General features: G+C 58.8%; 53 protein-coding genes, 4 tRNA genes and 1 pseudogene (1 of these 58 running past the window's edge). 35 read left to right on the forward strand and 23 right to left on the reverse strand.

What is annotated here, in order from left to right; translation table 11 throughout:
- Positions 1 to 14: 14 nt before the first annotated feature.
- Positions 15 to 1,868 carry an Lnb N-terminal periplasmic domain-containing protein gene (locus KVG95_RS27430; RefSeq protein WP_217858642.1) on the reverse strand — a complete coding sequence of 618 codons (1,854 nt, stop codon included), beginning with the start codon at positions 1,866 to 1,868 and terminating at the stop codon, positions 15 to 17.
- Positions 1,869 to 1,973: 105 nt separating this feature from the next.
- Entirely contained in the window at positions 1,974 to 2,462 is a 489-nt protein-coding gene (locus KVG95_RS27435; protein ID WP_007901840.1) for a DUF3015 domain-containing protein, read from the reverse strand.
- A 277-nt stretch (positions 2,463 to 2,739) separates the two neighbouring features.
- Between KVG95_RS27435 and KVG95_RS27440 the strand changes: the two genes are divergently transcribed.
- On the forward strand, positions 2,740 to 5,178 hold the full coding sequence (locus tag KVG95_RS27440; protein WP_217858643.1) for a Lon protease family protein: 2,439 nt from the start codon (positions 2,740 to 2,742) through the stop codon (positions 5,176 to 5,178).
- Positions 5,179 to 5,484: 306 nt separating this feature from the next.
- Positions 5,485 to 5,826 carry a PA4575 family protein gene (locus tag KVG95_RS27445; protein ID WP_007901845.1) on the forward strand — a complete coding sequence of 114 codons (342 nt, stop codon included), beginning with the start codon at positions 5,485 to 5,487 and terminating at the stop codon, positions 5,824 to 5,826.
- Between the two features lie 5 nt (positions 5,827 to 5,831).
- On the opposite strand, the gene KVG95_RS27450 is transcribed toward KVG95_RS27445, so the two are convergent.
- Entirely contained in the window at positions 5,832 to 7,661 is a 1,830-nt protein-coding gene (locus KVG95_RS27450; protein WP_217858644.1) for a hypothetical protein, read from the reverse strand.
- Between the two features lie 160 nt (positions 7,662 to 7,821).
- Between KVG95_RS27450 and KVG95_RS27455 the strand changes: the two genes are divergently transcribed.
- From KVG95_RS27455 to bamJ, 3 genes are all read left to right on the forward strand, one after another.
- Positions 7,822 to 8,310 (forward strand): TIGR00645 family protein, encoded by a 489-nt coding sequence (locus KVG95_RS27455; protein WP_007901849.1) that lies wholly within the window; start codon positions 7,822 to 7,824, stop codon positions 8,308 to 8,310.
- A 203-nt stretch (positions 8,311 to 8,513) separates the two neighbouring features.
- On the forward strand, positions 8,514 to 8,810 hold the full coding sequence (locus tag KVG95_RS27460; protein ID WP_052967582.1) for a DUF6482 family protein: 297 nt from the start codon (positions 8,514 to 8,516) through the stop codon (positions 8,808 to 8,810).
- A gap of 130 nt (positions 8,811 to 8,940) precedes the next feature.
- The gene (gene bamJ, locus KVG95_RS27465; RefSeq protein ID WP_217858645.1) at positions 8,941 to 9,558 is read left to right on the forward strand and encodes a BamJ family beta-barrel-assembly machinery protein; all 618 of its coding nucleotides are present in this window, start codon (positions 8,941 to 8,943) and stop codon (positions 9,556 to 9,558) included.
- A 71-nt stretch (positions 9,559 to 9,629) separates the two neighbouring features.
- On the opposite strand, the gene KVG95_RS27470 is transcribed toward bamJ, so the two are convergent.
- The 3 genes from KVG95_RS27470 to KVG95_RS27480 form a co-directional block, all read right to left on the reverse strand.
- Positions 9,630 to 9,887, reverse strand: a complete 258-nt coding sequence (locus KVG95_RS27470) for a PA4570 family protein (protein WP_095632313.1) — start codon at positions 9,885 to 9,887, stop codon at positions 9,630 to 9,632.
- A 206-nt stretch (positions 9,888 to 10,093) separates the two neighbouring features.
- The gene (locus KVG95_RS27475) at positions 10,094 to 10,435 is read right to left on the reverse strand and encodes a zinc ribbon domain-containing protein YjdM (RefSeq protein ID WP_007901863.1); all 342 of its coding nucleotides are present in this window, start codon (positions 10,433 to 10,435) and stop codon (positions 10,094 to 10,096) included.
- A 166-nt stretch (positions 10,436 to 10,601) separates the two neighbouring features.
- Positions 10,602 to 11,570 carry a polyprenyl synthetase family protein gene (locus KVG95_RS27480; RefSeq protein WP_030129461.1) on the reverse strand — a complete coding sequence of 323 codons (969 nt, stop codon included), beginning with the start codon at positions 11,568 to 11,570 and terminating at the stop codon, positions 10,602 to 10,604.
- A 240-nt stretch (positions 11,571 to 11,810) separates the two neighbouring features.
- On the opposite strand from KVG95_RS27480, the gene rplU reads away from it, so the two are divergent.
- The 5 genes from rplU (at position 11,811) to KVG95_RS27505 (ending at position 15,572) form a co-directional block, all read left to right on the forward strand.
- Complete coding sequence (rplU, locus tag KVG95_RS27485; RefSeq protein ID WP_007901869.1) at positions 11,811 to 12,125, forward strand: 50S ribosomal protein L21; 315 nt, start codon at positions 11,811 to 11,813, stop codon at positions 12,123 to 12,125.
- A gap of 35 nt (positions 12,126 to 12,160) precedes the next feature.
- On the forward strand, positions 12,161 to 12,436 hold the full coding sequence (gene rpmA, locus KVG95_RS27490; protein WP_007901871.1) for a 50S ribosomal protein L27: 276 nt from the start codon (positions 12,161 to 12,163) through the stop codon (positions 12,434 to 12,436).
- Between the two features lie 193 nt (positions 12,437 to 12,629).
- Entirely contained in the window at positions 12,630 to 13,853 is a 1,224-nt protein-coding gene (cgtA, locus tag KVG95_RS27495) for an Obg family GTPase CgtA (protein WP_052967586.1), read from the forward strand.
- 123 nt (positions 13,854 to 13,976) lie between these two features.
- Positions 13,977 to 15,095 carry a glutamate 5-kinase gene (gene proB / locus KVG95_RS27500; RefSeq protein WP_038981484.1) on the forward strand — a complete coding sequence of 373 codons (1,119 nt, stop codon included), beginning with the start codon at positions 13,977 to 13,979 and terminating at the stop codon, positions 15,093 to 15,095.
- A 12-nt stretch (positions 15,096 to 15,107) separates the two neighbouring features.
- The gene (locus KVG95_RS27505) at positions 15,108 to 15,572 is read left to right on the forward strand and encodes a CreA family protein (RefSeq protein WP_008068400.1); all 465 of its coding nucleotides are present in this window, start codon (positions 15,108 to 15,110) and stop codon (positions 15,570 to 15,572) included.
- Positions 15,573 to 15,757: 185 nt separating this feature from the next.
- On the opposite strand, the gene rpsT is transcribed toward KVG95_RS27505, so the two are convergent.
- Positions 15,758 to 16,036, reverse strand: coding sequence for a 30S ribosomal protein S20 (rpsT, locus tag KVG95_RS27510; protein ID WP_003185593.1), 279 nt, complete (start codon positions 16,034 to 16,036; stop codon positions 15,758 to 15,760).
- A 252-nt stretch (positions 16,037 to 16,288) separates the two neighbouring features.
- Between rpsT and murJ the strand changes: the two genes are divergently transcribed.
- From murJ to ispH, 6 genes are all read left to right on the forward strand, one after another.
- A complete protein-coding gene (murJ, locus tag KVG95_RS27515) occupies positions 16,289 to 17,827 on the forward strand; it encodes a murein biosynthesis integral membrane protein MurJ (protein WP_217858646.1) in 1,539 nt (512 codons plus the stop codon).
- Positions 17,828 to 17,956: 129 nt separating this feature from the next.
- Positions 17,957 to 18,907, forward strand: coding sequence for a bifunctional riboflavin kinase/FAD synthetase (ribF, locus tag KVG95_RS27520; protein ID WP_052967592.1), 951 nt, complete (start codon positions 17,957 to 17,959; stop codon positions 18,905 to 18,907).
- On the forward strand, positions 18,908 to 21,739 hold the full coding sequence (ileS, locus tag KVG95_RS27525; protein WP_217858647.1) for an isoleucine--tRNA ligase: 2,832 nt from the start codon (positions 18,908 to 18,910) through the stop codon (positions 21,737 to 21,739).
- Complete coding sequence (gene lspA, locus KVG95_RS27530; protein ID WP_007901890.1) at positions 21,732 to 22,244, forward strand: signal peptidase II; 513 nt, start codon at positions 21,732 to 21,734, stop codon at positions 22,242 to 22,244. The genes ileS and lspA overlap by 8 nt, the downstream gene beginning before the upstream one ends.
- Before the next feature lie 7 nt (positions 22,245 to 22,251).
- Positions 22,252 to 22,689: an FKBP-type peptidyl-prolyl cis-trans isomerase gene (gene fkpB / locus KVG95_RS27535; protein ID WP_176466970.1), complete on the forward strand. Its 438-nt coding sequence runs from the start codon at positions 22,252 to 22,254 to the stop codon at positions 22,687 to 22,689.
- Positions 22,690 to 22,881: 192 nt separating this feature from the next.
- A complete protein-coding gene (gene ispH, locus KVG95_RS27540; protein WP_033054296.1) occupies positions 22,882 to 23,829 on the forward strand; it encodes a 4-hydroxy-3-methylbut-2-enyl diphosphate reductase in 948 nt (315 codons plus the stop codon).
- Here the strand turns inward: ispH and KVG95_RS27545 are convergent.
- A complete protein-coding gene (locus KVG95_RS27545; RefSeq protein WP_217858695.1) occupies positions 23,798 to 24,355 on the reverse strand; it encodes a GspH/FimT family pseudopilin in 558 nt (185 codons plus the stop codon). The genes ispH and KVG95_RS27545 overlap by 32 nt on opposite strands.
- 131 nt (positions 24,356 to 24,486) lie before the next feature.
- Between KVG95_RS27545 and KVG95_RS27550 the strand changes: the two genes are divergently transcribed.
- The 7 genes from KVG95_RS27550 to thiO are packed head-to-tail and all read left to right on the forward strand — an operon-like array spanning position 24,487 to position 31,282.
- A complete protein-coding gene (locus tag KVG95_RS27550; RefSeq protein ID WP_217858648.1) occupies positions 24,487 to 24,960 on the forward strand; it encodes a GspH/FimT family pseudopilin in 474 nt (157 codons plus the stop codon).
- Positions 24,957 to 25,406, forward strand: coding sequence for a type IV pilus modification protein PilV (pilV, locus tag KVG95_RS27555; RefSeq protein WP_217858649.1), 450 nt, complete (start codon positions 24,957 to 24,959; stop codon positions 25,404 to 25,406). Before KVG95_RS27550 ends, pilV begins: the two co-directional genes overlap by 4 nt.
- Complete coding sequence (locus KVG95_RS27560; RefSeq protein ID WP_217858650.1) at positions 25,403 to 26,116, forward strand: PilW family protein; 714 nt, start codon at positions 25,403 to 25,405, stop codon at positions 26,114 to 26,116. The genes pilV and KVG95_RS27560 overlap by 4 nt, the downstream gene beginning before the upstream one ends.
- Before the next feature lie 10 nt (positions 26,117 to 26,126).
- Complete coding sequence (locus tag KVG95_RS27565; protein WP_217858651.1) at positions 26,127 to 26,606, forward strand: pilus assembly PilX family protein; 480 nt, start codon at positions 26,127 to 26,129, stop codon at positions 26,604 to 26,606.
- Positions 26,593 to 29,709: a pilus assembly protein gene (locus KVG95_RS27570; protein WP_217858652.1), complete on the forward strand. Its 3,117-nt coding sequence runs from the start codon at positions 26,593 to 26,595 to the stop codon at positions 29,707 to 29,709. The genes KVG95_RS27565 and KVG95_RS27570 overlap by 14 nt, the downstream gene beginning before the upstream one ends.
- A gap of 14 nt (positions 29,710 to 29,723) precedes the next feature.
- Positions 29,724 to 30,125, forward strand: a complete 402-nt coding sequence (locus KVG95_RS27575) for a type IV pilin protein (protein WP_038981497.1) — start codon at positions 29,724 to 29,726, stop codon at positions 30,123 to 30,125.
- Positions 30,126 to 30,181: 56 nt separating this feature from the next.
- Entirely contained in the window at positions 30,182 to 31,282 is a 1,101-nt protein-coding gene (thiO, locus tag KVG95_RS27580; protein WP_217858653.1) for a glycine oxidase ThiO, read from the forward strand.
- Positions 31,283 to 31,406: 124 nt separating this feature from the next.
- Here the strand turns inward: thiO and KVG95_RS27585 are convergent, their stop codons facing one another.
- From KVG95_RS27585 to KVG95_RS27600, 4 genes are all read right to left on the reverse strand, one after another.
- Positions 31,407 to 32,747 (reverse strand): sigma-54-dependent transcriptional regulator, encoded by a 1,341-nt coding sequence (locus KVG95_RS27585; protein WP_217858654.1) that lies wholly within the window; start codon positions 32,745 to 32,747, stop codon positions 31,407 to 31,409.
- Positions 32,748 to 32,749: 2 nt separating this feature from the next.
- Positions 32,750 to 34,339 carry a sensor histidine kinase gene (locus tag KVG95_RS27590; RefSeq protein WP_217858655.1) on the reverse strand — a complete coding sequence of 530 codons (1,590 nt, stop codon included), beginning with the start codon at positions 34,337 to 34,339 and terminating at the stop codon, positions 32,750 to 32,752.
- Positions 34,329 to 34,562 (reverse strand): PP0621 family protein, encoded by a 234-nt coding sequence (locus tag KVG95_RS27595; protein ID WP_052967613.1) that lies wholly within the window; start codon positions 34,560 to 34,562, stop codon positions 34,329 to 34,331. Before KVG95_RS27595 ends, KVG95_RS27590 begins: the two co-directional genes overlap by 11 nt.
- Positions 34,563 to 34,699: 137 nt before the next feature.
- Positions 34,700 to 35,722: an outer membrane protein assembly factor BamD gene (locus KVG95_RS27600; RefSeq protein WP_217858656.1), complete on the reverse strand. Its 1,023-nt coding sequence runs from the start codon at positions 35,720 to 35,722 to the stop codon at positions 34,700 to 34,702.
- A gap of 151 nt (positions 35,723 to 35,873) precedes the next feature.
- Here KVG95_RS27600 and rluD point away from each other — a divergent pair, with 151 nt between their 5' ends.
- The 7 genes from rluD (at position 35,874) to KVG95_RS27635 (ending at position 40,967) form a co-directional block, all read left to right on the forward strand.
- A complete protein-coding gene (gene rluD / locus KVG95_RS27605) occupies positions 35,874 to 36,836 on the forward strand; it encodes a 23S rRNA pseudouridine(1911/1915/1917) synthase RluD (RefSeq protein ID WP_007901932.1) in 963 nt (320 codons plus the stop codon).
- Positions 36,833 to 37,558 carry a peptidoglycan editing factor PgeF gene (pgeF, locus tag KVG95_RS27610; protein WP_217858657.1) on the forward strand — a complete coding sequence of 242 codons (726 nt, stop codon included), beginning with the start codon at positions 36,833 to 36,835 and terminating at the stop codon, positions 37,556 to 37,558. The genes rluD and pgeF overlap by 4 nt, the downstream gene beginning before the upstream one ends.
- A gap of 129 nt (positions 37,559 to 37,687) precedes the next feature.
- Positions 37,688 to 40,252 (forward strand): ATP-dependent chaperone ClpB, encoded by a 2,565-nt coding sequence (gene clpB / locus KVG95_RS27615; RefSeq protein ID WP_123721408.1) that lies wholly within the window; start codon positions 37,688 to 37,690, stop codon positions 40,250 to 40,252.
- A 300-nt stretch (positions 40,253 to 40,552) separates the two neighbouring features.
- Positions 40,553 to 40,628 (forward strand) — tRNA-Asn (locus KVG95_RS27620).
- Positions 40,629 to 40,637: 9 nt separating this feature from the next.
- Positions 40,638 to 40,714 (forward strand) — tRNA-Pro (locus KVG95_RS27625).
- A gap of 5 nt (positions 40,715 to 40,719) precedes the next feature.
- Positions 40,720 to 40,795, forward strand: a tRNA-Lys gene (locus tag KVG95_RS27630).
- Positions 40,796 to 40,890: 95 nt separating this feature from the next.
- Positions 40,891 to 40,967 (forward strand) — tRNA-Pro (locus tag KVG95_RS27635).
- 105 nt (positions 40,968 to 41,072) lie between these two features.
- Here KVG95_RS27635 and KVG95_RS27640 read toward each other — a convergent pair.
- The 5 genes from KVG95_RS27640 to KVG95_RS27660 form a co-directional block, all read right to left on the reverse strand.
- Positions 41,073 to 41,468 carry an HvfA family oxazolone/thioamide-modified RiPP metallophore gene (locus tag KVG95_RS27640; RefSeq protein ID WP_217858658.1) on the reverse strand — a complete coding sequence of 132 codons (396 nt, stop codon included), beginning with the start codon at positions 41,466 to 41,468 and terminating at the stop codon, positions 41,073 to 41,075.
- 307 nt (positions 41,469 to 41,775) lie between these two features.
- A complete protein-coding gene (locus KVG95_RS27645; protein WP_217858659.1) occupies positions 41,776 to 43,074 on the reverse strand; it encodes an NAD(P)/FAD-dependent oxidoreductase in 1,299 nt (432 codons plus the stop codon).
- A 60-nt stretch (positions 43,075 to 43,134) separates the two neighbouring features.
- A complete protein-coding gene (locus KVG95_RS27650; protein WP_050681443.1) occupies positions 43,135 to 43,308 on the reverse strand; it encodes a DUF3094 domain-containing protein in 174 nt (57 codons plus the stop codon).
- Between the two features lie 51 nt (positions 43,309 to 43,359).
- A complete protein-coding gene (locus tag KVG95_RS27655; RefSeq protein ID WP_123721410.1) occupies positions 43,360 to 43,887 on the reverse strand; it encodes an MOSC domain-containing protein in 528 nt (175 codons plus the stop codon).
- Positions 43,884 to 44,510, reverse strand: a complete 627-nt coding sequence (locus tag KVG95_RS27660) for a DUF1780 domain-containing protein (protein ID WP_052967624.1) — start codon at positions 44,508 to 44,510, stop codon at positions 43,884 to 43,886. Before KVG95_RS27660 ends, KVG95_RS27655 begins: the two co-directional genes overlap by 4 nt.
- A 129-nt stretch (positions 44,511 to 44,639) precedes the next feature.
- On the opposite strand from KVG95_RS27660, the gene KVG95_RS27665 reads away from it, so the two are divergent.
- On the forward strand, positions 44,640 to 45,107 hold the full coding sequence (locus tag KVG95_RS27665) for an FAD/FMN-containing dehydrogenase (protein WP_217858660.1): 468 nt from the start codon (positions 44,640 to 44,642) through the stop codon (positions 45,105 to 45,107).
- A gap of 11 nt (positions 45,108 to 45,118) precedes the next feature.
- Here KVG95_RS27665 and KVG95_RS27670 read toward each other — a convergent pair whose 3' ends face one another.
- From KVG95_RS27670 to ppk2, 4 genes are all read right to left on the reverse strand, one after another.
- Entirely contained in the window at positions 45,119 to 45,565 is a 447-nt protein-coding gene (locus tag KVG95_RS27670; RefSeq protein WP_217858661.1) for a potassium channel family protein, read from the reverse strand.
- A gap of 22 nt (positions 45,566 to 45,587) precedes the next feature.
- Positions 45,588 to 46,688, reverse strand: a complete 1,101-nt coding sequence (locus KVG95_RS27675) for an AI-2E family transporter (protein ID WP_217858662.1) — start codon at positions 46,686 to 46,688, stop codon at positions 45,588 to 45,590.
- Positions 46,689 to 46,796: 108 nt separating this feature from the next.
- On the reverse strand, positions 46,797 to 48,575 hold the full coding sequence (locus KVG95_RS27680; protein WP_217858663.1) for a SulP family inorganic anion transporter: 1,779 nt from the start codon (positions 48,573 to 48,575) through the stop codon (positions 46,797 to 46,799).
- 49 nt (positions 48,576 to 48,624) lie between these two features.
- Positions 48,625 to 49,449 carry a polyphosphate kinase 2 gene (ppk2, locus tag KVG95_RS27685; protein WP_217858664.1) on the reverse strand — a complete coding sequence of 275 codons (825 nt, stop codon included), beginning with the start codon at positions 49,447 to 49,449 and terminating at the stop codon, positions 48,625 to 48,627.
- 362 nt (positions 49,450 to 49,811) lie between these two features.
- Here ppk2 and KVG95_RS27690 point away from each other — a divergent pair, with 362 nt between their 5' ends.
- From KVG95_RS27690 to KVG95_RS30260, 4 genes and pseudogenes are all read left to right on the forward strand, one after another.
- Positions 49,812 to 51,155 (forward strand): MFS transporter, encoded by a 1,344-nt coding sequence (locus KVG95_RS27690; RefSeq protein ID WP_217858665.1) that lies wholly within the window; start codon positions 49,812 to 49,814, stop codon positions 51,153 to 51,155.
- 125 nt (positions 51,156 to 51,280) lie between these two features.
- The gene (locus KVG95_RS27695) at positions 51,281 to 52,486 is read left to right on the forward strand and encodes a benzoate/H(+) symporter BenE family transporter (protein ID WP_217858666.1); all 1,206 of its coding nucleotides are present in this window, start codon (positions 51,281 to 51,283) and stop codon (positions 52,484 to 52,486) included.
- Between the two features lie 108 nt (positions 52,487 to 52,594).
- The gene (locus KVG95_RS27700) at positions 52,595 to 53,863 is read left to right on the forward strand and encodes an OprD family porin (RefSeq protein ID WP_217858667.1); all 1,269 of its coding nucleotides are present in this window, start codon (positions 52,595 to 52,597) and stop codon (positions 53,861 to 53,863) included.
- 5 nt (positions 53,864 to 53,868) lie between these two features.
- A pseudogene (locus KVG95_RS30260) lies at positions 53,869 to 54,024 on the forward strand (LysR family transcriptional regulator); the annotation flags it as partial.
- Here the strand turns inward: KVG95_RS30260 and dctM are convergent.
- On the reverse strand, positions 54,019 to 55,302 hold the full coding sequence (gene dctM, locus KVG95_RS27705; protein WP_217858668.1) for a C4-dicarboxylate TRAP transporter large permease protein DctM: 1,284 nt from the start codon (positions 55,300 to 55,302) through the stop codon (positions 54,019 to 54,021). The pseudogene KVG95_RS30260 and the gene dctM overlap by 6 nt on opposite strands.
- Positions 55,299 to 55,538: the 3' end of a TRAP transporter small permease gene (locus KVG95_RS27710; protein WP_030130380.1), read on the reverse strand. It continues 393 nt past the right edge of the window; 240 of the gene's 633 nt are visible here — the last part of the coding sequence; its start codon lies off the right edge, out of view; it ends in the stop codon at positions 55,299 to 55,301. Before KVG95_RS27710 ends, dctM begins: the two co-directional genes overlap by 4 nt.

Here is a 55,538-nt window from a genome sequence, read left to right on the forward strand (position 1 = left end):
ACAAGGGATTTGCGTCAATAGTGATACCACTTCACCTCAAGCATCACTTCGTTTTCGGGCGAAGCCAGGTGGCTGAATTCCCGTTGAGCACTCAGGCGCACACCCAGATTGCGCGACAGTTCCCACTGCTGATTCAGGCTCACGCTGCGGCGCACTTCGCCGTTGGTGAAGTAATCACCCTTGGCTTCCAGGCTGAAATTGCCCAGCGGGTTTTTCCACAGCAGGCCGCTGTTGAAGCCCGCCGCCGGGGCGACGAAGGCCGCGAAGTCGTTGTTATGCTCCACACGCACGGTGCCCAAGGCGAAACCGAGCATGTCCTCACCCAGTTGCCAGGTCCCGCCGCCACCGCCGTTGACATGGCTGACCAGGGTTTCGTCATCATGCTTGCCCGGTACGCGCTCCAGGCCGCCGGTGACTTGCCATGACAGCGGCTGCAACAACTCATTGCGAGGCGTCAGCGAGCGGATGGTCGCCAGGTCCAGTTGCTGTAACTGCCAGTCATTGCCTTCGTATTGGCGCAGCTTTATCTGCAGAATTTCGATCTGCGCGCCGAGGGGGAAGCTTTCCATGTTGTCATTGAGGTCGTGATAGGCCATGCGCAGGCCATAATCGCCGAAGGCGCGATCGCCCCGGGTGCCGATGCCAGCCTGCCAGGTGCGCGATTCGTGACCGTCCTCGGGCAAGCCGGGTTGTGAAATTTCCAGCTCCGGGGGCGGATTTTGATTGATTGCGCGCAGCAATTCGAAACTGCGTTGGGCCCGTTGCGGGTCACGCTCCTGACCGTTGGCGCGATAACGCTCCAGACGATAAGCCCCATCGATGATCAACGCCTGACGGTCGCGAGGTAGAGCCTTGAACGCCGGGGTCTGCAATTGCTTCTGATCGGCGCTGACTTTCAGCACCCACTCCTGCTCTTCGGAGGTTAATGGCTCGGCACGGCTGAGCAGTTCACGCTCACGGGACGGGCGATACTCGATCGACTCCACCAACCCGGCTTCTTTCACCGCTTTGACCGTGTCGGTAGGGATAGCGGTCAACGGGAATTGCTCGGTCAGCTGCAGGTTCGGCCGCGCCACTTGCAGCAGTTCAAGCAGGCGGTAGGAGCAGTTTTCGTCGAAGAAGAAGTAGTCGAACTGGATCTGCTTGAGTTCCCAGACGTGTTCGACCATGCGTTCAGTTTCCTGCTGGGTCAGGTTCAGGCGGTATTCCCACAGGTCGCGGTTCTCGAGGCTGCGGTATTCCGAGAGTTTTTCCTGATACGGCACCAGTGCGAACAACCCTGGATAGCCGCCCATCAAGCCTTTCCAGGCGTACAGAATGCTGTTGTCCGAACCTTCGATGTAGGCGCCGAAGTTGATCGCGTAACTGAGCAGCGACGTCTTGTCGCTCTGCACATTGGCCTGATCGATACGCAGCAAGGTGTGGCCAAACATCGACGATGGGCTGTTCAGGTAAGCCGCCGGGAAAATCATCACCGCGCTGTGGGGCGAAACATCCTTGAACCATTGCTTGAACTCGGCACAGTCCGGTGTCGGCAGATCGCTCAGCTCAAGTTGCGCCTTGAGCCAGCGGGTGCGGGCTGGATAGACGCATTGGGCATGCTGCTCGCCGGCACTGGCCGGGGCATACAGTGCCTGCACGGTCGCCGCCAGTTCGCGGTCGGGGTGTTCGTTGCCATCGGGGGCGAGAAAGAATTTCTTGTCGCTGACATAGCTGCGCCAGCCACCGAGCTTGGCGGTTTCGTAATGCCCCAGGGAAATCCAGAAGGGGTCGTTGGCCAGTTGCTGCAAACGTTGATTGTCGATATGTGGCGCGGCGGACAGCGGGGCGCAGACACAGAGCGCCAGCCAGGCAAGGCGTTTGAACATAGTGAGCAACTTAAGCCGAAAGAAACAAAGACCCAAAGGGGCAGGCCAAAAGGGCCAGGTTCAAAAAATAAAACCCGCTCCCCAAAGAGAGCGGGCCGGTCGAGCTTAAGCTTGAGTAGCGTACTTGGCCAGACGAGGGTCGCTTTTCAGCACGGCCAGGGTGTTGGTATGCACGTCATCAGCGGTCACGTCAGCTTTGCTGAAGATCTGCTGGAAGTGCTGATGAGTCACAGCGGCGAAGTGCGCACGGTCTTCCGGCGCCACGCCCAGTACCACGGCGTAAGTGGTCAGCGCTTCGCCCTGACCTTTCGCCATGTCTTCGGACAGCTCATTCATCATGCCATTCATGGCGATCCAGGATTTGCCGCCATAGGTCAGCGACGCATTGGTCGAGCAACCGTTGGTGCCGGAGGTCATACCGAATGTTGCGTTACCGGAAGTGCCGTTGGTGGTGGATGCCAGGAAGTGTGCCGGGGTGCCACGCTGACCTTCGAACAGCATGTTGCCCCAACCGCAGTCCGGACCGCCTGGCGCCTGTGCCATGGCGTTGATGGATACAGCGGTGAAGAGAGTACCGAGAAGAATCCGTTTCATAGCTATGTTCTCTTTGTGTGCATACCAATGGACAGGGTGCTGGCCCCTAATGGTGCCAGTGGGCCGGTTATTCGTTCCAGCCGCGCAGTTTGGAGTTTAGGCACGTTCCGGGGGTTCCGTTACTTTTTGCGAAACATTCGTTGAAAAACCCTGATTTTGAGCGGCTCGGCCCCAGGCGGAGGGTTTGTCTGAGCTTTGGCTTGAGGCGCGCCTTGCCAGTGAGGTACGGGCAGCGCCAGAATGCCGCTATCTGCCCCGCCTGATGTAAGGAAGCCCGATGCCTGATCCTGTTGCTGCCAGCTTGCGTCTAGCGCCTGAAGCGCTGACCCGTCCGTTTTCCGCTGAACAGTTCAGCTTCTCTACCACCAATGATCTGGAGCCCTTCCGCGGTGTGCTTGGCCAGGAACGCGCGGTCGAAGCCTTGCAGTTCGGTGTGGCCATGCCACGCCCCGGTTACAACGTATTTGTCATGGGTGAGCCCGGCACTGGCCGGTTTTCGTTCGTCAAACGCTACCTCAAGGCCGAGGGCAAACGCCTGCAAACCCCGGCGGACTGGGTCTACGTCAATAATTTCGATGAACCGCGCGAGCCTCGTGCGTTAGAGTTGCCGTCGGGCACCGCCGGTGCTTTCATCGGTGACATCAATGGTTTGATCGACAACCTGCTGGCAACCTTTCCGGCCGTGTTCGAGCACCCGTCCTATCAGCAGAAGAAAAGCGCCATCGACCGCGCTTTCAACCAGCGTTATGACCGTGCACTGGATGTGATCGAGCGTCTGGCGCTGGAGAAAGAGGTCGCGCTCTACCGCGACAGCAGCAACATCGCTTTCACGCCGATGAGCGAAGGCAAGGCACTGGATGAGGCTGAGTTCGCCCAGTTGCCGGAAGCCGAGCGCGAACGCTTTCATGACGACATTTCCGGGCTGGAAGAGCGGCTGAACGAAGAACTCGCCAGCCTGCCGCAATGGAAGCGCGAGTCGAGCAATCAACTGCGTCAGCTCAACGAAGAAACCATCACCCTGGCCTTGCAGCCATTGCTCGCTCCGCTGTCGGAAAAGTACGCGGAAAACGCAGGCGTTTGCGGTTACCTGCAAGCGATGCAGGTGTACCTGCTCAAGACGGTGGTCGAGCAACTGGTGGACGACGGCAAGACCGACGCCATCGCCCGTAAAATGCTCGAAGAGCAATACGCCCCGAGTCTGGTGGTCGGTCATCCGGCCAACGGCGGCGCGCCCGTGGTGTTCGAGCCGCACCCGACCTACGACAACCTGTTCGGCCGCATCGAATACAGCACCGATCAGGGCGCGCTCTACACCACCTATCGACAGCTGCGACCGGGTGCGTTGCACCGGGCCAACGGCGGTTTCCTGATCCTCGAAGCGGAAAAAATGCTCAGTGAGCCGTTCGTGTGGGATGCGCTCAAGCGCGCCTTGCAATCGCGCAAGCTGAAAATGGAATCGCCGCTGGGTGAGTTGGGCCGTCTGGCCACTGTGACGCTGACACCGCAACACATTCCGTTGCAGGTCAAAGTCGTCATCATCGGTGCCCGGCAGCTCTACTACACGTTGCAAGACCTCGATCCAGACTTCCAGGAGATGTTCCGTGTCCTGGTGGATTTCGACGAAGACATCCCGATGGTCGACGAGAGCCTGGAGCAGTTCGCCCAGTTGCTCAAAACCCGTACATCCGAGGAAGGCATGGCGCCGCTGACCGCCGATGCGGTGGCGCGTCTGGCAACTTACAGCGCGCGTCTGGCTGAACATCAGGGACGTTTGTCGGCGCGGATCGGCGATCTGTTCCAACTGGTCAGCGAGGCGGATTTCATTCGCGATCTGGCGGGTGACGAGATGACCGACGCCGGGCACATCGAGCGTGCGCTCAAAGCCAAGGCGACCCGTACCGGGCGCGTTTCGGCGCGGATTCTCGATGACATGCTGGCCGGAATCATTCTGATCGACACCGATGGCGCAGCTGTCGGCAAGTGCAACGGGCTGACAGTATTGGAAGTCGGCGATTCGGCTTTCGGCGTGCCGGCGCGGATTTCCGCTACGGTTTATCCGGGCGGCAGCGGCATCGTCGACATCGAGCGCGAGGTCAACCTCGGCCAGCCGATCCACTCCAAAGGCGTGATGATCCTCACCGGGTATCTGGGCAGCCGTTATGCACAGGAATTCCCGTTGGCGATTTCCGCGAGCATCGCCCTGGAGCAGTCCTACGGTTATGTCGACGGTGACAGCGCGTCTCTGGGTGAGGCGTGCACGCTGATCTCGGCCTTGTCGAAAACCCCGCTCAAGCAGTGCTTTGCGATTACCGGTTCGATCAATCAGTTCGGTGAAGTGCAGGCGGTAGGTGGGGTCAACGAGAAGATCGAAGGTTTCTTCCGACTCTGCGAAGCCCGTGGTCTGACGGGGGAGCAAGGGGCGATCATTCCTCAGGCCAACGTCGCCACGCTAATGCTCGACGAGAAGGTACTGGCGGCGGTGCGGGCGGGGCAGTTCCATGTCTACGCAGTGCGCCAGGCCGACGAGGCCCTGAGCCTGTTGGTCGGCGAGCCGGCCGGTGCGCCGAATGAGAATGGCGAATTCCCTGAAGGCAGCATCAATGCGCGGGTAGTGGAACGCTTGCGGGTGATCGCGGAAATGATCAGCGAGGAAGACCTCAAGGAAGCCGAAAAGGAGTTGGCGCAGGAAGCAATGCTGGAAATCAAACCGGCCTGACGCCCCCCTCATGTGGGAGCGGGCTTGCTCGCGAAGACTGACTAACATTCAACATCAATGTCGACTGTTATGCCGCCTTCGCGAGCAAGCCCGCTCCCACAGGGTTTTGTGTTCAATGCAAAATAAAAAAGCGCCGTCAAAATGGCGTCAATATTCACACAGTGACCACTCGGCACCTTCTGGTCTTGGTTCGCGTGCGAACCAGACTTTTCTTCTATTATCTGCTCAAGGATATCGACAGTAATCACTGGATCGAGACAGCCTTCCCGTGGAGGCTGAAGACCGGATCTACCGAGGGTCGCCGCCATGTCGCGCAACCTCTGCCTCACCCGTCAATGCCTGGGTCTTGTGACCCGTATCGAATGTGCTATCCGCCCGCTGGCGGGAGATACGGGCATGTGGACCTTACTCTTCGCCGCCGGAATGGCCGGCGAGCAGCCTTCTGCCATCAAAGCCCAAGGCCCGTTCCGTGGGCCTGTCGTGGCTGAATCGATCCTCGACACTATTGTTGAAAGTCTGACCTTGCATGGCTACGAGCTGGCCGACGACCCGCAAATCTGGTGTCTGCATCTGCAAGCCCAATTGCGAGAGATCAATGGCGGTCGTTATCGCAACCTTAGCGGTCCCGAGTTTCGTCCCGAGCACTGAACAGACTATTGATCAAGGTTGCCTGACTCAGCCTTGTCGAGTTTGACCTCAAACCCATATTGCACAGTGGTGAGGTTGGTTCGCTGATAAGTTTCCAGACGTGTGGGCTGGCCATAGAGGTAATGCACTGCAAATAACGCCGGGCCTTGCGCGCTGGCGTCGTGACTGACCGAAAGAATCTCTTTCAAATAGTTGCCACTGTCGTCCTTGGCGAAAAAACGCCAGTCCTGGGCTGGAAACAGCTTCAAATCCACCACCAACGCATTCCCTTTGAGCTCAAGGCCTTTGGGCAATTGGCGGGCGTCGTACGATTGCTGGTCGACAGTCGCCAGGAACTGCGGCATAGAGCCCACGGCGTAGGCCGGTGTTTCCGGAAACAGGTTCAGATCATAGGTGATGGCGCCGCGTATCGGATCGACCTGATACGCCTCCGGCGGCAGCTCTATCGGCCCGTCGCGCTGACCATTGCGATCTTGGGTGAAGAACGTCACCGGGCTTTCGCCGGGATTGAAAGAGGTGCCGAGCAGTTCGTCATTGAAGCTTCTGGGGTGATCGAATTCGATGCGCGCGGCACTCGGGTCATCCACCGACTGACTGATGCTGATGCTTTTTTTCAGTTGTTCCTCGCCCAGCGTTGCGCCTTTGAGCCAGGTCGCGGCCTGGTCGTCATACACCACCACCGGCAAGGTCAGTGGCTGGATGGTTTTTTCCGTGGTGTGCGGGTCGAAGCGGCGTATCGGCAGGTTCAGGTCCTTGTGGGTCACCGTGACCGCCGAGAAGTCCAGCAGGCTGACTTCGACGGTGTCGATCGGCCCGTTGAAGTAGACCTTGGTGTAATGCCGGGTTTGTTGCTTTTCGAACGCGCGCTGCTCGTCATCAAGCTGTTTTTCGAACGCTTCGCTCCAGGCCTTCTGCTGTTGCATCTGTGTCAGTTGTTTTTGATAAAACGCAATTTGCGCGGCGGTTTCGTTGATCGCCCCTGAGCGAGAGATGAATTGCCCGGTGGCGTCCCTGGCCTGAACGATCAATGGGTTGAGTGATATGTCACGTATCTCGGGGGCCAGCGGTGCGCTGTTATTGAATTCGATTTCGGCGTAGTTATTGTCCAATTTCAATAAGGTGACACTGAGATTGTCGTTAGTGCGAGTCTGGCCGACGTCCTTTTTCGTCAGGTCGAAGCTGTAGAGCCTGCGTGGGGCGATGACTTCCACCTTGCCTTGCAGGCTCACCGGTTGTGGCTGGCTCTTCTTATCCACATCCAGGCCTTCGATGAAGGGGTAGGTCACCGTCAAATCATCGGGGTTGGTCAGGTTGGAGCTCGACGGGCTCAGCTGAATGCCGGGATCGGTTTCCGACCATTCCGGCTGGAACGGGATGACGCGCTTGTTACTCAGGGTCACCGATTGCCATTCCAGGCCATGAGGAAAAAGGAACGCGCCAGGAATGTTGAAGTTGAAGGGGAATACCGGCTGCAGGTCGGTCAGGTAATCCGAGCTGGACTCCTTGTGCAGCACGAACAGGCCGTTGATGTAGGTGTCGACCAGCGCCTGGGGCGTGGGGTAGTGCTTGAGCACGGCGAGAGCGTCTTCGCCGTATTCGGTGACTACTGGTTTGGTGTCGAGCTTCAGTTGCGCGCGCTCGAGTAATAACAGCGAACCGCCTAGCTCAGCCACGGCATCCTTGAGTTTTGGATCCTCGATCGTCTCCAGGGACTGTTCGAACTGTGCGATCTTTTCTTCGAGGCTGACCTGACGTTTCTCATCGCTGGGTGAACAACCACCCAGCAACAACGTGAGGCAAAGTCCGGCACTCGTTAAAGGCAATCGCACATCCATTTCCAGTTTTCCTGTCCGACGTCGCTGACCGTTCAATGATCTGGACACTAGCAGAAAAACTTTGTCACACACACGCAGGTTGCGGATTTTCCGGCGGTTTCTGGGTGTAACAGGTGGCTGTTATACTCGCCGCCATTTCCAGCCCCTTGTGTGAGATTCAATGGAACGCTTTATCGAAAATGCAATGTACGCCTCCCGCTGGTTACTGGCGCCGATCTATTTCGGTTTGTCCCTGGGCTTGCTGGCGTTGGCACTGAAATTCTTCCAGGAAGTCTTCCACGTCATTCCTAACGTGTTCTCGATGGCCGAGTCGGATCTGATTCTGGTCCTGCTGTCGCTGATCGACATGGCGCTGGTGGGCGGCTTGTTGGTGATGGTGATGATCTCCGGTTACGAGAACTTCGTTTCTCAGCTGGATATCGACGACAGCAAGGAAAAGCTCAACTGGCTGGGCACCATGGATTCGTCTTCGTTGAAGATGAAGGTCGCGGCGTCCATCGTGGCGATTTCGTCCATCCACTTGCTACGGATCTTCATGGACGCCAAGAACGTCGATCCCGAGCATTTGAAGTGGTACGTGGTCATCCACATGACCTTCGTGGTGTCGGCGTTTGCCATGGGTTATCTGGACAAGCTGACCAAGCACTGATCGACTGATCCTTGTGGGCGCGTGGCTTGCCCGCGATGGCATCACTGCGGTTTATTGTCAGACCGAGGTGATGTCATCGCGGGCAAGCCACGCTCCCACAGAATTGCCAAAACAGACGGGCGGTGTTGTTTGTAGCTTGTACTTTGGCCCGTCGAGGCCTATCCATGTAGAGATCCTGGCTCGCCACTGCGTGAGGTGCGTTCATGAACCTGCAAGAGTTGAATGCGTATGCCATCGCCGGAAAGGTCGATGAGCTGAACCTGATCTCGGTAGATGGCGTGATCTACGTGCTGGAGGCTCGTATGCATGGTTCGGCGTATCCATTGCGCGATACCCACGGCGAAATAATGCATCTGCGCTCGGTCGAGCATGCGCGTGACATGCTTCATGCCTTTCCCAAGTTGTCGTTCAACGTTATGCATGCGTCGGTCCATGACGAAATGTGCGGTGCCAGCACCGAGGAAAGCCTGAAAGTACCGATCACCTTCCGTTCTGTGTGACAGCGCTGGCGCCGCTCATCAACGACGGCATCTGTGCTAGTCTGCTCGCCCTTTTGATTCCGGGCGCGTTCCGGGACGCGCTGTGCACGCACGGCAAGTTCCAGGGCCGTCCGCACAGCGGAGCAGTGTCATGTCCGAAGTAAATCTGTCCACCGACGAAACCCGCGTCAGCTACGGCATTGGCCGTCAGTTGGGCGACCAGCTGCGTGACAACCCGCCACCGGGCGTTAGCCTGGACGCGATCCTGGCTGGTCTGACCGACGCGTTCGCCGGCAAGCCAAGCCGTGTGGGTCAGGAAGAAATGTCTGCCAGCTTCAAGGTGATCCGCGAAATCATGCAAGCCGAAGCTGCAGCCAAGGCTGAAGCCGCTGCGGGCGAAGGTCTGGCTTTCCTGGCTGAAAACGCCAAGCGCGAAGGCATCACCACGCTGGCTTCCGGCCTGCAATTCGAAGTGCTGACTCAAGGTAAAGGCGCCAAGCCAACCCGTGAAGATCAAGTGCGCACTCACTACCACGGCACCCTGATCGACGGCACTGTGTTCGACAGCTCCTACGATCGCGGTCAGCCTGCAGAATTCCCGGTTGGCGGCGTCATCGCTGGCTGGACCGAAGCCCTGCAACTGATGAATGCCGGCAGCAAATGGCGTCTGTACGTGCCGAGCGAACTGGCTTACGGCGCTCAAGGCGTTGGCAGCATTCCGCCGCACAGCGTACTGGTATTCGACGTCGAACTGCTCGACGTTCTGTAATGCCCGGTCTGTCGTTATGACGGGCTAATGTGGGAGCGAGCAGGCTCGCTCCCACAGCTTTTTACGTTGTCTCATAGTTCGATCTTATGGTTCAGATCGCTGGTCGGGCGCAATGCCCGGGCATAGCAGAACAGAAACAGATTGCGCACCAGCTCCTTGAGCACCACCGGCTCGCTGGAACTCAGGCCGTTGACGTCCAGATCACCCTGATCCTGTAGCTCGTTCAAGGCTTCTTCTTCAAGCACCGCACAGACTTCCCCGGTTTCCCGATGCAGGATCCTGAGGTAGGGGTGTGGGCGGTCCAGCCAGGCATCGATCAAATAAGTCATGGGTCTCATCTCCATTGATGGGTTTCAATGAGAATAATTCTTATTCATCAAATAGCAAGGGTCTATTGGCGGTTTGTGTTTTTTTCTGCAGGGAAATTGCTGAGCATCAAAACGACTGGCGTTTGGCTACTGCGCGGGAACGCTGGGTGATGCGGGGAAGGGCGAAGCACCATCCCACGCCGGGCGCGGGATGGAATACAGCAGATTCAGACTTTTCTGACGAACTCGGATTTGAGTTTCATCGGGCCGATGCCATCGATCTTGCAGTCGATGTCGTGGTCGCCATCGCACAGGCGGATGTTCTTGACCTTGGTACCGACCTTGACCACCAGCGACGTGCCTTTGACCTTGAGGTCCTTGATCACGGTGATGGTATCGCCGTCCTGCAGGACATTGCCGACCGAATCCTTTTTCACGGTGTCATCGGAGGCCACTTCGGCTTCGCCACTGGCGGACCACTCGTGGGCGCACTCCGGGCAGATCAGCTGTGCGCCGTCTTCATAGGTGTATTCGGAATTGCATTTCGGGCAGGGTGGCAACGTGCTCACTAAAGCTCCTTGGATTCAGGATGGCTAAAAAGCGCACATTATATAGGGTTTTGTTGCAGGAGGGGGCTGACAGCAAAAGATCGCAGCCTTCGGCAGCTCCTACGGGGTTTTGTATACACCTGTAGGAGCTGCCGAAGGCTGCGATCTTTTGATCTTGCCGTGAATGTCAGTGCGTACGGGCGACCGCAAACTCGCTCAATTCCACCAACGCATCGCGGTATTCGCTGGCGGGCAGGGCGTCGAGGCACTTGATCGCACGGGCCACGTAGTCGCGGGCCAGTTGCGCGGTGTAGTCCAGCGAGCCGGAAGCTTCAACGGCTTCGCGAATGCTTTCCAGGTCTTCGATGCCACCTTTCTGGATCGCCTGACGAACCAGTGCGGCCTGCTCCGGAGTGCCTTCGCGCATGGTGTAGATCAGCGGCAGAGTCGGTTTACCTTCGGCCAGATCGTCGCCGACGTTCTTGCCCAGGGTTTCGGCGTCGCCACGGTAATCCAGCAGGTCGTCGACCAATTGGAAGGCTACCCCCAGGTGATCGCCGAAGGTGCGCAGTGCTTCGCTCTGTTCCGGCGAGGCACCGGCCAGAGCGGCGGCACTGTGGGTCGAGGCTTCGAAGAGCATCGCGGTTTTGCCGCGGATGACTTCCATGTAGGTTTCTTCGGTGGTGCTGGCGTCGCGGACCTTCGACAGCTGCAACACTTCGCCTTCGGCGATGATGCGCGTGGCTTGCGAAAGGATTTTCATCACCGGCATGGAGCCCAGTTCGACCATCATTTCGAAAGAACGCGAATACAGGAAGTCGCCCACCAGCACGCTCGGTGCGTTGCCCCACATGGCGTTGGCGGTCGAGCGGCCTCGGCGCATGCCGGACATATCGACGACGTCGTCGTGCAGCAGGGTGGCGGTGTGCAGGAACTCGATGGTCGCGGCCAACAGGCGCAGGTCATCGCCTTCGCGGCCGAGTGCCTTGCCGCACAGCAGCACGAGCAACGGGCGCAGGCGTTTACCGCCAGCCGAGGTAATGTAGTCGCCGATTTTCGATACCAGCGGCACTCGGGAAGTCAGCTGTTTCTTGATGATGCCGTCGACGGCGCTAAAATCGTCCGCCACCGCGCGGTAGAAAGCTTGGGGTTGCATCAGCGACAGTTGCTCCAGAAGGGTTGCGCGGCATGCTAGGACCCACGTCCGGGCCTGTCAAGGCACGATGGACAGCCTCTTGCATCGCCCCGGCAGCTTGCGTACAATCGCGCACCCTGAACTTCCTGGGCAGCACCTGCCTTACGCAATTGCAAAAAGGCCTTCCAGCCTTATGCAGCCATGCCAGCCAATACCTCTTCTTATAAAGAGCTGGGTGAGCAGGATTATCGGAGAAATACCATGTCTTATGCAGTAATCGTTACTGGTGGCAAGCAGTACAAAGTTGCTCCAGGTGAATACCTGAAGATCGAAAAACTGGAAATCGCTACCGGCGAATCCGTTACTTTTGATCGCGTTCTGTTGGTTGCCAATGGCGACGACGTGAATATCGGCGCTCCAGTTGTTCCTGGCGCTACCGTTGTGGCTGAAGTGATCTCCCAAGGTCGTCACGATAAAGTCCGCATCATCAAGTTCCGTCGCCGTAAGCACCACATGAAGCGTATGGGCCACCGCCAGTGGTACACCGAGATCAAAATCACCGGTATTCAGGCTTAATTTCAGCCTAATTCCTCACTAGGAGAATTGAACTCATGGCACACAAAAAAGCTGGTGGTAGTACCCGTAACGGTCGCGACTCAGAAGCCAAACGCCTTGGCGTGAAGATGTATGGCGGCCAGGTTATCATTCCGGGCAACATCATCGTGCGTCAGCGCGGCACCCAATTCCACGCTGGCTACGGCGTTGGCATGGGCAAAGATCACACTCTGTTCGCTAAAATCGACGGCGTGATCAAGTTCGAAGTAAAAGGCGCCTTCGGTCGTCGTTACGTAAGCATTGTCCCGAAGACTGACGTCGTCGCGGCATAATTACGTAGTTGCTGGAAAAGCCCTGTCTTGCGACGGGGCTTTTTCGTTTGTGGGGTGAGTCTCTTGCAAAGCTGTTTGTGATGGGCTCCAGCGCTGTATTGGCGGTCGTTGATTGAGGTCGCTGCGCTCATTTTTGCAAGAGTCTTATGTCTAGGTTTTTTCGGCTCGTCCGTATGGCGAGAGGCGTTTTGTTATGAAGTTTGTTGATGAAGTATCGATTCGAGTAAAGGCCGGGGACGGCGGCAACGGTTGCATGAGCTTCCGTCGCGAAAAATTCATTGAAAACGGCGGCCCGAACGGCGGTGATGGTGGTGATGGTGGCTCGGTCTACATGGTCGCCGACGAAAACCTTAACACCCTGGTGGACTACCGTTACACCCGGCACTTCGATGCCGAGCGCGGTTCCAACGGTGGCAGCACTGACTGCACCGGCAAGAAAGGTGAGGAGCTGGTGCTGCGCGTTCCGGTCGGTACTACCGTCATCGATTCCGCGACTCAGGAAGTGATCGGCGACCTGACCAAGGCCGGCCAGCGTCTGCTGGTGGCTCATGGCGGCTGGCACGGTCTGGGTAACACTCGTTTCAAATCCAGCACCAACCGGGCGCCGCGCCAGACCACGCCGGGCAAGCCGGGTGAGCAGCGCGACCTGAAGCTGGAAATGAAGGTGTTGGCGGACGTCGGTCTGCTTGGTTTGCCGAACGCCGGCAAAAGTACCTTTATTCGCTCGGTATCGGCCGCCAAGCCGAAAGTCGCCGATTATCCGTTCACTACCTTGGTGCCGAACCTGGGTGTGGTCAGCGTCGATCGCTGGAAGAGCTTCGTGGTGGCGGACATTCCGGGCCTGATCGAAGGTGCTTCCGAGGGCGCGGGCCTGGGGATTCGTTTCCTCAAGCACTTGTCGCGTACCCGTCTGCTGCTGCACCTTGTCGACATGGCGCCGCTGGATGACACCAGTGCTCCGGATGCTGCTGAAGTGATCGTCAGCGAGCTGACCAAGTTCAGCCCGTCCCTGGCTGAGCGTGATCGCTGGCTGGTGCTGAACAAGTGCGACCAGATCCTTGAAGAAGAGCACGACGCTCGCGTCAAGGAAATCGTTGATCGTCTGGAGTGGACCGGTCCGGTCTACGTGATCTCCGCGATCGCCAAGCAAGGCACTGAGCGTCTTTGTCATGACATCATGCGTTACCTGGAAGATCGTGCCGATCGTCTGGCTAACGATCCGGCCTACAAGGAAGAGTTGGCCGAACTCGATCAGCGCATCGAAGATGAGGCGCGCGCTCAGTTGCAGGCGCTGGATGATCAGCGTGCCCTGCGTCGCAGTGGCGTGAAGTCGGTCCATGACATCGGTGACGATGATTGGGACGAAGAAGATGTGGATGACGAAGACGGTCCGGAAATCATTTACGTGCGTGACTGATTCGTTGCGATAAACTTAAACGCCGCTCACTGGAGCGGCGTTTTAGTATCTGGAAATCGGTAGTCACGAATAACGTTACGGGCAGCGCTGGGTCGTGCTGTCCTCAAGCTAAGGTTGAAGATGATGCGGAGCAAGGTGACAGGTGCGCAGCGTTGGGTCGTGAAGATCGGCAGCGCTTTGCTGACGGCGGACGGCAAGGGCCTGGATCGCGCGGCAATGGGTGTCTGGGTTGAGCAGATGGTTGCCCTGCACGAGGCGGGTGTTGAGCTGGTGCTGGTGTCCTCCGGGGCAGTGGCGGCGGGTATGAGCCGTCTGGGTTGGACTGTACGACCCAGTGCAATGCACGAGTTGCAGGCCGCTGCCGCCATCGGTCAGATGGGGTTGGTGCAGGCCTGGGAGTCGAGCTTTGCCGAGCATGGTCGGCACACCGCGCAGATTCTCCTGACGCACGACGATTTGTCCGACCGCAAGCGCTACCTGAACGCTCGCAGTACGCTGCGCGCGCTGGTCGAGCTCAAGGTGATCCCGGTGATCAACGAGAACGACACCGTGGTCACTGATGAAATCCGTTTCGGCGACAACGACACGTTGGCGGCGCTGGTGGCGAACCTGGTCGAAGCCGATTTGCTGGTGATCCTCACCGATCGCGATGGCATGTTCGATGCCGATCCGCGCAACAATCCCGACGCCAAGCTGATTTACGAGGCGCGTGCCGATGACCCGGCGCTGGATGCGGTGGCTGGCAGCACGGGCGGTGCGCTGGGTCGTGGCGGTATGCAGACCAAGTTGCGCGCTGCGCGTCTGGCGGCGCGTTCCGGTGCGCACACCATCATTGTCGGTGGGCGCATCGAGCGAGTGCTGGATCGTCTCAAGGCGGGCGAGCGCATCGGTACCTTGTTGTCACCTGAGCGCGGCATGCTGGCGGCGCGCAAGCAGTGGCTGGCCGGGCATCTGCAAACCCGTGGCACGCTGGTGCTGGATGCAGGTGCGGTGACGGCATTGTCCCAGGGCAACAAAAGTTTGCTGCCGGTGGGCGTCAAACTTGTCCAGGGCAGTTTCCGTCGTGGCGAAATGGTGGTCTGCGTGGCGCCGGACGGTCGTGAAATCGCCCGTGGCCTGGCCAATTACAGTGCTCTGGAAGCACAAAAAATCATCGGTCAGTCGTCTGAGGCGATTGTCGGTCTGTTGGGTTACATGGCTGAACCGGAACTGGTTCACCGCGATAACCTGATTCTGGTCTGAAGGAATACCTGAATGCGTGTGGCAAAAGGATTATTGGGCTTGTTGTTGGCGATGCCGCTGCTGGCCTCGGCCGATGAAATTGGCCAAGTGTCGACGGTGTTCAAATTTGTTGGCCCGAACGACCGTATCGTTGTCGAGGCGTTTGATGATCCGAAAGTGGATGGCGTGACTTGCTACCTGTCGCGCGCCAAGACCGGCGGCGTAAAGGGTGGGTTGGGTCTGGCCGAGGATCGCGCAGAAGCATCTATTGCGTGTCGTCAGGTCGGGCCGATCAACTTCAAAGGTGAGCTCAAGGATGGCGAGGAGGTGTTCAAGGAGCGCACGTCCTTGGTGTTCAAGACCATGCAGGTGGTGCGATTCCTCGACAAGAAGCGTAATACGCTGGTGTACCTGGTTTATAGCGATCGTTTGATCGAGGGCAGTCCGCAGAATGCGGTGACGGCGATTCCGATTCTGCCGTGGGCGCACGCTCAATAAGCTAGCGAAGATCCAAATGTGGGAGCGGGCTTGCTCGCGAAGACTGACTGGCATTCAGCGCCTGTGCTGACTGTTGCGACGCCTTCGCGAGCAAGCCCGCTCCCACATTTTTTTGTGTGGCGTTTGCCAAATCGCAGGCAATAAAAAACCGACCCTGAGGTCGGTTTTTTTAATGAGCGTGTCGCTTAGGCAGCAGCGGCAACGTTCAGGGCCTTTACGTGGCCATTCAGGCGGCTCTTATGACGAGCAGCTTTGTTCTTGTGGATGATGCCTTTATCGGCCATACGGTCGATAACTGGCACAGCCAGAACGTAAGCAGCTTGAGCTTTTTCAGCGTCTTTTGCGTCAATGGCTTTAACTACATTCTTGATGTAGGTACGAACCATGGAACGCAGGCTGGCGTTGTGGCTGCGACGCTTCTCAGCCTGTTTTGCACGTTTTTTGGCGGAAGGTGTGTTGGCCACCGTCGAGCTCCTCGAAAGACTTTTTAGGAAATAGCAAACAAAATAGGCCGCGAATCATGCCGATGAGTTGATGTCTTGTCAAGGGCGGTTGAGACGATCCGCTAAGTGGCAGGTATAGAACGTCGGGATATTTCTTTCCGGCGTGCGACCTGTAAACTCGCGAGCTTTGGCTCTGTGCTGTTGCGGCGCGGAGTATCGCATAAGTGGGCGCGTTGTTCGCCTGCTGTTTATCGACAGGCAAAAACTCTTTCAATGAATCTGCTCAAATCGTTGGCCGCTGTCAGCTCTATCACGATGCTCTCCCGGGTTTTGGGGTTTGTTCGCGACACCCTTATCGCTCGCGCATTTGGTGCGGGAATGGCGACCGACGCCTTCTTTATCGCCTTCAAACTGCCCAATCTGCTGAGGCGGATCTTCGCCGAGGGAGCATTTTCGCAAGCTTTCGTGCCGATTCTCGCCGAATACAAAAGCCAGCAGGGCGAGGAGGCGACGCGAACCTTCATTGCTTATGTCTCGGGCCTGCTGACGCTGGTTCTGGCGCTGGTCACTGCGCTGGGCATGCTCGCCGCGCCATGGGTGATCTGGGCAACGGCACCGGGTTTCGTCACTACCCCGGAAAAATTCGAGCTGACCACCGATCTGCTGCGGGTCACTTTTCCTTATATATTGCTGATCTCCCTGTCTTCATTGGCCGGAGCGATCCTCAATACCTGGAACCGCTTCTCGGTGCCAGCCTTCGTGCCGACCCTGCTCAATGTCAGCATGATCATCTTTGCCGTGTTCCTGACGCCGTATTTCGATCCGCCGGTAATGGCGCTGGGCTGGGCCGTTCTGGTGGGCGGTCTGGCGCAATTGCTGTTTCAGCTGCCGCACCTGAAGAAAATCGGCATGCTGGTGCTGCCGCGCCTGAATCTGCGCGATAGCGGCGTCTGGCGGGTCATGAAACAGATGCTGCCAGCGATCATCGGCGTTTCGGTGAGTCAGATTTCGCTGATCATCAACACCATATTTGCTTCGTTTCTGGTGGCGGGTTCCGTTTCCTGGATGTATTACGCCGATCGCCTGATGGAATTGCCGTCCGGTGTGCTGGGTGTAGCGCTGGGCACGATTCTGCTGCCGACGCTAGCCAGGACCTATGCCAGCCAGGATCGCCACGAATACTCGCGGATCCTCGATTGGGGGCTGCGTCTGTGCTTCATGCTGGTGTTGCCGTGCGCCCTGGCGCTGGGGATTCTGTCTGAGCCGCTGACGGTTTCGCTGTTCCAGTACGGTCAGTTCAGCGCTTTCGATGCGGCCATGACCCAGCGCGCGTTGATTGCTTATTCCGTCGGCTTGCTGGGGATTATCGTGATCAAAGTGCTGGCGCCGGGCTTTTATGCGCAACAAAACATCCGCACCCCGGTAAAAATCGCGATTTTCACCCTCATCGTCACTCAGCTGTTCAACCTGGTGCTGATCGGTCCGTTGGCTCACGCTGGTCTGGCCTTGGCCATCAGTGCGGGTGCCTGCATCAATGCCGGGCTGTTGTTTTATCAGCTGCGCAAGCAGCAGATGTATCAACCGCAACCGGGCTGGGCGAAGTTCGGGCTCAAACTGCTGGTGGCGGTGGCGGTAATGTCCGCGGTATTGCTGGGCGCAATGCACTTTATGCCCGCCTGGGGGGAAGGGCATATGCTGGAGCGTTTGCTGCGTCTGGGCGCATTGGTGATCGCCGGCGTGGTGGTCTATTTCGGCATGTTGCTGTTGATGGGCTTCCGTTTGCGCGACTTCAATCGCAAGGCCTTGAACTGAGGCTTATGTCTCGATAAACACGGGCGGGCCGGCGGTTTTGTCGGCTCGATCACTTTGGGTTACGGTGTTGCCTGTCGTCGGCCGCCGGGTGTGGTTATAATCGACCACTTTATGAGCAAGAAGCGCGTTATGCAGCTGGTTCGAGGCCTCCACAACCTGCGCCCCCAGCATCGGGGCTGTGTCGCCACTATTGGCAACTTTGACGGTGTTCACCGTGGTCACCAGGCTATCCTGGTCCGGCTGCGTGAACGTGCGCTCGAGTTGGGCGTGCCCAGCTGCGTGGTGATTTTCGAGCCGCAGCCGCGAGAATTCTTCGCCCCGGACACCGCCCCGGCCCGTCTGGCCCGCCTGCGGGACAAACTGCAGTTGCTGGCCGAAGAAGGCGTCGATCGGGTGCTGTGCCTGGCTTTCAATCAGCGCCTGAGCAAGCTCAGCGCGAGCGAATTCGTCGATACCATTCTGGTGGACGGCCTCGGCGTGCAGCATCTGGAAGTCGGTGACGATTTCCGTTTTGGCTGTGATCGGCTAGGGGATTTCGATTTTCTGCAACAGGCCGGCGTCCTTCAGGGGTTTACCGTCGAAGCGGCGCAGACCGTCGAGCTGGACGGCATTCGTGTCAGTAGCACTCAGGTGCGTAATGCGCTGGCCGCTGCCGATTTCGCCTTGGCCGAGCGGCTGCTCGGGCGTCCGTACCGGATTGCCGGGCGAGTCCTGCACGGCCAGAAGCTGGCGCGCCAGCTCGGTACGCCGACCGCCAACATACAACTCAAGCGTCGTCGTGTGCCGCTGAGCGGGGTTTACCTGGTCAACGTCGACATCGACGGCAAGACCTGGCCAGGCGTCGCCAATATCGGCGTGCGGCCAACGGTCGAAGGGGATGGCAAAGCCCACCTCGAAGTACACCTTTTAGATTTTGCCGGCGATCTGTATGACCGGCGTTTGACGGTGGTCTTCCACCACAAGCTGCGTGAAGAGCAGCGTTTCGCCTCTCTGGAGGCGCTTAAGACGGCGATCAATGCGGATGTCGCCGCCGCCCGTGCCCTGTCGCACCTAGCGCCAATCGCTAATGAAGAGCCTTAAATGACCGACTATAAAGCCACGCTAAACCTTCCGGACACCGCCTTCCCAATGAAGGCCGGCCTGCCTCAGCGCGAACCGCAGATTCTGCAGCGCTGGGACAGCATTGGCCTGTACGGTAAGTTGCGCGAGATTGGCAAGGATCGTCCGAAGTTCGTACTTCACGACGGTCCTCCGTACGCCAACGGCACGATTCACATCGGTCATGCGCTGAACAAGATTCTCAAGGACATGATCATCCGTTCGAAAACCCTGTCGGGTTTCGACGCGCCTTATGTGCCGGGCTGGGACTGCCACGGTCTGCCGATCGAGCACAAAGTCGAAGTGACCCACGGCAAGAACCTGGGCGCGGACAAGACCCGCGAACTGTGCCGTGCCTACGCCACCGAACAGATCGAAGGCCAGAAGTCCGAATTCATTCGTCTGGGCGTGTTGGGCGACTTCGCCAACCCGTACAAGACCATGGACTTCAAAAACGAGGCCGGTGAAATCCGCGCCCTGGCGGAAATCGTCAAGGGTGGCTTCGTGTTCAAGGGCCTGAAGCCTGTGAACTGGTGCTTTGACTGCGGTTCGGCCCTGGCTGAAGCGGAAGTCGAGTACGAGAACAAAAAATCCGCGACCATCGATGTGGCGTTCCCGATCGCTGATGAAGCCAAACTGGCTGCCGCGTTCGGTCTGCCATCGTTGGGCAAACCCGCCTCGATCGTGATCTGGACCACCACCCCGTGGACCATCCCGGCCAACCAGGCGTTGAACGTTCACCCGGAATTCAACTACGCCCTGGTCGACGTCGGCGACAAACTGCTGGTGCTGGCTGAAGAGCTGGTCGAGTCGTGCCTTGCCCGCTACAGCCTGGAAGGTTCGGTCATTGCGACCACCACCGGTAAAGAACTGGAACTGATCAACTTCCGTCACCCGTTCTACGATCGTTTGTCGCCGGTTTACCTGGCCGAATACGTCGAGCTGGGCGCGGGCACCGGTGTGGTTCACTCCTCGCCAGCCTACGGCGTAGACGACTTCGTGACCTGCAAAGCCTATGGCATGGTCAACGACGACATCCTCAATCCGGTGCAAAGCAACGGCGTGTACGCGACATCGCTGGAGTTCTTCGGCGGCCAGTTCATCTGGAAGGCCAACCCGGCCATCGTCGACAAACTGTCGGAAGTCGGCGCGCTGCTGCACACCGAAACCATTGAACACAGCTACATGCACTGCTGGCGTCACAAGACCCCGCTGATCTACCGCGCCACTGCGCAGTGGTTCATCGGCATGGACAAAGAGCCAGCGACTGGCGAAACCCTGCGCAAGCGGGCGATCAAAGCCATCGAAGAGACCAAATTCGTTCCGGCCTGGGGCCAGGCGCGTCTGCACTCGATGATCGCCAACCGTCCTGACTGGTGCATCTCCCGTCAGCGCAACTGGGGCGTGCCGATCCCGTTCTTCCTGAATAAGGAAAGCGGCGAGCTGCACCCACGCACTGTCGAATTGATGGAAATCGTCGCCCAGCGCGTCGAAGTCGAAGGCATCGAAGCCTGGTTCAAGATGGACGCCGCCGAGTTGCTCGGTGACGAAGCGCCGCAGTACGACAAGATCAGCGACACCCTGGACGTCTGGTTCGACTCGGGCACCACGCACTGGCACGTCCTGCGCGGCTCGCACTCGATGGGTCACGAGACCGGTCCACGTGCCGATCTGTACCTGGAAGGTTCGGACCAACACCGCGGCTGGTTCCACTCGTCGTTGCTGACCGGTTGCGCCATCGACGACCACGCCCCGTACCGCGAGCTGCTGACCCACGGTTTCACCGTTGACGAGTCCGGCCGCAAAATGTCCAAGTCTTTGGGCAACGTCATCGCGCCGCAGAAGGTCAATGACACTCTAGGCGCCGATATCATGCGTCTGTGGGTCGCTTCTACCGACTATTCGGGTGAAATGGCGGTTTCCGAGCAGATCCTGCAACGCAGTGCGGACGCCTACCGGCGCATCCGTAACACCGCGCGCTTCCTGCTTTCCAACCTGACCGGTTTCAACCCGGCCACCGACATCCTGCCGGCCGAAGAAATGCTGGCGCTGGACCGTTGGGCCGTGGATCGCACCCTGCTGCTGCAACGCGAGCTGCAAGAGCACTACGGCGAATACCGCTTCTGGAACGTCTACTCCAAGATCCACAACTTCTGCGTGCAGGAGCTGGGCGGTTTCTACCTCGACATCATCAAGGACCGTCAGTACACCACTGGCGCCAACAGCAAGGCCCGTCGTTCGGCGCAAACCGCGCTGTACCACATCAGCGAAGCGCTGGTGCGCTGGATCGCGCCGATCCTGGCGTTCACCGCCGACGAGCTGTGGCAGTACCTGCCGGGCGAGCGTAACGAGTCTGTGATGCTCAACACCTGGTACGAAGGCCTGACCGAATTGCCGGAAGGCTTCGAACTGGACCGCGCCTACTGGGAGCGGATCATGGCGGTGAAGGTGGCGGTCAACAAGGAAATGGAAATCCAGCGCGCGGCGAAGGCCGTCGGTGGCAACCTGCAAGCCGAAGTGACGCTGTTCGCCGAAGACGCGCTGAGCGCCGACCTGGCCAAGCTGAGCAACGAACTGCGCTTCGTACTGATCACCTCGACTGCCGCCGTTGCACCGTTTGTGCAGGCTCCGGCCGACGCAGTGGTCACCGAAGTTGGCGGCCTGAAGCTCAAAGTGGTCAAGTCGAGCCATGCCAAGTGCGCCCGTTGCTGGCACTGCCGTGAAGACGTCGGCGTGAACCCGGAACATCCGGAAATCTGCGGTCGTTGCGTAGACAACATCAGCGGCGCTGGCGAGGTTCGTCACTATGCCTAACGCCGTTGGCCGTTTCGGACGGCTGAGCTGGCTCTGGTTGAGTTTGCTGGTCCTGGTCATCGACCAGGCCAGCAAGTTCTACTTCGAAGGCTCGCTGAGCATGTACCAGCAAATCGTGGTGATCCCCGATTACTTCAGCTGGACCCTGGCCTACAACACCGGCGCGGCGTTCAGTTTCCTGGCTGACAGCTCGGGCTGGCAGCGCTGGCTGTTCGCCCTGATCGCGGTGGTGGTCAGTGCGGTGCTGGTGGTTTGGCTCAAGCGCCTGGGGCGCAACGAAACCTGGTTGGCAGTCGCCTTGGCGCTGGTGCTGGGTGGCGCGTTGGGTAACCTGTACGACCGCATTGCCTTGGGCCATGTGATCGATTTCATTCTGGTGCATTGGCAGAACCGCTGGTATTTCCCGGCGTTCAACTTTGCCGACAGTGCAATTTCTGTCGGCGCCGTGATGCTTGCACTGGATATGTTCAAAAGTAAAAAGACCGGAGAAACCGTTCATGACTGAACAGGTATTGGCTGAGCAACGCATTGGCCAGAACACGGAAGTCACCTTGCACTTTGCATTGCGTCTGGAGAACGGCGACACCGTCGACAGTACCTTCGACAAAGCCCCGGCGACCTTCAAGGTTGGCGACGGCAGCCTGTTGCCAGGTTTCGAAGCAGCGCTGTTCGGCTTCAAGGCCGGCGACAAACGCACCCTGACCATCGAGCCGGAAAACGCTTTTGGTCAACCGAACCCGCAAAATGTGCAGATCATCCCGCGCTCGCAGTTCAAGGATATGGAACTGTCGCCTGGCTTGCTGGTGATCTTCAACGATGCGGCCAATACTGAGCTGCCCGGTGTGGTGAAAGAGTTCGATGACGCCCAGGTGACCATCGACTTCAACCACCCGCTGGCCGGTAAAACCTTGACCTTTGACGTCGAGATCTTCAACGTCAAAGCGTTGTAACTGACCGAATTCGGTCCAATGTGGGAGCGAGCTTGCTCGCGAAAGCGTCATCACATGTAACATCAATGTCGACTGACACACCGCTTTCGCGAGCAAGCCCGCTCCCACATTAAGATTTTCACTGTTTTCGAGCCCGGTGTTCGAACGGCAGGTGGCATTACTATTTCTTGCGCGCAAGACACGAGGCACAGCATGCAAATCAAACTCGCCAATCCCCGTGGCTTCTGCGCCGGTGTGGACCGGGCGATCGAAATCGTCAACCGCGCCCTGGAAGTCTTCGGGCCGCCGATCTACGTGCGCCACGAAGTGGTCCACAATAAATTCGTCGTCGAAGACCTGCGCGCCCGTGGGGCGATCTTCGTCGAAGAGCTGGATCAGGTGCCGGATGACGTGATCGTGATCTTCAGCGCCCATGGCGTTTCCCAGGCCGTGCGCACCGAAGCCGCTGGCCGTGGCCTGAAGGTGTTCGACGCTACCTGCCCGCTGGTGACCAAGGTACACATCGAAGTCGCGCGCTACAGCCGCGACGGCCGTGAATGCATCCTCATCGGCCACGCCGGTCACCCGGAAGTCGAAGGCACCATGGGCCAGTACGATGGCAGCAATGGTGGCGCGATCTATCTGGTCGAGGACGAGAAAGACGTCGCCGCGTTGCAAGTAAACAACCCTGAAAAACTGGCCTTCGTCACCCAGACCACCCTGTCCATGGACGACACCAGTCGTGTGATCGACGCCCTGCGTACTCGGTTCCCGGCGATCGGCGGTCCGCGCAAGGACGATATCTGCTACGCCACGCAAAACCGTCAGGACGCCGTCAAACAGCTGGCAGACGAATGCGACGTGGTGCTGGTGGTCGGCAGCCCGAACAGTTCCAACTCCAATCGCCTGCGTGAACTGGCTGAACGCATGGCCACCCCGGCCTATCTGATCGACGGCGCCGAAGACCTGCAAAAGAGCTGGTTCGACGGTGTCGAGCGGATTGGCATCACGGCCGGTGCCTCCGCTCCGGAAGTACTGGTGCGTGGTGTGATCCAGCAATTGCAGGCCTGGGGCGCCACCGGGGCCGATGAACTGGCCGGCCGCGAGGAGAACATCACGTTCTCCATGCCTAAAGAATTGCGCGTGCGTTCGTTGCTTTAACGTTTTTCGCCTTTCGACACAGCGCCTGCTCAGCCTTTTCGCTGGTCAGGCGCACTCGGCCACTTCGTGCCAGTACAACCTGGAGGTGGCTGACTGGCTCACGAGCCGCGCAAATGTGTAGTCTCCCTGCCTGAAATGTCCCCTCGGGCATCTGCGGTTCCCCTAGATTGCTGAACCGCACAAAACGTCTGACCCACCAATTACCGACAATCGGCGTCCGAGCATCGCTCGCGCGCTCCACTAGCAGTGGATTGCTGCTGTCCTCCGGCCCTTTGCCGCTGATGTCCAGAATGATCCGCCAGCCTTGGCTCCAGTCGCCGTTGATGCCATGAATGACCACGCTCTGGTTGAGGGTGATGGCCTGGGTTCTGGCGTGCCGGATCCCGCTGATCAGCGACTCGGCTGCCTGCTCCCGATGGTTCGATTCTGTGAATGCAGCGAACGCCGGGCTGACCAGTTGCAGAACAATCCCGACAATTGTCAGTCCCATGAGCAGTTCGATCAGGCTGAAACCTTGCTGATGCATGTCATTTCCTTCCCTGGAGTGCTGCGGCCCGCACGATCCCTGCGCGAGTAATGGCAAAACAACCGTACATCCGCCGGTCGAATGTTCTAGCGTGTAGAAGCAGGTATAGCCGACGGCAACGGAGGGCACCGATGGATCATCGTACAAAAGGTTTCACGCTGATCGAGCTGCTGATCACGCTCGCCGTGTTTCTGATTCTGATCAGCCTGGCTGTTCCGGCGTTTACCCGCTCGGTGCAAAGCACCAAGGCCGACACCGAGATCGGCGACCTACAACGCGCGCTAAATTACGCCCGGCTTGAGGCGATCGACCGGGGTATTACCACCCGGGTTCGCCCGACAGCAGGCGGGAGTGTCTGGACCGGCGATCTGACCGTTTATGACGGTACTGGCAACCCGGCCAATGTATTGCGGGTTGTTCCAGCGATGGGCAGTGGTGCAACTCTGACGCTAACCTCAGGAGTGACCGCTATTGATTTCAACAATCTGGGCGGTTTGTCGGCACCGTCTACGGCAGTCGTGATCAGTTATGTACTGGGGGCGCAGAGCCGGACGCTGAATGTGTGTTTGAACGGACGAATTCTATTGGGTGGAAGTTGCGGATGAGGGGTTGGAGCAAGCGTGCACAGGAGGGCATGACGCTGATCGAGGTACTGGTCGCGTTGTTGGTTCTGGCCGCGGGGTTGTTGGGCGCGGCGGCGATTCAGCTCAATGCGCTGAAGTACACCGATAGCTCACGGATGACCAGTCAGGCGAGTTTTATCGCCTACGACATGATGGACCGCATTCGCGCCAACTCCGGCGCCGATTACACCGTTACGCCACCGACCTCGGGCAACCTGAGCGTGGCCCGGGATCAGGATCTTTACGATTTCACCACCAACATCGTCAATTTCGGCGGCGCCACAGCGACCGGTAGCATCACCCGCAACCAGCGGGTGTACACCATTACCATTACCTGGGACGACTCGCGGGCCGCCAATACCGCCGACTCGCGCCGCAGTTTCGTCGTTGTCAGCCGCGCCACCGTTGATCCGGCGACGACACCATGATCAGAGCCAGCAAAGGTTTCGGCCTGATCGAGTTACTGATCGCCCTGGCGTTGAGTCTGGTCGTGGTTCTTGGCGTGGCGCAGATCTTCATTGCAGCTAAAAATACCTACGTCAGTCAGAACACTGCCGCCGGCATGCAGGAAGATGCGCGGTTCGTCCTGAGCAAAATGATTCAAGAAATCCGCATGGTCGGCATGTTCGGTTGCCTGGGCACGATCATCGACGGCAGCTCGGCAGGGAATTTCAATGCAAGTCAGATCACGCCAATCAGTTGGGACAATGCCAACCTCAAATTAACGCTTGTCACCGCCGATGTCGGCGGCAGTGGCGGGGTGCCGACCTGGACGGTCATTTCCGATTGCCGCAATATCGCGACGGCCTACACCGGTGCACGCATCCCGGCATCGGGGCAGTTGGCATTTCCGATCCGGCGATTGGTCTACAGCTTCAGCAACAACCAGCTGCTGATGGGCTCCGGTGCCGGCACTCCGACGCAGCAGGTGCTGGTGAACAACGTCAGTGCCTTCAATGTGAGCTTCGGCCTCGCCAGTTCGGCCACGGATACGGCCGCCTCCACCTACAGCAGTAACCCATCTGACCCGGCACGAATCCGCAGTGTGCGACTGACGCTGACGCTAACCGACCCGAACGGCCGGGTACACGAACAAACCTTCAACGTGGTTGCCGCCTTGCGCAACCGGTTGCCATGAGGGAGGGCCGATGAGTATTGCTCCCATGACCCCTCACGCCCAGCGCGGCATGGCGCTGTTGGTCAGCCTGGTGTTTCTTCTGGTGCTGACGTTGATCGGCCTTTCGTCGATGCAGAGCGCGACGTTGCAGGAAAAAATGGCCGGCAGCGTGATCCTGCGTAATCAGTCGTTCCAGGGCGCAGAAGCGGCATTGCGTGTCGGTGAAAGCGCGGTGCAACTGGACACCTATTCATTGCCGGTTTGCAGCGGTACCAGCCAATGTGTGCCGCCGGCCGAGGTGTCGGTCATTACCACCGCCGGGTTCAACTCCACCTCGGGGGTGACCTGGATCGCCTCCGGCAGCGGCTTTTACGGGGTGCAGAACATCGGCACCACCCTGACGGCCGTGAACGTGCCGAGCAACACGTCGGCAACGCTGTACCGGGTTACCGCCGTGGGCATCGCGGGCAATTCGCGCAGTGTGGTGGAGAGTATCTATGCGAAGTACTGAGACCCGTACAGGCTGGCGCCGTTGGTTGTTGCAATTGTTCTGCGGCGCGGCGTTGAGTCTTTATCTGGCAGCGCCGACTTACGCCTTCACGCCCTCGGATTCGCCGCTGTTGAACGCCGCCGCCGTGGCGCCCAATGTAATGCTGTTACTCGACGACTCGAAGAGTATGAACAGCATTATCTGGGCGGCAGGCTTCGACCCGACGGTCGCGCGCACCCCGGTGACTATTTGCCTCTCCAATGGTTCGTGCAAGAAAGGCCGCGAGCTTGACATGACCGATACCAATATTGCTTTGTCGAGTTTGACTCGAGGAACATGTTCGAAGGATTGGTACGGTTTTTATAACAACAGCTCTACCGGTCTGGAGTCGCTTTGCCTCAAGCTTCCCGATCCGGTGGGGAGCGAGGACACGCTATATACGGCGAATTACCTGTCCTATCTGATAAGCCTGGCGAACAATGCCGACCGGGATTTCACCGATGGCTCGATCCCCAATGATTACCGGATGAATGTAGCGCGCGATGTTTCCAAGGCGTTGGTGGCCGGCAACCGCTCGCTGCGCATCGGCCTCGCGACGTTCAACCTGGCGGTCGGCAACCATAAGAATGACGGCGGTTACATCGTCCGTTCGGTCAGTGATTTGTCGGCAGTCAGCGGCACCGTGACCCAGGCTCAGGCCGATACCAACTACAACGCATTGATCGCCGGAATCGACGAACTGAGCGCGGAGGCCAATACGCCCCTGGCGGAAGCCTATTACGAGATCACCCGCTATTTCCGTGGCATGGCGCCGTACAACAACTCGACGCCCACCACCTACACCAGTCCGATTCAGTATCGCTGCCAGAGAAATTACGGCGTGGTAATCACCGGTGGTCTGCCGACCTACGACCGAACCTTTCCGACCGACGATCCGGGTGGCAGCGCGTTACCGAACTGGGACGGTATCAGCAGTAACGATGGCGCCAACCGCTTCGGCGACAATGAGGGCGATACCCTGTTCCTGGATGACATCGCCAAGTTCGCCTTCGACATCGACATGCGCTCCACGGGGACCGATGCTACGGGCAAAAGCTGGGATGCCCTGGATTTTTCCCGGCAGAACATGAATACCTATACCGTGGGTTTCACCGCGGCAAACCAGATGCTGGCGGACGCCGCGACCTACGGACAGGGAAGGTACTACCAGGCGACTGATGGCACGGGACTGAACAGCGCACTTTCTTCGGCTTTGAGCGACATCACCTCCAAGGCAGGATCAGGTGGCAGCGGCGTTGCCAGCGGTACGACCCTGACCAGCAACTCAGCCTACTTCCAGACCACCTACGACCCCAAGGACTGGCGGGGCACTATCAAGTCCTTTGGCTTCACATCGGCGGGCGCGGTGAACACGGCGGCGGTGCTGTGGACGACCGATACCACCATCGTGCCCGGTGCTACCGCGCCGACCTACCAGTCCTGGAATACCCTGACCAACGCCGCTGTCACTCTGGCCTACAGCAACTTCTCCCCGGTCCAGCAGGATTCTCTCAACCAGGGGCTGCCCGTCGGCATCACCGGTAGCGATCTAGTGGAGTGGAGCAAGGGCACCAATAAAACCGGCTTGAAAACGCGCAGTGTATTGCTCGGCGATATCATCAATTCGCCTCTCGTGCTGGCCGCGCCCACGGACAAAACCGCGTCCGATCTGGTGGGTGACACCACCTACAGCACCTACCTCGCCACCAAAGCCGCCAACATGAACTCCAGCTTGGTGGTGAACGCCAACGACGGTTTTGTAAACGTCATCAACTCGACCAACGGTGTCAGACGCTACGGCTATATGCCCTCCAGTGTGCTGCCATCATTGCGCTACGTCGCTGACCTCACTTACATCAACGGTGTAAGCCACAAGTTTTTGGTCGACGGTCAGGTCGGTGTGTTCGATGCTCAACTCGATAGCGCCTGGAAAACCCTGGCGATTGGTGGAACAGGGGCGGGCGGCAAAACCTTCTATGCGCTGCAGCTGTTCGACGCATCGGCCGGTAACGTGACCAGGGCGTTGTGGGAAATCAGTGCACCAGCCACGGCTGATGCGGCGAACGTTTTCAATGATCTGGGTTATGCCTATGCGCGCCCCGAAGTGGCACGCTTGGCCGATGGTCGCTGGGCGGCGTTCATTTCCAACGGTTATGGCAGTCACTCCGGAGTGGCAGCGCTGTATGTGGTGGATATCCGCGACGGCTCACTGATCAAGACGATCGTGGTCGACAGTACAGACACCACCAACGGCTTGTCGTCGGTGAAGCTCAGGGTCAACTCGCAGAACGTGGTGCAGGCCGCCTATGGGGGCGACTTGAAGGGGCGGTTGTGGAAGTTCGATTTGAGTGGCACCACCACAGACACCTGGGGGGTGGCGTTTTCAGGCAAGCCGTTGTTCACCACGGCGGGAGGGGCGACCCAACCGATCACTGTGCAGCCACTGCTTGCCGATCACGCATTGGGCGGTAAGCAAGTGTTGTTCGGTACCGGCAAATTAAATGAGGCCGCCGACAAGACCAACAAGGATCTCCAAGCGTTCTACGCAGTATGGGATGCAGAAGGAGGCTCGGGTCAAATCACGGTGTCCAGCTTGCAGGCGCAGGCGGTGACCGGCGTTTTTTCGGGCAGCTCCGGGCAATTCATCACCACCAGCCAGAACGAAGTGACCTACCCGGCAAAGAAAGGCTGGTACTTGCCGTTGGTGTACAACAACGTGCTGACGGGAGAGCGAGTGATCAATCAGGCCACTCTGGTATCGGGGCGAATCGTGTTTACCACGGCCAGTATGGATACCACGGACCCCTGTGCCGGCTTCGGCAGCGGCAAACTGATCGAACTCGATGCGTTCAGCGGTAAGATGCTCAATTACGCGGTGCTCGACACCAATGCCGACGGGACGGTCGACAGCACTGACACAATTTCCAGTGGGGTGATCTTCACTGGCGGCATCCCGACCCTGAACGCGGTCGTCAACGACGCCTCCCGCAAGATTGTGAACGACTCCGGTGGCGGCATCAGCACACTGGTGGAAAAATCCGGTGGCGGCAGCGGCCGTCGCATCATGTGGCGACAAATACAGTAAGTGAGAGTTGAGGCATGCGCAGATCCAACCGAGGTTTTACCCTGATCGAAATCATGATCGTGATTGCGATCATCGGGATCGTCATCACTATCGGCTATCCGAGCCTCACCGAGTATGTAAAAAAGGGGCGCCGTACTGAAGTGGCCGGGCTGCTTTCCGAGCAGGCACAGATCCTTGAGCGCTTCTATTCGAAGAATAATGTCTACACCAATGCCACCGGTCTGAGCGCCGGCAATGATTTCTATACCATCACCCCGACCCTGACCGATCAGACCTTCCTGCTGACGGCAACACGCAAGGCCGGATCGAGCATGGCGAGCGACAAGTGTGGTGACTTCACGCTCACCAACACGGGCGTCAGAAGCATGGTCAATGCGACGGCCGGCCAGACCACCAAGAGTTGCTGGGGTCGCTGAGTTTATTTTTCGGGCGCCCTTTACGCCCTCTGTCTATTGAACGGTTGGATCAGAACATGAGCAGGCAACAGCAAGTGGTGATTGTCGGCGGCGGGGTGATTGGCCTGCTGACGGCGTTCAATCTCGCGTCCGAAGTGCAGAGCGTCGTGCTGCTGGACCGCTCGAATGTCGGTCAGGAGTCGTCCTGGGCCGGTGGCGGGATCGTCTCGCCCCTCTACCCGTGGCGTTACAGCCCGGCGGTCACTGCGTTGGCTCATTGGTCCCAGGATTTTTATCCACAGCTGGCGGAGCATTTGTTTGCCACCACTGGTGTCGATCCTGAAGTGCACACCACCGGATTGTACTGGCTGGACCTGGATGACGAAGCCGAAGCGCTCGCCTGGGCCACACGGGAAAACCGCCCGCTGCGGGCTGTGGATATCTCTGCGGCACACGATGCGGTGCCGGTATTGGGCGCCGGTTTTTCGCGGGCGATCTACATGGCCGATGTGGCCAATGTGCGTAATCCACGGCTGGTGAAATCCCTCAAGGCAGCCTTGCTGGCGCTGCCGAATGTGACGATTCATGAGCAGTGCGAGGTCAGCGGGTTTATCCGTGAAGGCGCTGCGGTGGTCGGGGTTCAGACTTCGATGGGGGCCATTGCGGGTGATCAGGTGGTTTTGACGGCCGGAGCCTGGAGCGGTGACTTGCTGAAAAGCCTGGGCCTGGAGTTGCCGGTCGAGCCGGTCAAAGGCCAGATGATTCTCTACAAGTGCGCGGCGGACTTCCTTCCAAGCATGGTCCTGGCCAAGGGGCGTTATGCCATTCCGCGGCGCGACGGGCACATTCTGATCGGCAGTACGCTGGAGCATGAAGGCTTCGACAAGACGCCGACCGACACCGCACTGGAAAGCCTGAAGGCCTCGGCGGTGGAGTTGATTCCGGCGCTGGCGGATGCCGAGGTGGTGGGGCATTGGGCCGGGTTGCGGCCGGGGTCACCGGAAGGGATTCCCTATATTGGCCGGGTGCCGGGTTTTGACGGGCTCTGGCTCAACTGCGGGCACTACCGTAATGGACTGGTGCTGGCGCCGGCGTCGTGTCAGTTGTTTGCGGATGTGATGCTGGGTAGGGCGCCGATTATCGATCCTGCGCCGTATGCACCAGTCGGACGAATCTGACAGAAGATCAAAAGATCGCAGCCTTCGGCAGCTCCTACATTGAATTATGTTTGACCGCGATATCGATATGGCGGCGAACACCGAATCTGTAGGAGCTGCCGAAGGCTTGCGATCTTTTAACGGTTCAATCCAACCCCAATTTCTTGAGCCTGTAACGCATCGACCGAAACGACAGATTCAACCGCTGAGCCGCTGCCGTGCGGTTCCAGCGGGTTTCTTCCAGGGCCTGGAGGATGAGTTTGCGTTCGACGTTTTCCAGATAGGCCTCCAGGTTGTCGATCTGCGTCAGGTCCGGCACGTCGCCGTCCGGGTTGCAGTTGCCTTCGGCCAGCCGCAGGTCGCTGGCTTCGATTTGTTTGTTCTCGCACAAGGTGTGCGCCCGCTCAAGCATGTTCTCCAATTCCCGCACGTTTCCTGGAAAACGATAGCTTTTCAGTGCGTCGAGGGCTTGCGGGTGGAGTTTTGCAGCGGGTTGGCCAGTGCCGGTCGCCAGCCGCTTGAGCATATTGTTGGCCAGAAGCTCAATGTCGTCGCGGCGTTCGCGCAAGGGCGGCACCCGCAGCTCGATCACGTTCAGACGGTAGTACAAGTCCTGGCGAAAGCGTTCGGCGGCGACTTCGGTATCGAGGTCTTTGTGGGTGGCGCAGAGTATGCGCACATCGACCACGGTTTCCTGCTGCCCACCGATGCTGCGCACGGCTTTCTCTTGAATGGCCCGCAATAGTTTGACCTGCATCGCCAGCGGCAGGTCTGCCACCTCATCGAGGAACAAAGTGCCGCCCTGTGCGGCCTGGAACAGCCCGGGTTTGTCTTCGATGGCGCCGCTGAAGCTGCCTTTGCGATGGCCGAAAAATTCGCTTTCCATCAATTCCGACGGGATAGCCCCGCAGTTCACCGGCACGAACGGTCGGTTGGCGCGTGGGCCTTGATCGTGGATCAGTCGGGCGACCAACTCTTTGCCGCTGCCAGACTCGCCGCTGATGTACACCGGGGCCTGACTGCGGGCTAGTTTGTCGATTTGTTTGCGCAGGCTGCGCATGGGCAGTGAGTCACCCAGCAGTCGACGGTCGATGGCACTGCTGGCGCCGCCTGGCGCAGGCAAACTCAGCGCGCTGGTGACCAGTTCGCGCAGGCGGGTGAGGTCGACCGGTTTGGTCAGAAAATCGAAGGCTCCAGCCTTGAGGGCGTTGATTGCCGTCTCCAGGCTGCCATAGGCCGTGATCATCGCTACCGGCACTTGCGCATAGCGCTGCTGGATGTGCTGCACCAGCGCCAGACCGGTGCCGTCGGGCAGGCGCATGTCGGTCAGGCACAGGTCGAATGTCTCCCGTGCCAGCATTGCTTGCGCTTCTGCGAGATTGCGGGCGCTGAAGGTGTCGAGTTTCATCCGCCCCAGGGTTATTTCCAGGAGTTCGCGAATATCCGGCTCGTCGTCGACGATCAGGATTTTTTGCCGTGGGCTCATGTTCAACTTTGTTTCCGTCCGTGAGCAAAAGTGATGCGAAAGCAGCCGCCGCCTTGGCGTGGTTTGAAGTCTAGGCGGGCCTGATTGCTTTCGCACAGCTCACGGGACAGATAAAGCCCCAGGCCAGTACCCTGGCTGCTGGTGGTGAAGAACGGTTCGAACAAGTGCGAGCGCTGCTCCGGCGCCACGCCGGGGCCATCGTCCAGGACTTCAAGGGTCGGCAACTGGCTCTCCGGGTCGAGGTGCAACTCAAGCCAGGCTTGAGCCTGAGCGTGCTTCAGTGCGCTATGGCGCCAGGCGTTGCGCAGCAGATTGTCGAGAATCTGGGTCAGCTGATTCGGGTCCATCAGGGTTTTGAAGTTTCCCGAACCGATGCGCAGGTGAATTTGCTGACGTTCGGTCGCCCCTTCGCGGGTTTCAGCGACAAAATGCTCCAGCCACGGCCGTAGATCCAGCCGTTGCGGTACGGTTTGCTGGCGACGAGACAGTTGCAGGACGTTTTCGATTACCCGATTCATTCGCTGAGAGTGGTCTTGAATAATCTGTGTCAGACGCCGATCCGCGCCGTTCAGTTCCTCGGATTCCTGCAGTAACTGCGCGGCATGACTAATGGCACCCAGTGGATTGCGGATCTCATGGGCAATACCGGCGGTCAGGCGACCGAGGGCGGCGAGTTTAAGTTGCTGGGCCTGTTGGGCGATTTGGGCGAGGTCTTCGAGAAAAACCAGCGTCTGGTGGTGCGGGCTTTGGTCCAGGGCAATAAAGCTCGGTTGGAGCTCCAGCCCATTGCTGGCGATTTTCAGGCTTTGTGGGCGCAAAGTCGGATTGTTGAACCACAGTTGGAGCCGCTCGACCAACGGCATCGAGTAGTCGTCAATCAACTGGCCATCGAGTTTTTCCTGCCCCAGCAAGGTCAAGGCGCTGTGATTGGCCAGTTGCACATGCCGTTGGTCGTCCAGCACCAGAATGCCCGTGCGCATGCGTTGCAGGATCAGTGCGTTGAGGGCTTCGAGGCTGAGCACTTCGCTGGCCCGCTGCTCGGCCAGGGTTTCGCTGACTTCCAGTCTTCGGATCAAGCCTTGCACCAGCAATGCTGCGGCAAAACACAGGGCCCCAAGAGTGCCAATTTGCAGGTAATCGTTGGGGCTGGTGGGATGGCTGAAGCTCAGAAGGAAGCTCAAGCCCACGATGCCGAGGGCGCCAACTGCCGCAATCAACAGGCCGATGCGCCCGCGCAGCAGGGTGTTGCTGATGACCACCGACACGATCAACAGGTTGCCGATGGCGCTGGGCATGCCGCCAGCGGCATAGAACAGGCCGCATAGCAGCAGCACATCGACCAGCGCCAGGCTGAACAACTGCGCCGGGCGCCGGGTGTTCCCCTGAAAGACCACCAGCAGGATATTCAGCACCAGGTACAACCAGCTGCCGTTACGCAGCAAGTCATCATTGGCGAACGTCAGCAACTGGTTGTCCATGTTGCTGGAGATCAACAGCACCAAGGTGATGCCGATGCTTAAACGGTAGAGGTGATAGAGGCGCAGCAGTCGCTGGGCCTGTTTGTTGCCGGGACTGGACGTCTCAGCGATCACTGGAACCCGGGCCTTGCTCAAGGTGAGCCTGGCTGCAATACCACTGTTGTTGAAGGCTCAGCGCGCGGTCGCGGGGCAGGTGTACACCGCAATGAGCACAGCGGACCATGGGTGGAGCATCTTGCTCGCGCGGCGTGTTGGTGCCCGAAGCCGGGCCCTTGAACTTGCGCCAGAACCATATCGCAGCGGCAATCAGGGCGATCCAGAACAATAAACGAAGCATGGTGAGCTGCTTTTTGAGTAGTGAATTGGCAGTTTAGCCAAGGACGGGTCAGGCGCACAGCGCAATACGCTCACCCCTGAAATCCGGTAATAAAAAAGGCGCCTCGAAAGGCGCCTTCTCGGCACAACACCCCAGCGTCAGTCGAACACGCCGAAGGTCATGTAGCTGAACCACGAGCGGTCGGTGTTGTTGGCTTCGGACTCGTGCTGCTCTTCTTCGATCACATCGCCATTTTCATCTTTAGGCTTGAGCTCGTTCGGAATCGAGTCCTTGGCATCCTGGAACTGCCTCTGTACGTCCTGGTTGGCGCGGGTTTCACCCGGCGGCAGCGGCGGACGGGATTCGATCAGGCCCAAGGTGGCCTTGCTCAGCCACGAACGGTTGTCGGCTTCGTCCTTCGAAGGCACGAACTGACCGTCCACCAGGCTTGGGTGGTTCGGGTAGTTGAGCTTCAGGGTTTCGAGGGTGGTCGCGGCCAGTTCGTCCAGGTGCAGACGCTGGTAGGCTTCAGTCATCACCGCCAGGCCGTCACCGACCGAAGGGGTTTCCTGGAAGTTTTCCACCACGTAACGACCACGGTTCGCGGCGGCGACATAGGCCTGACGAGTCAGGTAATAGTCGGCAACGTGAATCTCGTAGGAAGCCAGCAGGTTGCGCAGGTAGATCATGCGCTGCTTGGCATCCGGTGAGTAGCGGCTGTTCGGGAAGCGGCTGGTCAGCTGCGCGAACTCGTTGTAGGAGTCGCGAGCGGCGCCCGGGTCACGCTTGGTCATGTCCAGCGGCAAGAAGCGCGCCAGCAGGCCGACGTCCTGGTCGAAAGAGGTCAGGCCCTTGAGGTAGTAGGCGTAATCCACGTTCGGGTGCTGCGGGTGCAGACGAATGAAACGCTCGGCGGCGGACTTCGCAGCCTCAGGCTCGGCATTCTTGTAGTTGGCGTAGATGAGCTCGAGTTGAGCCTGATCGGCGTAGCGACCGAACGGATAACGCGACTCCAGGGCCTTCAGCTTGGCTGTGGCGCTGGTGTAACTATTATTGTCCAGGTCGGTCTGCGCCTGCTGGTACAGCTCGACTTCGCTCAGGTTTTCGTCTACGACTTCCTTCGATGAGCAAGCAGCGGTCAATGCGAGGATGGCGATCAGCAGCAGGTGTTTCACTTGCATGGCGGCTTGCGTCCCTATGACGGCCGCTGTCTTGGGCGGGGCCGTCCTGTTATGATGAGCGCCCCGTTGAAAAGCCTCGGGGCAAAAGACGCCGTATTTAACCACAAGCGCGCAGCCGAAACCAAAGGCTGTGCCGACGCCTAGTCTGAGCATGTCCGATAAAATTGAACTTCGCGCAGAGGTGCCGTCCGAATTGGGCGGCCAACGCCTCGATCAAGTCGCCGCACAATTATTCGCTGAGCACTCGCGCTCGCGCCTTTCCGCCTGGATCAAAGACGGCCGCCTGACTGTGGATGGGGCGGTTATCCGCCCGCGAGACATCGTTCATGGTGGCGCCATTCTTGAACTGACTGCCGAGCAGGAAGCTCAGGGCGAATGGATCGCTCAAGACATCGAGCTGGACATCGTCTATGAAGACGACGACATCCTGGTGATCAACAAGCCTGCGGGCCTGGTGGTGCATCCGGCTGCCGGTCACGCTGATGGCACTTTGCTCAACGCCTTGCTGCACCACGTGCCGGACATTATCAATGTGCCCCGCGCCGGTATTGTGCATCGCCTGGACAAGGACACCACCGGTCTGATGGTGGTAGCCAAGACCATTCAAGCGCAGACACAGCTTGTCACGCAATTGCAGAGCCGCAGCGTAAGCCGGATCTACGAGTGTATCGTGATCGGTGTGGTGACAGCCGGCGGCAAGATCAATGCGCCGATCGGTCGTCACGGCCAGCAACGCCAGCGCATGGCCGTGATGGAAGGTGGCAAGCAGGCCGTCAGCCATTACCGCGTGCTCGAGCGTTTCCGCTCCCACACTCACGTGCGGGTGAAGCTGGAAACCGGTCGTACTCACCAGATTCGCGTGCACATGGCGCACATCAACTACCCGTTGGTCGGAGATCCTGCCTATGGCGGTCGTTTCCGTATTCCGCCGGCCGCCAGTGTGACCATGGTCGAATCCCTGAAGAATTTCCCGCGTCAGGCGCTGCATGCGCGGTTCCTGGAGCTGGACCATCCGACCACCGGAAAACGCATGAGCTGGGAATCGCCACTGCCGGATGACTTCGTCTGGTTGCTGTCGCTGCTCAAGCAAGACCGTGAGGCGTTCATCGGATGAGTGACTGGCTGATTCCCGACTGGCCTGCGCCTGCCGGGGTGAAAGCCTGCGTCACCACCCGTGCGGGCGGCGTCAGTCTGGCGCCGTTTGACAGCCTCAATTTGGGCGATCATGTCGACGACAGCCCCGAAGCTGTCGCCGAAAACCGCCGTCGCCTCACCGATCATTTCTCTATTCAACCGGCCTGGTTAAAGCAGGTTCACGGCATTGTCGTGGCCCAAGCAGATCCAAGCCTGGTAGCCACTGCCGACGCCAGCTGGACGGCAACACCCGGTATCGCCTGCACCGCGATGACCGCTGATTGCCTTCCGGCGCTGTTTTGCGACCGTGCCGGCACCCGCGTCGCTGCCGCCCACGCCGGTTGGCGCGGGTTGGCGGCGGGTGTGCTGGAAGCTACCCTCGACAGTCTGGCCGTGCCGCCTGAAGACGTGCTGGTCTGGCTCGGCCCGGCCATTGGCCCGCAAGCCTTTGAAGTCGGCCCGGAAGTGCGCGAAACCTTCGTCCAGCAATTGCCTGAAGCCGCCAAAGCCTTCGTGCCGAGCCAGAATGCCGGCAAGTTCATGGCCGACATCTATGAGCTGGCGCGTTTACGTCTGGCCGCTCGCGGCGTTACCGCTGTTTATGGTGGCGGTTTCTGCACCGTGACCGACCCTCGCTTCTTTTCTTACCGCCGCAGTCCACGCACCGGTCGGTTTGCTTCCCTGATCTGGCTCGAACGCTAGACTTCTCTGATCTGCATCAACGTCACGACGCTTGAATCTCCCAGAATCGACCACATCTAGTGAGGTATCTGGCAGGTTTCTTCATTCAGGATGTTTATAGGTCCGGCCTGCTCAAAAGGAAGGTGACCCATGCGTATAGACCGTTTAACCAGCAAGTTGCAGTTAGCCTTGTCCGACGCCCAATCCCTGGCTGTCGGCCTCGATCATCCGGCGATTGAGCCGGCGCATTTGATGCAGGCCATGCTTGAACAGCAGGGTGGTTCGATCAAACCCCTGCTGATGCAGGTGGGTTTTGACGTCAACAGCTTGCGTAAAGAACTGACCAAAGTCCTCGATCAGCTGCCGAAAATCCAGAATCCCACCGGCGATGTGAACATGTCGCAGGATCTGGCGCGCCTGCTCAACCAGGCTGACCGCCTGGCTCAGCAGAAGGGTGATCAATTCATCTCCAGCGAACTGGTGCTGCTCGCCGCCATGGACGAGAACAGCAAGCTCGGCAAATTGTTGCTGGGCCAGGGCGTGAGCAAGAAAGCCCTGGAAAACGCGATCAATAACCTGCGCGGCGGTGAGGCAGTCAATGATGCCAACCATGAAGAATCCCGTCAGGCGCTCGACAAATACACCATCGACCTGACCAAGCGCGCCGAAGAAGGCAAGCTCGATCCAGTGATCGGCCGCGACGACGAAATTCGTCGCACCATTCAGGTCCTGCAACGCCGCACCAAGAACAACCCGGTGCTGATCGGTGAGCCTGGCGTGGGTAAAACCGCCATCGCCGAAGGCCTGGCCCAGCGCATCATCAACGGCGAAGTGCCGGATGGCCTGAGAGGCAAGCGTCTGTTGTCGCTGGATATGGGGGCTCTGATTGCCGGCGCCAAATACCGCGGCGAGTTCGAAGAGCGCCTCAAATCCCTGCTCAACGAACTGTCGAAGCAGGAAGGGCAGATCATTCTGTTCATCGACGAACTGCATACCATGGTCGGCGCCGGTAAAGGCGAAGGCTCGATGGATGCGGGCAATATGCTCAAGCCTGCGTTGGCTCGTGGTGAACTGCACTGCGTGGGCGCGACCACGCTCAACGAGTACCGCCAATATATAGAGAAGGATGCGGCCCTTGAGCGGCGCTTCCAGAAAGTCTTGGTGGATGAGCCGAGCGAAGAAGACACCATCGCCATCCTGCGTGGCCTGAAGGAGCGTTACGAGGTTCACCACAAGGTGGCGATCACCGACGGTGCGATCATCGCCGCGGCCAAGCTCAGTCATCGCTACATCACCGACCGTCAGCTGCCGGACAAAGCCATCGACCTGATCGACGAAGCCGCCAGCCGCATCCGTATGGAGATCGACTCCAAGCCGGAAGTGCTGGACCGTCTGGAACGTCGTCTGATTCAGCTGAAGGTGGAATCCCAGGCGCTGAAGAAAGAAAGCGACGACGCGGCGAAGAAACGTCTGGAAAAACTGCAGGAAGAAATCGTTCGTCACGAGCGTGAATACTCGGACCTCGAAGAAATCTGGAACTCGGAAAAAGCCGAAGTCCAGGGTTCGGCACAGATCCAGCAGAAGATCGAACAGTCCCGTCAGGAACTGGAAGCCGCGCGCCGTAAGGGCGACTTGAACCGCATGGCCGAGTTGCAATACGGGGTGATCCCGGACCTGGAGCGCAGCCTGCAAATGGTCGATCAGCACGGCAAAAGCGAAAACCAGTTGCTGCGCAGCAAGGTGACTGAAGAAGAGATCGCCGAAGTCGTGTCGAAGTGGACCGGCATTCCTGTGTCGAAAATGCTCGAGGGCGAGCGCGAAAAACTGATGAAGATGGAAAGCCTGTTGCACCAGCGTGTGATCGGTCAGGACGAAGCGGTGATCGCCGTTTCCAACGCCGTGCGGCGTTCCCGCGCCGGGTTGTCCGACCCGAATCGCCCGAGCGGTTCGTTCATGTTCCTCGGCCCGACCGGTGTCGGTAAAACCGAGTTGTGCAAGGCGCTGGCCGAGTTCCTGTTCGATACCGAAGAGGCGATGGTGCGGATCGACATGTCCGAGTTCATGGAGAAACATTCCGTGGCTCGACTGATCGGCGCGCCACCGGGTTACGTGGGCTATGAAGAGGGCGGTTACCTGACCGAGGCGGTGCGTCGCAAGCCTTATTCGGTGATTCTCCTGGACGAGGTCGAGAAGGCCCACCCGGACGTGTTCAACATTTTGCTGCAAGTGCTCGAAGATGGCCGTTTGACCGACAGCCATGGTCGCACGGTGGATTTCAAAAATACCGTGATCGTCATGACCTCCAACCTCGGATCGGTGCAGATTCAGGAACTGGTGGGTGATCGCGAGGCGCAGCGCGCGGCGGTGATGGATGCGATTTCCACGCACTTCCGGCCGGAGTTCATCAACCGGGTCGACGAAGTGGTGATTTTCGAGCCGCTGGCTCGGGATCAGATCGCCGGCATTACCGAGATCCAGTTGGGTCGCCTGCGTAGCCGCCTGACCGAGCGCGAGCTGAAGCTTGAGCTGAGTCCGGAAGCGATGGATAAGCTGATCGCTGTCGGTTACGACCCGGTGTATGGCGCACGGCCGCTCAAACGGGCGATCCAGCGCTGGATCGAGAACCCGTTGGCACAGTTGATTCTGTCGGGTCGATTCATGCCTGGCGACACCGCCAAAGGTGTGGTGGAGAACGACGAAATCGTTTTCGTCTGACGCTCGGCGGCAGTGCAATAAAAGAAGGCCTCGCATTGCGAGGCCTTTTTTTCGCCAGGCTGTTGAACTTAAAGGAAAAGGCTTGTAAAGTGCGCCCCGCAGTAAGTCACCCCAAAGGGGGTTCTGCTCCCCAAGCAGGAATCTGAAATAAGTTGCAAATCATTAACTTGAAAGCAATTTAGGGGGTTGACAGAGGTGCTTAAGATTGTAGAATAGCGCGCCTCAGACACACGAACGCAGCGATGCGAACGGGTCGAAGAGGTGAAGCAAGCTTCACAGTTGTAAATTGAAATATGTAGTTCCGTGATAGCTCAGTCGGTAGAGCAAATGACTGTTAATCATTGGGTCCCAGGTTCGAGTCCTGGTCACGGAGCCAATTTCAAACCGGGGTATAGCGCAGTCCGGTAGCGCGCCTGCTTTGGGAGCAGGATGTCAGGAGTTCGAATCCCCTTACCCCGACCATTTTTGGGTCGTTAGCTCAGTTGGTAGAGCAGTTGGCTTTTAACCAATTGGTCGTAGGTTCGAATCCCACACGACCCACCATTTTTGAAACCAGTTAGCGCTGGAATCGAATCTTAAGATCAGAGGCCAAAAGCGCTGATCGAAGAAGGCGCCTTTAAAAGGTGCCTTTTTTTTACCGGGGTATAGCGCAGTCCGGTAGCGCGCCTGCTTTGGGAGCAGGATGTCAGGAGTTCGAATCCCCTTACCCCGACCATATTAAAAATCCTCGTATCGAAAGATACGGGGATTTTTTTTGTCTGCGGCAAATGCAAAAAGGCCCTGCTTCTCGTTGGAGAAGCAGGGCCTGGTCTTCAGCGACTTAGCTATTGTCTTTCAGGTGCTCGAACAAGCCCTTCGGCATTTTTTTGCCATTGGTTTCGTAGTTGGCTTTTACGTTATCAAAAGCCTCTTGTTCGTCGATCTGGTCGTCATGGTTGGTGTCGATCTTGTCGAAGTCAGCCTTGGGCGCCACTTTCAAAAATTCCGCGCGGGATACCTTGCCGTCATCATCGGTGTCAGTCTTGGCCATCGAGGCGTCACCGCACTTGCCTTCACCACATTTGCCTTCAGGCGTCTTCACGACCTGTTCCGCCGAGGCCAGCAGGTAGCCCTGAGTCAGCGGCTGCGAAGCGAAGACAGAACCGGACAACATTATGCCTCCGGCAAGAACAGCGCCGAGCAGGCCAACGGTGTTTTTACTGAGAGTACGGGGCATTACAAATCTCCTTGGTTGCACAACACAACCGCTCGATAAAGGACGCCACGTGAGTGCGGCGATGACCGAAGCAGGCAGTGCCTTGCTCGGGTGTGGCCATTTAGCGGGCGTGGTGTATCGCTACTGTGTCGCGCAAGGGGGGCTTTGTAAGCGAAGGAATGGAATCAGGGGGGAGATACAGTGAGACACAGATCTCTAAGTTGATAGAGCTAATGTGGGAGCGAGCCTGCTCGCGATGAGGGATTAACATTCAACAAAGGTGCTGGATGTCAGACCGCTATCGCGAGCAGGCTCGCTCCCACAGTGTTTAGTGCAGCTTCAACCGCGGCTCAGTCCCGCGCCCAATCTTGCTACCCAGCATCAACATCGCTGTGCGAAACGCGCCGTATAGCGCCATCTGGTGCATGCGATATAGCGACACGTAAAACATCCGCGCCAGCCAGCCTTCGAGCATCACGCTACCGGTGAGGTTGCCCATCAAGTTACCCACAGCCGAAAAACGCGACAGCGAAATCAGCGAACCATAGTCGGTGTACTTGTACTCCGGCAGGGCTTTGCCTTCGATCCGCAGTTTCAGCGATTTAGCCAGCAACGAAGCTTGCTGGTGCGCAGCCTGGGCGCGCGGCGGCACATTGCGATCAGTGCCCGGTTGTGGGCAGGCCGCACAGTCACCGAAGGCGAAGATGTTCTCGTCGCGGGTGGTTTGCAGGGTCGGCAACACTTGCAGCTGATTGATGCGGTTGGTTTCCAGGCCATCGATATCCTTGAGGAAACCCGGCGCACGAATCCCGGCGGCCCAGACTTTCAGGCTGGCATTGATCACTTTGCCATCGACGGTAATCAAGCTGTCTGCCGTCACTTCGCTGACCGCGGCATTGGTCATGACGTTGACCCCGAGTTTCTCCAGGGTCTTATGCACAGGCCCGCCGATTCGTTCCGGCAGGGCTGGCAGCACTCGGGGTCCGGCTTCGATCAGGGTGATGTGCATGTTTTCCGGTTTGATCCGGTCCAGGCCGTAGGCCGCGAGTTCATGGGCGGCGTTGTGCAGTTCTGCCGCCAGTTCCACCCCGGTGGCACCGGCGCCGACGATCGCGACGCTGATCTGTTGCACCGTATCAGTTTGCCCGGCGTGGGCGCGCAGGTAGTGATTGAGCAGTTGTTGATGGAAGCGCTCGGCCTGTTTGCGGGTGTCGAGGAACAGGCAGTGTTGCGCCGCGCCCTGCGTGCCGAAATCGTTGGTGGTACTGCCGACGGCAATCACCAGCGAGTCGTAAGGCACTTCGCGCGCCGGCACCAGTTCCAGACCGGCCTCGTCGTAGGTGGCGGCCAGCTGGATTTTCTTCTGCGTGCGATCGAGCCCGCTCATGCGCCCCAGCTGGAACTCGAAGTGGTTCCATTTTGCCTGGGCAACATAGTTGAGTTCGTCTTCGGAAGAGTTCAGGGAACCTGCCGCCACTTCGTGCAACAACGGTTTCCAGATGTGGGTCAGGTTCGCGTCGACCAGCATCACACTGGCCGTGCCGCGCTTGCCCAGAGTCTTACCCAGACGGGTAGCCAACTCCAGACCGCCGGCGCCGCCGCCAACGATGACAATACGATGAGTCATGGGGATATCTCGCAAGGCTAAAAGAAATCGGTGCAGTTACCCGAGCGAGCGCGATGCTGCTCATAGCGTCAGGTAACTGATAAGTCGGCTCAACAGGCCTAGACCAATGGTCACTGCCAACACCAGCACCAGGAGCATCCACGGCCGGAAAGGCCGGCGCTCGACTTGGTGCTGGGACAGGCGCAGGTACTCTTCGACATGCTTTTGGTCGTCCGGGTTCAGGCGGCTGGTCATATTGGGCCTCGTCAGATAGACGTTGCTGAATGTTTAGAAGCTACAGGGCTTTTATCCTGGGTTGAACGGAGCATAGCCGCTGTCCGGAATCGGCTCGACATTCACCCTGTCGTCCAGGCGAATGATGCCACTTTGTAACACTCGGGCAGTGATTCCACCATGTCCGCGAACGGCCTGAAAGGTCCCGGGGCCGAGGTTGTTTTCGAGACGTGCGCAGGGCTGGCACCAGCCGCTGGTTTCAAAAATCGCCTGGCCGATCCTGAAACGCCGACCTTTGAGGCTGAACAGGTTGATGCCGCTGACGACGATATTGCGCCGCAGATCCTGAGGTCGTACCGGTTGATCGTCCGGGCGGCCCATCAGCGAATTGATTACGGCCAGGTGTTCCCACTGAATCAACGTCACCTGCCGCGCATTGCGCACACCGGGACGGGCATGATCACCGGTCAACCCGGCCTCAAGTCGTGCTTCCACGGCATCGAGTTCGATCATCGGCGAGCGGGATTGCGGCCGCACACCGATCCAGCGCACACGTCCTTGTTGCGGTACTTCGGCGATCAACTCCTGCAATGGACTCACAGACTGATTCCGACATCGAAAACGATGCTGCGACCCAGGTTGCTGCGCAAGAAGTCCGGAGCATCCGGATGGGCGAATAGCACTCGGGCGAAGGTCGGACCGACCAGCGACAACGAGCGCCAGCCCTGACGCAAGTATTCGGTAGGTGGCGGAAAGTGGCTGTTGAGGTCCAGCACTTCGCGCTTGAGGCTGGCGAAGGCGATGATGTCCAGCTCTCCCAAATCCATGCCCCGTTCTTGGTAGTTGTGGGCTTTTTTACGCAAGGTCGGCGCCAGTCTCAGCAGAAATTCATTGGCCGGGATGCGCCGGGGCTTGGCCTCGCGGCGCACCAGTTGGCTCAGGGAAAACGCGCTGCGCCGACGTTGCAGCTCGTCGCGCCATTCGTCGTTGAGGCGCCGGCCTTCGTCGAGCACGAAAAACACCTCGAAATTCGCGTCGCGGAACAACACGTCCGGCGGCTCCCCGGCAGGGGCAAATTCGTCGGCGCGATAGGGAATGTTCAGGCCTTGCAGCAGGCGCTGGCAAACCCAACGCTCACGCTCCCATTTGCGGGCATTGGACAGGAACGTGTTGGCTTGCTCGGCCGCAATGGTCAGCAGGCGTAAATAATCTGAGTCATCCATAGGCCCAAGCTTAGCGTTCATTTGCGACAAGCAGAAAGCGTGAAACGGTAAACGGGGGCACTGAGCACTCGGAACGGGTGGTGTAGACTGATGGCCATTACGCATATGCGCTCGAACAAGGAGTAGAACTTGAAATATTGGCCGGTGTTATTGCTCAGTCTTCTGCCTCTTTGGGCCCAGGCGCTGGAGGTTGGCGAGCGCCTGGCGCCGTGGACCTTACTTGATCAGTTCGATCAGGCTTTCACGCTCGATAGTCAGACTCAAACGCTACTGGTGGCGCGCAGCATGGATGCCGCCAAACTGGTCGGCGCCGCTCTGCAGGACGAGCCCAAGGGCTACCTGGAGGCTCGGCACACGGTATTTGTCGCGGACATCCAGCGCATGCCTCGACTGATCGCGAAAATGTTCGCAGTACCGGCTATGCGCGATTATTCCTATCGAGTGATGCTTGACCGTGATGGTCGCGTGGCGCCGCGCTACCCCGGGGCCGAGGATAAAGTGCTGTGGCTGCAGCTCAAGGACGGCCAATTGGTGGAGCAGCACGAATACGCCACGGCGGCACAATTGCGTGAGGCGCTGGAGAAGGCCCTACCATGATCGGCGCATGCCTATGGGCGTTCACGCTGCTTTAGCCTGTCCATGTTGTGCTTTATGACATCCATCACCGCAGCGGTCATCACCGCGGTGGAGACACCAAACATCAGGATTCCGTTGGCGGCCTCCAATGGGCCAAGCAGACGCCAGCGAGAGGACATGACGATGTCGCCGTAGCCCAGCGTGGCGAAGTTGACCGCCGAGTGGTACAGCGCGGTGGCGAATTGGTCGAATTCGTTGAGCAGCATGAATAGCGTGGCCCAGATGGCGATCTGCACGAAATTACCGAGCATCATCAGCAGCATCACCATCGACAACAACAGGATATTCAGCCATTGCGTTTCAGGCGGTTTGGAATGCCTGAAATGCACGTATTGACGCAGGCATATGGTCACGAAAATGGCTTGCAGTACCAGGCAGAGCAACATCACGGGAAGGCCGGCCAGTAAATTCGACAACATGGGAATATCCTCGGCCGCCGTGTCAGGTCTGTCCCTGGTTGTCTGGCCCCGGCTCTTGCACTTGATCCACCCATTCCCAGAACAGCTGATAGCCGACCGCGAGTATCACAGGGCCGATAAACAGGCCGAGGATACCGCCCGTGACCATGCCGCCCAAGGCACCGATCAGCACCACCGGCATCGGTACATCGACCCCACGACCCAGCAGCAGCGGTTTGAGGACGTTATCGACCAATCCGGCGATGAAGACATAGATGGCAAACACAATGGTCGCCGTACTGGCACCTTCGCTCATGAAAACAAAGACGATGACCGGAAGGGTAATCAGGGTCGCCGGTAATTGCATGATGCCAAGCAGCAGCACCGCCAAGGCGAGAAGACCGGCGCCGGGGACGCCCATGAACACAAAGCCGATGCCCACCAACAGCATCTGGATGAACGCGATGCCGACCACCCCCAACGCCACTGCCCGGATGGTGGCGGTGCACAGATCGGCGATTTTCGGCCCGTTGATCGGACCGCTGAAGCGCGTAACGATTCGCACCGCGCTGCGGTGGCCGCTTTCTCCATAGGCTAAAAAAATACCGGCAATAATCAGGGCGACGATGAATAAAAGGAGCCCCATGCTGACACCCGCAAGCTTGCTCAGCAGGGAGAGGCTCACGCCTTTGATCTGCGGTATGAACTTCTGAGCCAGATGGGGCAGGTCAGTGGTGGCTTGTGCCCATAAGTTATAAAGAGGTTCTCCCACCAGTGGCCAACTGGCTACCGTGGCGGACGGTGGCGGAATATGGAAACTGTCGGTTTTGACCATGGTCATGACCCTTTCCACGGACTCCGCAAGCGAGGCTCCCAACAAATAGACAGGCACCATAAGAATACTGATGACGATCAATACGATCAGCGTCGCGGTGATCCCGTCTTTGTTTCCCAGCTTGCCTTTGAACCTGACTTGCAAGGGGTAGAGGGTGATTGCCAGGATCACCGACCACAGCATCAGGTCGAGGAACGGGCTGAATATCTGAAAGCAGAACATCACCAGAACGGCAATCACTCCGGCACGAATCAGTACATCGAGCAGGTCTCGGGAAAAAACCTTTTCGAGAGTGGGTATGGGAACCATTGATTACCTCCTGTAGAGAGTGGCAAAGGCATGCGCTCGATAAGCCGCGGGCGAGCCGGTAAACATGGAAACATTGATAAAACCCGTCGCTGAGTGCCTCCATGCCACTCAGCGATCCTCCTCCTCCCAATCCACCGGATGAATCATCAGATAGCTGTCGACTGCAGTGCCTATTGTTGGAAAGAACGCCGTTTCGCCAAGCCGCGCGAAAAGCCCGAATCGCTTCAGCTTGTCCTTGACCGGGTCCTTCATCTCGGCCACGCACAACTTGATGCCCGCGGCGTGCAAGGTTTCGTCCAGCTCAGCCAACATGTCGGCCGAGGTCACGTCCACGCTGGTGACGGGTTCCGCCGCAACGACCAACCAGCGCACTGGCGTAGGCGATGCCGCCACGGCGTCGAGCACTCGGTCATGGAACAACTCGGCGTTGGCGAAAAACAACGGCGCATCCCAGCGAAACAGCACCAGACCGGGTACAAGGCGCGCGTCGGGATAGCGCTTGATGTCGTGATAACCCTTGACGCCTTCCGCGCGTCCCAGAACGGCAGAATAAGGGCGCCAGCCATCCCACAGAAATTCGATAACGGCGATCACGATGGCCAGGCCGATGCCTTCAATCGCGCCCAGTACGGCCACGCCGACGGTGCAGACGATTGACAGCCAGAACTCCCAACGCTGGATTCGATAAATTCGTCGCAGGTCGGTGACCTCAATCAGGCCGATGGCGGAGGCGATCACCACCGCAGCCAGTGCGCTGGTGGGTAAATCCTTCAACAGGTCCGGCGCCACCACTAGCAATAAGGCAACAGCAATCGCGCCGATGACTCCGGTCAACTGGGTTTTGGCGCCTGCAGCCTCGGCCACGGGCGTACGTGACGAGCTGCTGCTGATCGCAAAACCCTGAAAAAATCCGGCGGCCAGGTTGGCGACGCCCAGGCCCACCATTTCCTGGTTCGGGTCCACATAGGTGCGTGTCCGCGCCGCATAGACACGCGAGAGCACGCTGGTATCGGCGAACGAAACCAGGGCAACGGCGCAACCGCCGATCAGGACAGGGACGATATCGGCGCGAGTGATCCAGGGGATGTCGAACGCAGGCAAGCCTTGTGGAAGAGAGCCGAGGACTGATATTCCAGCGCGCTCTGCAAGGTCCAGCACACCCACGGCGACAGTCGCTCCTGCCACGGCGATCAGAATGCCCGGCACGCGCTTGTTGCCCTTGAGCAGCAGAATCACGGCCAAGGTGGCTGCGCCGACCATGAAGGCGGTCCAGTTGGTTTTCCCCTCCATTACCGCTGTAGCGATCGCCCACAGGTTTCTCAGCGGACCGTCGGACTCAATCGAAAAACCGAAAAACTTGGGCAGTTGGCTGATCAATACCGTCAGCGCGATCCCGTTCATGTACCCGTAGCGGATCGGTTTGGAAAGAAGCTCCGTGACAAAGCCCAGGCGCGCTATGCCGGCCAGGATGCACACCACCCCCGATACGATCGCCATCATGCTCGCAAGGGCGATGGCACGACGCGGATCACCGCCGGACAGTGGCAGCACGACGGCGAGAATAACGGCAGCCAGCGAGGAATCCGGCCCCAGCACCAGAATTCGGCTGGGTCCGAACAGCGCATAAGCGAGCAGCGGAACGATGGTCGCGTAAAGGCCATAGATGCCGGGTACGCCCGATGCCACTGCGTAGGCGATGCCGACAGGCACCAGCATCGTGGTCAGCACCAGTCCGGCCACGAGGTCGTGCCGCAACCAGGCGATTTTGTATCCACGTAGTGTGCGCAGCCCCGGCAGCCAGCGGCTCCAACCGGTGTCGCCGTCGGTATCCCGATGGACAATCCGGCCGGGTTCCGGGACGGGAGGCGAAACATCCGAATCGCTCATAGGACTGTGGCCCTTTGGTGTACAGCGCAGATCCGCTTGGACGTGCCGGTCAGAATTTTTCTGGAATTCGCCGCAGCGGATAATTCGGTTCACGATAGCCACCTGATTTCTGCCGTTTGGGCAAAATCACCTTCTCGCGCGGTACATTCTTGTACGGAATGCGGCTGAGCAAATCAGAGATGATGTTGAGGCGGGCCCGCTTCTTGTCGTTCGAGTTGGCCACAAGCCACGGAGCATGGTCGGTGTCGGTCGCCTTGAACATGTCGTCACGTGCACGCGAGTATTCATACCAGCGGCTGTATGACTTGAGATCCATTGGCGTCAGTTTCCAGATTTTGCGGCCATCCTTGATCCTCGCCTCGAGCCGGCGGGTTTGCTCCTCTTCGCTGACTTCCAGCCAATACTTGAACAGCATGACACCCGAGTCGACCATCATGCGTTCCATGAGGGGGGCCAGGCTCAGGAAACGGGTCACTTGCTGATCGGTACAAAATCCCATCACACGCTCGACCCCTGCGCGGTTGTACCAACTGCGATCGAAGATCACCACTTCGCCAGCCGCTGGCATGTGCGCCATGTAGCGCTGCATATACATCTGGCTCTTCTCGCGCTCGGTCGGTGCCGGCAATGCCACGACCCGAAAGACACGCGGGCTCACCCTCTCGGTGAGCGCCTTGATCGTCCCGCCCTTGCCGGCACCGTCGCGCCCCTCGAAGACGATACAAATCTTGATGCCTTTGTGTTTCACCCATTCCTGCAACTTGACCATTTCGACATGCAGTCGGCGTAACTGCTCAAGATAGGCTTTGTTCGTCAGTCTCAAGGGTTCAGCGGCGTTTCTTTTAACAGCGGGTTTCTTCTTGTCCTTTGCCATGACCAAAGCCTCACCTATGCCAGTCGCTGACTACCGATAGATAGACCCTGCAGGTGCCACTATCAGCTTGCAGATCGCGCATTGCTTCGAGCAAACCTGGCGTCAGTCGTGGACGGCCCTCTGCTCTTGACGTTCAACTCCATTACCACCGCGTGAGTCTAGTCCATGAATCAACCCTCTACAGGGTTGCTACAGGCTCTTGGAGCGCGCCTCACCCCACGCCCGGTTCAGGGCATTGCACAAAACGGATAGCGATCTGCGCAAAGCGGCTATTGCCCCGTGCCCGGCGTCTTTACCCTCGGCTGTACGGACGTTAGCCGCGTTACCGACTCTTAAAAAAACAACAACAAGAGATAGATGCCATGCGCAAGATCAACGTACATGAGGTTATCGACAACGCTCGATTCAACCGCTTTCACTGGATGGTGCTGTTCTGGTGCGCCCTGATCATCATTTTCGACGGATACGATTTGGTGATTTACGGCGTGGTGTTGCCGATGCTGATGAAAGAGTGGGGGCTCAGTCCCCTGCAAGCCGGCGCGCTGGGAAGTTACGCGCTGTTCGGGATGATGTTCGGCGCGCTGTTTTTTGGCCCGTTGTCGGACAAGATCGGCCGCAAAAAAGCCATCACCCTGTGCGTGATGCTCTTCAGCGGTTTTACCGTGCTCAATGGTTTTGCCCGTAACCCCACCGAGTTTGGCCTCTGCCGGTTCATAGCCGGGTTGGGCATTGGCGGGGTAATGCCCAACGTTGTGGCACTTATGAACGAGTACGCGCCGAAGAAAATCCGCAGCACGCTGGTGGCGATCATGTTCAGCGGTTATTCGGTGGGCGGCATGCTCTCGGCGGGGCTCGGCATCGTGCTGATCCCCAGTTTCGGCTGGCAGTCAGTGTTTTACGTGGCGGTGCTGCCATTGCTGTTGTTGCCGTTGATCATGTATTTCCTGCCCGAATCGGTGGGTTTCATACTGCGTCAGGGGCGCAATGAAGAGGCGCGCAACGTTCTGGAGCGGGTTGACCCGGCTTACGTTGCACTCGCCAGCGATCAGTTGCACATGAGCGAAGTGAAGGGCACTGGCACCCCGGTGTTGCAACTGTTCCGCGAGGGTCGTGCGCTGCGCACGCTGATGCTGTGGCTGGCATTTTTCTGCTGCTTGCTGATGGTCTACGCCTTGAGTTCCTGGCTGCCGAAACTGATGGCCAACGCCGGTTACAGCCTGGGCTCGAGTCTGTCATTCCTGCTGGTGCTCAACTTCGGTGCCATTTTCGGTGCGGTCGGCGGCGGGGTACTGGGCGACAAGCTCAACCTGCCGCGCGTGTTGGCGGTGTTCTTCGTCGTGGCTGCGGTATCGATCACCTTGCTGGGCTTCAACAGTCCGATGCCGGTGTTGTACCTGCTGATCGCCCTTGCCGGCGCCACCACCATCGGTTCGCAGATCCTGCTGTACGCCTGCGCCGCGCAGTTCTACTCCATGACCATTCGCTCCACCGGTTTGGGTTGGGCGTCGGGCATCGGCCGCAACGGCGCGATTGTCGGTCCGCTGCTGGGCGGTGCCTTGCTGGGGATCAGCCTGCCGCTGCAACTGAACTTCATGGCGTTTGCCTTGCCCGGTGCGGTGGCCGCCCTCGCCATGACCGTGTTCGCCATCAGCAGCCAGCGCAGCGCCAACGGTGCCGCCCAGACGCTGGCGCCGACCAGCGCTTGAGCCAGGCAGCGGTCGGCACGGCGTCATGCCGTGTCGCCTGCCTGGTCACCCAGACTTTTTTTTTGCGAACAAGAGCGGCCGGGCTTGTGCCACGGATCGCCTGACGCGTCTTGCGGCGAGGTTTCATGAAAGCGTTATTTCAGGACTTTTCCCTGTCTGCTGCAGTCGCCGGATTTATCGCCACGGTGATTTCCTACGCAGGCCCCTTGGTGATCATCTTTCAGGCCGCCGAGACCGCGCACCTCTCGCGGGAAGTGTTGTCGTCCTGGGTCTGGGCGATTTCCATCGGCAGCGCCGTGCTTGGCATCGGTTTGAGCCTGCGTTATCGCGTCCCGGTGATCATCGCGTGGTCGGCACCGGGCTCGGCGTTGCTGGTGGCGCTGTTGCCGGGGATCTCCATGCCGGAGGCGGTGGGCGCTTATCTGGTCAGCAGCCTGATTATTTTCCTGGTCGGGGTGTCGGGGGCTTTTGACCGGATTATCGGCAAACTGCCCGCGGCGATTGCGGCGGCGATGCTGGCGGGGATTCTGTTCAGCTTCGGCACCGGGTTATTCGTGTCGCTGCAAGGCAAGCCATTGCTGGTGCTGGCGATGTTTGCCACGTACCTGATCTGTAAGCGGGTGATGCCGCGCTATGCGGTGTTGATGGTGCTGCTGGTGGGTTGTTCGATTGCGTTTCTCGCCGGTGATTTGCACCGCGAAGCACTGGTGATTGGCTTGGCGACGCCGGTGTGGATCACCCCCGCGTTCAGCCTGAGTGCGACCCTGAATGTCGCCTTGCCGCTGGTGATGGTGGCGCTGACCGGCCAGTTTGTTCCCGGCATGGCGGTGCTGCGTGCCAGCGGCCACACAACGCCGGCCGGCCCGATCATCGCCAGCAGCGCGTTGGGCACTGCACTGTTGGCACCGTTCGGTTGTCACGGGTTGAATCTGGCGGCGATTACCGCAGCCATTTGTACCGGTCGCGAGGCCCATGAAAATCCGCGCAAACGCTATGTGGCCGGAGTGGTGGGCGGGCTGTGTTACCTGGTGCTGGGGATCTTCGGTGCGACGCTGGTTTCGTTGTTTTCGGCGTTCCCCAAGGAACTGATCGCAGCCTTGGCCGGGCTGGCGCTGTTTGCGGCGATAGCTGGAGCGTTGGCCGGCGCAATGGCGGTGCCGAGTGATCGCGAAGCCGCGTTGGTGACCTTTCTCACCACCGCCTCGGGCATGTCGCTGTTTGGTTTGTCCGCCGCTTTTTGGGGGCTGATTTTCGGCATGGTCACGCACGTGCTGTTGAGTGCCGGGCGTCCCGCGCCTCAGGTTACGCCCGCACAGGAGGTAGCGCGCTGACCGCGTAATCGCAACCCCGATCCTTATCCGTTTTCACCATCCCCCGCGGCGAATCCGCCACGGGTGGAGCACTTCAACCTGTCGATCAATAACAATAAGAGAACAGCGATGAAACAGACTTTTCCAGCAACCGGTTCAGTGTTGTCCCTGGCGGTCGTCTTGGGTTTTTCCAGTGGCGTGATGGCCGCGGAGGGCGGCTTCATCGAAGACACCACGGCCACCTTGCAGGCGCGTAACTATTACTTCAGCCGGGACTTCTCGGACATCGTCGGGGCCAATCAACAGTCGAAGGCCGAAGAGTGGGCGCAGGGCTTCATCCTCAACGTCAAATCCGGTTATACCCAAGGCCCGGTCGGTTTTGGCGTGGATGTCATCGGCCTGCTCGGCCTCAAACTCGACAGTAGTCCGGACCGGGTCAATACCGGTTTGCTGCCGGTGCAGGATGATGGGCGCGCGGCAAATGATTACAGCCGTCTGGAAGGTGCGCTGAAGATGCGTTACTCCAAGACCGAGTTGAAAGTGGGTGAGTTGCAACCCAACCTGCCGGTGCTGGCCTTCAGCGATATCCGCCTGCTGCCGCCCAGCTATCAGGGCGCGAGCATCAGCTCCAATGAGATCGATGGTCTGACCTTGCAAGGTGGCCACTTGAATTCAACCAGCCTGCGCAACGAGGCCGGCGACGAAAAGATGCAAGCCATGCTCGGTCATGTTCCGCAGCGTCAGGTCAGCAGCGATGGCTTCAACTTTGCTGGCGCCGATTACGTCTTCAATGACAAACGCAGCTCGGTCAGCGCCTGGTACGGGCAACTGGAAGATATCTACAACCAGCGCTTTCTTGGCCTCAAGCACAGCGAGCCGGTGGGGGACTGGACCTTGGGCGCCAACCTTGGCTATTACGATTCGCGTGAAGACGGCAAAAAGTTGCTGGGCAATATCGACAACCAGGCGTTCTTCTCTTTGCTGTCGGCCAAGCGCGGCGGCCACACGTTTTATGTCGGCTATCAGGGCATGTTCGGCGACAGCGCCTTCCCGCGAGTCTTTGCCAATATCTCGCCACTGGGCAATGAAGTGCCGACCTATGAGTTCGCCTACACCGATGAACGTTCCTGGCAGGCGCGCTACGACTACGACTTCGCGGCCCTCGGCATACCCGGCCTGACCAGCACCGTGCGCTACATCACCGGCAATAACGTCGACACCGGCAAGGGCTTTGAAGGCAAGGACCGCGAGCGCGATCTGGATATCGGCTATGTGCTGCAGAGCGGGAGTCTCAAAGGCCTCGGCATCCGTGTGCGCAACGTCATGGCGCGCTCCAACTACCGCAGCGATATCGACGAAAACCGCCTGATCCTCAGCTACACGTGGAAGTTGTTATGAGCCTCGTCAGCCCGGGCAAGACCTCTCAGTGCAACGTCGCCGAATCAATGATCAAGGCGTCGGAGGCCGGCATGGGGATCAGCCTGATTCCGTTCTATACCGCGACACGACCCTTCAGCGACGGCACGTTACTGCGCTTGCTGCCGGCCTCTCGTTTACGTCATCCCCAACGAGTTCGGCAGGACCAGAGAAATCCACGGTACATAAGTAATCAATATCAGGAACAGGAACAGGATGATCAGCCAAGGCATTGCTGCACGTATGGTGGCGGTCAGTGACATGCCGGTCACCGCCGAGGTGACGAACAGGTTCAGGCCCACGGGCGGGGTGATCAGGCCGATCTCCAGGTTCACCACCATGATGATCCCCAAATGAATCGGGTCGATTCCCAACTTCATGGCAATCGGGAACATGATCGGCGCCAGGATCAGGATGATTGCCGAGGGTTCCATGAAGGCGCCAGCCACCAATAACACGATGTTCACCACGAGCAGGAATGTCACCGGTGTCAGGCCCGCGCCGATGACCCAGGCGGTGATTTGTTGGGGCAATTGCTCGGTGGTCAGTACGTGGGCAAAAAGCATGGCATTGGCGATGATAAACATCAGCATGATGCTCAGCTTGGCGGATTCGAGCAGTACCTTCGGTATCTCGCGGAACGACATGTCCTTGTAGACGAATAGCGCAATGAATGCCGCGTAGACCGCCGCCACTGCTGCCGCCTCGGTCGGGGTGAACATTCCGGTGTAGATGCCGCCCAGGATGATGAACATGAGCAGCAAGCCCCAAACGGCCTTGCGTGCCGCATTCAACCATTCACGAACGGTCGCCCGCGGCATGGCGGGCAGGTTTTTCCTGACGGCGACGACGTAGATAGCCACCATCAGCGCTGTACCCAGCAGCAGGCCGGGCACCACACCGGCCATGAACAGCTTGCCGACCGAGGTTTCCGTCGCCGCGGCATACACCACCATCACGATGGATGGAGGAATAAGGATGCCCAACGTGCCGGCGTTGCACACAATACCGGCACCGAATGCCTGTGGATAACCGGAGCGGACCATCCCCGCGATGGCGATGGAGCCCACGGCGGCTACCGTCGCAGGGCTTGAGCCGGACAACGCAGCGAACAGCATGCACGCCAGCACCGCCGCGATGGCCAGGCCGCCGCGAATATGACCAACACAAGCGTTGGCAAAGTCGATCAAGCGCCGCGCCACACCGCCCGTGGTCATGAAGGCACCGGCCAGCAAAAAGAACGGGATGGCCAGCAGCGTGTAGTGCTCGGAGGTCTCGAACAGCTTGATGGCCAGTGAGCGCACGGAGTCGGGGCTGAAAAAGATGATCGTCAGCGAACCGGCCAGGCCAAGGGAAATGGCGATCGGTACGCCGATAAACATCAGCGCGAACAGAGCAACAAAGAGAAAAAGAATGGTCATTTCTTGTCATCCTCATGCTCGGTCAGTTTCAGCACCTCCGCGGCCTCGTCGGCCAGGCCCAGGCCCGTTTGACGATTTTGCACAATGCGCACCAGGATCTCGGCAAAGCGGATGAACACCAAGGCAAAACCCACCGGCACAATCAGCCCGATGTGCCATTGCATGATGCCGTAATGACCGAGGTCCTCGGCACCGATGCCGGCGATGAACAACGTCTGAATCCATTCGAAACTGGC

Origin of the sequence: Pseudomonas farris (assembly GCF_019145235.1) — a bacterium.
In the GTDB taxonomy this organism is placed as follows: domain Bacteria; phylum Pseudomonadota; class Gammaproteobacteria; order Pseudomonadales; family Pseudomonadaceae; genus Aquipseudomonas; species Aquipseudomonas farris.

Excerpts from the sequence above, each read along its gene's own strand:
- KVG95_RS27430 (WP_217858642.1), bottom strand. The coding sequence starts at position 1,868 with ATGTTCAAACGCCTTGCCTGGCTGGCGCTCTGTGTCTGCGCCCCGCTG.
- KVG95_RS27435 (WP_007901840.1), bottom strand. The coding sequence starts at position 2,462 with ATGAAACGGATTCTTCTCGGTACTCTCTTCACCGCTGTATCCATCAAC.
- KVG95_RS27440 (WP_217858643.1), top strand. The coding sequence starts at position 2,740 with ATGCCTGATCCTGTTGCTGCCAGCTTGCGTCTAGCGCCTGAAGCGCTG.
- KVG95_RS27445 (WP_007901845.1), top strand. The coding sequence starts at position 5,485 with ATGTCGCGCAACCTCTGCCTCACCCGTCAATGCCTGGGTCTTGTGACC.
- KVG95_RS27450 (WP_217858644.1), bottom strand. The coding sequence starts at position 7,661 with ATGGATGTGCGATTGCCTTTAACGAGTGCCGGACTTTGCCTCACGTTG.
- KVG95_RS27455 (WP_007901849.1), top strand. The coding sequence starts at position 7,822 with ATGGAACGCTTTATCGAAAATGCAATGTACGCCTCCCGCTGGTTACTG.
- KVG95_RS27460 (WP_052967582.1), top strand. The coding sequence starts at position 8,514 with ATGAACCTGCAAGAGTTGAATGCGTATGCCATCGCCGGAAAGGTCGAT.
- bamJ (WP_217858645.1), top strand. The coding sequence starts at position 8,941 with ATGTCCGAAGTAAATCTGTCCACCGACGAAACCCGCGTCAGCTACGGC.
- KVG95_RS27470 (WP_095632313.1), bottom strand. The coding sequence starts at position 9,887 with ATGACTTATTTGATCGATGCCTGGCTGGACCGCCCACACCCCTACCTC.
- KVG95_RS27480 (WP_030129461.1), bottom strand. The coding sequence starts at position 11,570 with ATGCAACCCCAAGCTTTCTACCGCGCGGTGGCGGACGATTTTAGCGCC.
- rplU (WP_007901869.1), top strand. The coding sequence starts at position 11,811 with ATGTCTTATGCAGTAATCGTTACTGGTGGCAAGCAGTACAAAGTTGCT.
- rpmA (WP_007901871.1), top strand. The coding sequence starts at position 12,161 with ATGGCACACAAAAAAGCTGGTGGTAGTACCCGTAACGGTCGCGACTCA.
- cgtA (WP_052967586.1), top strand. The coding sequence starts at position 12,630 with ATGAAGTTTGTTGATGAAGTATCGATTCGAGTAAAGGCCGGGGACGGC.
- proB (WP_038981484.1), top strand. The coding sequence starts at position 13,977 with ATGCGGAGCAAGGTGACAGGTGCGCAGCGTTGGGTCGTGAAGATCGGC.
- KVG95_RS27505 (WP_008068400.1), top strand. The coding sequence starts at position 15,108 with ATGCGTGTGGCAAAAGGATTATTGGGCTTGTTGTTGGCGATGCCGCTG.
- murJ (WP_217858646.1), top strand. The coding sequence starts at position 16,289 with ATGAATCTGCTCAAATCGTTGGCCGCTGTCAGCTCTATCACGATGCTC.
- ribF (WP_052967592.1), top strand. The coding sequence starts at position 17,957 with ATGCAGCTGGTTCGAGGCCTCCACAACCTGCGCCCCCAGCATCGGGGC.
- ileS (WP_217858647.1), top strand. The coding sequence starts at position 18,908 with ATGACCGACTATAAAGCCACGCTAAACCTTCCGGACACCGCCTTCCCA.
- lspA (WP_007901890.1), top strand. The coding sequence starts at position 21,732 with ATGCCTAACGCCGTTGGCCGTTTCGGACGGCTGAGCTGGCTCTGGTTG.
- ispH (WP_033054296.1), top strand. The coding sequence starts at position 22,882 with ATGCAAATCAAACTCGCCAATCCCCGTGGCTTCTGCGCCGGTGTGGAC.
- KVG95_RS27545 (WP_217858695.1), bottom strand. The coding sequence starts at position 24,355 with ATGCATCAGCAAGGTTTCAGCCTGATCGAACTGCTCATGGGACTGACA.
- KVG95_RS27550 (WP_217858648.1), top strand. The coding sequence starts at position 24,487 with ATGGATCATCGTACAAAAGGTTTCACGCTGATCGAGCTGCTGATCACG.
- pilV (WP_217858649.1), top strand. The coding sequence starts at position 24,957 with ATGAGGGGTTGGAGCAAGCGTGCACAGGAGGGCATGACGCTGATCGAG.
- KVG95_RS27560 (WP_217858650.1), top strand. The coding sequence starts at position 25,403 with ATGATCAGAGCCAGCAAAGGTTTCGGCCTGATCGAGTTACTGATCGCC.
- KVG95_RS27565 (WP_217858651.1), top strand. The coding sequence starts at position 26,127 with ATGAGTATTGCTCCCATGACCCCTCACGCCCAGCGCGGCATGGCGCTG.
- KVG95_RS27570 (WP_217858652.1), top strand. The coding sequence starts at position 26,593 with ATGCGAAGTACTGAGACCCGTACAGGCTGGCGCCGTTGGTTGTTGCAA.
- KVG95_RS27575 (WP_038981497.1), top strand. The coding sequence starts at position 29,724 with ATGCGCAGATCCAACCGAGGTTTTACCCTGATCGAAATCATGATCGTG.
- thiO (WP_217858653.1), top strand. The coding sequence starts at position 30,182 with ATGAGCAGGCAACAGCAAGTGGTGATTGTCGGCGGCGGGGTGATTGGC.
- KVG95_RS27585 (WP_217858654.1), bottom strand. The coding sequence starts at position 32,747 with ATGAGCCCACGGCAAAAAATCCTGATCGTCGACGACGAGCCGGATATT.
- KVG95_RS27595 (WP_052967613.1), bottom strand. The coding sequence starts at position 34,562 with ATGCTTCGTTTATTGTTCTGGATCGCCCTGATTGCCGCTGCGATATGG.
- KVG95_RS27600 (WP_217858656.1), bottom strand. The coding sequence starts at position 35,722 with ATGCAAGTGAAACACCTGCTGCTGATCGCCATCCTCGCATTGACCGCT.
- rluD (WP_007901932.1), top strand. The coding sequence starts at position 35,874 with ATGTCCGATAAAATTGAACTTCGCGCAGAGGTGCCGTCCGAATTGGGC.
- pgeF (WP_217858657.1), top strand. The coding sequence starts at position 36,833 with ATGAGTGACTGGCTGATTCCCGACTGGCCTGCGCCTGCCGGGGTGAAA.
- clpB (WP_123721408.1), top strand. The coding sequence starts at position 37,688 with ATGCGTATAGACCGTTTAACCAGCAAGTTGCAGTTAGCCTTGTCCGAC.
- KVG95_RS27640 (WP_217858658.1), bottom strand. The coding sequence starts at position 41,468 with ATGCCCCGTACTCTCAGTAAAAACACCGTTGGCCTGCTCGGCGCTGTT.
- KVG95_RS27645 (WP_217858659.1), bottom strand. The coding sequence starts at position 43,074 with ATGACTCATCGTATTGTCATCGTTGGCGGCGGCGCCGGCGGTCTGGAG.
- KVG95_RS27650 (WP_050681443.1), bottom strand. The coding sequence starts at position 43,308 with ATGACCAGCCGCCTGAACCCGGACGACCAAAAGCATGTCGAAGAGTAC.
- KVG95_RS27660 (WP_052967624.1), bottom strand. The coding sequence starts at position 44,510 with ATGGATGACTCAGATTATTTACGCCTGCTGACCATTGCGGCCGAGCAA.
- KVG95_RS27670 (WP_217858661.1), bottom strand. The coding sequence starts at position 45,565 with ATGTTGTCGAATTTACTGGCCGGCCTTCCCGTGATGTTGCTCTGCCTG.
- KVG95_RS27675 (WP_217858662.1), bottom strand. The coding sequence starts at position 46,688 with ATGGTTCCCATACCCACTCTCGAAAAGGTTTTTTCCCGAGACCTGCTC.
- KVG95_RS27680 (WP_217858663.1), bottom strand. The coding sequence starts at position 48,575 with ATGAGCGATTCGGATGTTTCGCCTCCCGTCCCGGAACCCGGCCGGATT.
- ppk2 (WP_217858664.1), bottom strand. The coding sequence starts at position 49,449 with ATGGCAAAGGACAAGAAGAAACCCGCTGTTAAAAGAAACGCCGCTGAA.
- KVG95_RS27690 (WP_217858665.1), top strand. The coding sequence starts at position 49,812 with ATGCGCAAGATCAACGTACATGAGGTTATCGACAACGCTCGATTCAAC.
- KVG95_RS27695 (WP_217858666.1), top strand. The coding sequence starts at position 51,281 with ATGAAAGCGTTATTTCAGGACTTTTCCCTGTCTGCTGCAGTCGCCGGA.
- KVG95_RS27700 (WP_217858667.1), top strand. The coding sequence starts at position 52,595 with ATGAAACAGACTTTTCCAGCAACCGGTTCAGTGTTGTCCCTGGCGGTC.
- dctM (WP_217858668.1), bottom strand. The coding sequence starts at position 55,302 with ATGACCATTCTTTTTCTCTTTGTTGCTCTGTTCGCGCTGATGTTTATC.